This window comes from Paenibacillus sp. MER TA 81-3, assembly GCF_023713585.1.
In the GTDB taxonomy this organism is placed as follows: Bacteria; Bacillota; Bacilli; order Paenibacillales; family Paenibacillaceae; genus Paenibacillus_B; species Paenibacillus_B profundus.
In genome coordinates this window covers 57,672-115,342 of sequence record NZ_JAMAWB010000014.1, presented here as the reverse complement: position 1 = coordinate 115,342, position 57,671 = coordinate 57,672, and the positions used below count along the sequence as shown (strand labels likewise).

The 57,671-nt window shown below is 52.3% G+C and carries 50 protein-coding genes and 1 riboswitch (2 of these 51 cut by a window edge); of the genes, 11 read left to right on the top strand and 39 right to left on the bottom strand.

The window, feature by feature from the left end; all coding sequences use genetic code 11:
• From M3650_RS32315 to M3650_RS20110, 14 genes are all read right to left on the bottom strand, one after another.
• Window positions 1–599: the 5' portion of a pentapeptide repeat-containing protein gene (locus M3650_RS32315; protein ID WP_251577215.1), read on the bottom strand. It extends 535 nt beyond the left edge of the window; only the first 599 of its 1,134 coding nucleotides appear in the window; its start codon is at window positions 597–599; its stop codon lies beyond the left edge, outside the window.
• Between the two features lie 13 nt (window positions 600–612).
• Window positions 613–2,037, bottom strand: a complete 1,425-nt coding sequence (locus M3650_RS20170) for a contractile injection system protein, VgrG/Pvc8 family (protein ID WP_251577213.1) — start codon at window positions 2,035–2,037, stop codon at window positions 613–615.
• Entirely contained in the window at window positions 2,034–2,687 is a 654-nt protein-coding gene (locus tag M3650_RS20165; protein ID WP_251577211.1) for a hypothetical protein, read from the bottom strand. Before M3650_RS20165 ends, M3650_RS20170 begins: the two co-directional genes overlap by 4 nt.
• Before the next feature lie 48 nt (window positions 2,688–2,735).
• Window positions 2,736–3,515 (bottom strand): DNA and RNA helicase, encoded by a 780-nt coding sequence (locus M3650_RS20160; protein WP_251577209.1) that lies wholly within the window; start codon window positions 3,513–3,515, stop codon window positions 2,736–2,738.
• Between the two features lie 28 nt (window positions 3,516–3,543).
• On the bottom strand, window positions 3,544–6,198 hold the full coding sequence (locus tag M3650_RS20155) for a molecular chaperone (RefSeq protein WP_251577206.1): 2,655 nt from the start codon (window positions 6,196–6,198) through the stop codon (window positions 3,544–3,546).
• An 84-nt stretch (window positions 6,199–6,282) separates the two neighbouring features.
• Window positions 6,283–6,978, bottom strand: coding sequence for an iron-dependent peroxidase (locus tag M3650_RS20150; protein ID WP_251577204.1), 696 nt, complete (start codon window positions 6,976–6,978; stop codon window positions 6,283–6,285).
• On the bottom strand, window positions 6,969–8,273 hold the full coding sequence (locus M3650_RS20145; RefSeq protein ID WP_251577202.1) for a normocyte-binding protein: 1,305 nt from the start codon (window positions 8,271–8,273) through the stop codon (window positions 6,969–6,971). The genes M3650_RS20150 and M3650_RS20145 overlap by 10 nt, the downstream gene beginning before the upstream one ends.
• 29 nt (window positions 8,274–8,302) lie before the next feature.
• The gene (locus M3650_RS20140) at window positions 8,303–10,162 is read right to left on the bottom strand and encodes a PP2C family protein-serine/threonine phosphatase (protein ID WP_251577200.1); all 1,860 of its coding nucleotides are present in this window, start codon (window positions 10,160–10,162) and stop codon (window positions 8,303–8,305) included.
• A 74-nt stretch (window positions 10,163–10,236) separates the two neighbouring features.
• Entirely contained in the window at window positions 10,237–11,091 is an 855-nt protein-coding gene (locus M3650_RS20135; protein WP_483311770.1) for a PP2C family protein-serine/threonine phosphatase, read from the bottom strand.
• A 5-nt stretch (window positions 11,092–11,096) separates the two neighbouring features.
• Window positions 11,097–11,618 carry an FHA domain-containing protein gene (locus M3650_RS20130; RefSeq protein WP_251577198.1) on the bottom strand — a complete coding sequence of 174 codons (522 nt, stop codon included), beginning with the start codon at window positions 11,616–11,618 and terminating at the stop codon, window positions 11,097–11,099.
• Window positions 11,619–11,664: 46 nt separating this feature from the next.
• Window positions 11,665–12,246, bottom strand: a complete 582-nt coding sequence (locus M3650_RS20125; RefSeq protein WP_251577196.1) for an FHA domain-containing protein — start codon at window positions 12,244–12,246, stop codon at window positions 11,665–11,667.
• 215 nt (window positions 12,247–12,461) lie between these two features.
• On the bottom strand, window positions 12,462–12,929 hold the full coding sequence (locus tag M3650_RS20120) for a J domain-containing protein (RefSeq protein ID WP_251577193.1): 468 nt from the start codon (window positions 12,927–12,929) through the stop codon (window positions 12,462–12,464).
• Window positions 12,930–13,030: 101 nt separating this feature from the next.
• The gene (locus M3650_RS20115) at window positions 13,031–13,456 is read right to left on the bottom strand and encodes a hypothetical protein (protein WP_019419348.1); all 426 of its coding nucleotides are present in this window, start codon (window positions 13,454–13,456) and stop codon (window positions 13,031–13,033) included.
• A gap of 119 nt (window positions 13,457–13,575) precedes the next feature.
• A complete protein-coding gene (locus M3650_RS20110) occupies window positions 13,576–15,744 on the bottom strand; it encodes a hypothetical protein (RefSeq protein ID WP_026010860.1) in 2,169 nt (722 codons plus the stop codon).
• A gap of 463 nt (window positions 15,745–16,207) precedes the next feature.
• On the opposite strand from M3650_RS20110, the gene M3650_RS20105 reads away from it, so the two are divergent.
• Window positions 16,208–18,268 carry a VWA domain-containing protein gene (locus M3650_RS20105; RefSeq protein ID WP_251577191.1) on the top strand — a complete coding sequence of 687 codons (2,061 nt, stop codon included), beginning with the start codon at window positions 16,208–16,210 and terminating at the stop codon, window positions 18,266–18,268.
• 230 nt (window positions 18,269–18,498) lie between these two features.
• On the opposite strand, the gene M3650_RS20100 is transcribed toward M3650_RS20105, so the two are convergent.
• From M3650_RS20100 to M3650_RS20085, 4 genes are all read right to left on the bottom strand, one after another.
• Window positions 18,499–19,521 (bottom strand): serine/threonine protein kinase, encoded by a 1,023-nt coding sequence (locus tag M3650_RS20100; RefSeq protein WP_251577189.1) that lies wholly within the window; start codon window positions 19,519–19,521, stop codon window positions 18,499–18,501.
• 255 nt (window positions 19,522–19,776) lie between these two features.
• Window positions 19,777–21,585 carry a sensor domain-containing diguanylate cyclase gene (locus M3650_RS20095; protein ID WP_251577187.1) on the bottom strand — a complete coding sequence of 603 codons (1,809 nt, stop codon included), beginning with the start codon at window positions 21,583–21,585 and terminating at the stop codon, window positions 19,777–19,779.
• A gap of 633 nt (window positions 21,586–22,218) precedes the next feature.
• Window positions 22,219–23,871 (bottom strand): DEAD/DEAH box helicase, encoded by a 1,653-nt coding sequence (locus M3650_RS20090; protein ID WP_483311766.1) that lies wholly within the window; start codon window positions 23,869–23,871, stop codon window positions 22,219–22,221.
• A 9-nt stretch (window positions 23,872–23,880) separates the two neighbouring features.
• Window positions 23,881–24,114, bottom strand: a complete 234-nt coding sequence (locus tag M3650_RS20085) for a YwbE family protein (RefSeq protein WP_019421221.1) — start codon at window positions 24,112–24,114, stop codon at window positions 23,881–23,883.
• A 151-nt stretch (window positions 24,115–24,265) separates the two neighbouring features.
• On the opposite strand from M3650_RS20085, the gene M3650_RS20080 reads away from it, so the two are divergent.
• The 8 genes from M3650_RS20080 to M3650_RS20045 all read left to right on the top strand — a co-directional run bounded on the left by M3650_RS20080 (window position 24,266) and on the right by M3650_RS20045 (window position 32,567).
• Window positions 24,266–24,739: a hypothetical protein gene (locus M3650_RS20080; protein ID WP_251577185.1), complete on the top strand. Its 474-nt coding sequence runs from the start codon at window positions 24,266–24,268 to the stop codon at window positions 24,737–24,739.
• 290 nt (window positions 24,740–25,029) lie between these two features.
• Window positions 25,030–26,025, top strand: a complete 996-nt coding sequence (locus tag M3650_RS20075; RefSeq protein ID WP_251577304.1) for a beta-ketoacyl-ACP synthase III — start codon at window positions 25,030–25,032, stop codon at window positions 26,023–26,025.
• A complete protein-coding gene (locus tag M3650_RS20070; protein ID WP_251577183.1) occupies window positions 26,015–27,292 on the top strand; it encodes an ATP-grasp domain-containing protein in 1,278 nt (425 codons plus the stop codon). Before M3650_RS20075 ends, M3650_RS20070 begins: the two co-directional genes overlap by 11 nt.
• Complete coding sequence (locus M3650_RS20065; protein ID WP_483311769.1) at window positions 27,292–28,308, top strand: NAD-dependent epimerase/dehydratase family protein; 1,017 nt, start codon at window positions 27,292–27,294, stop codon at window positions 28,306–28,308. Before M3650_RS20070 ends, M3650_RS20065 begins: the two co-directional genes overlap by 1 nt.
• Entirely contained in the window at window positions 28,298–29,188 is an 891-nt protein-coding gene (locus M3650_RS20060) for an MBL fold metallo-hydrolase (RefSeq protein ID WP_251577179.1), read from the top strand. Before M3650_RS20065 ends, M3650_RS20060 begins: the two co-directional genes overlap by 11 nt.
• Window positions 29,181–30,500: a F390 synthetase-related protein gene (locus M3650_RS20055; RefSeq protein ID WP_251577177.1), complete on the top strand. Its 1,320-nt coding sequence runs from the start codon at window positions 29,181–29,183 to the stop codon at window positions 30,498–30,500. The genes M3650_RS20060 and M3650_RS20055 overlap by 8 nt, the downstream gene beginning before the upstream one ends.
• The gene (locus tag M3650_RS20050; protein WP_251577175.1) at window positions 30,497–31,654 is read left to right on the top strand and encodes a GNAT family N-acetyltransferase; all 1,158 of its coding nucleotides are present in this window, start codon (window positions 30,497–30,499) and stop codon (window positions 31,652–31,654) included. Before M3650_RS20055 ends, M3650_RS20050 begins: the two co-directional genes overlap by 4 nt.
• Window positions 31,655–31,685: 31 nt before the next feature.
• Window positions 31,686–32,567 carry an SDR family oxidoreductase gene (locus M3650_RS20045; protein WP_251577173.1) on the top strand — a complete coding sequence of 294 codons (882 nt, stop codon included), beginning with the start codon at window positions 31,686–31,688 and terminating at the stop codon, window positions 32,565–32,567.
• Window positions 32,568–32,675: 108 nt separating this feature from the next.
• On the opposite strand, the gene M3650_RS20040 is transcribed toward M3650_RS20045, so the two are convergent.
• Together M3650_RS20040 and M3650_RS20035 are read right to left on the bottom strand one after the other, a co-directional pair.
• Complete coding sequence (locus M3650_RS20040; protein ID WP_251577171.1) at window positions 32,676–32,972, bottom strand: hypothetical protein; 297 nt, start codon at window positions 32,970–32,972, stop codon at window positions 32,676–32,678.
• A gap of 89 nt (window positions 32,973–33,061) precedes the next feature.
• Complete coding sequence (locus M3650_RS20035; RefSeq protein WP_251577169.1) at window positions 33,062–33,559, bottom strand: HugZ family pyridoxamine 5'-phosphate oxidase; 498 nt, start codon at window positions 33,557–33,559, stop codon at window positions 33,062–33,064.
• A gap of 228 nt (window positions 33,560–33,787) precedes the next feature.
• On the opposite strand from M3650_RS20035, the gene M3650_RS20030 reads away from it, so the two are divergent.
• Window positions 33,788–33,994, top strand: a complete 207-nt coding sequence (locus M3650_RS20030; RefSeq protein ID WP_251577167.1) for a hypothetical protein — start codon at window positions 33,788–33,790, stop codon at window positions 33,992–33,994.
• A gap of 186 nt (window positions 33,995–34,180) precedes the next feature.
• On the opposite strand, the gene M3650_RS20025 is transcribed toward M3650_RS20030, so the two are convergent.
• From M3650_RS20025 to M3650_RS19935, 19 genes are all read right to left on the bottom strand, one after another.
• Complete coding sequence (locus M3650_RS20025) at window positions 34,181–34,771, bottom strand: hypothetical protein (protein ID WP_019421233.1); 591 nt, start codon at window positions 34,769–34,771, stop codon at window positions 34,181–34,183.
• 119 nt (window positions 34,772–34,890) lie between these two features.
• Window positions 34,891–35,934: a LacI family DNA-binding transcriptional regulator gene (locus M3650_RS20020; RefSeq protein WP_251577164.1), complete on the bottom strand. Its 1,044-nt coding sequence runs from the start codon at window positions 35,932–35,934 to the stop codon at window positions 34,891–34,893.
• 160 nt (window positions 35,935–36,094) lie between these two features.
• Window positions 36,095–39,172: a beta-galactosidase subunit alpha gene (gene ebgA / locus M3650_RS20015; RefSeq protein WP_251577162.1), complete on the bottom strand. Its 3,078-nt coding sequence runs from the start codon at window positions 39,170–39,172 to the stop codon at window positions 36,095–36,097.
• A 471-nt stretch (window positions 39,173–39,643) separates the two neighbouring features.
• On the bottom strand, window positions 39,644–40,219 hold the full coding sequence (locus M3650_RS20010) for a putative ABC transporter permease (protein ID WP_251577160.1): 576 nt from the start codon (window positions 40,217–40,219) through the stop codon (window positions 39,644–39,646).
• 469 nt (window positions 40,220–40,688) lie between these two features.
• Window positions 40,689–41,303, bottom strand: coding sequence for an NAD(P)H:quinone oxidoreductase (gene wrbA / locus M3650_RS20005; RefSeq protein WP_019421237.1), 615 nt, complete (start codon window positions 41,301–41,303; stop codon window positions 40,689–40,691).
• Between the two features lie 29 nt (window positions 41,304–41,332).
• Window positions 41,333–42,106, bottom strand: coding sequence for a pirin family protein (locus tag M3650_RS20000; RefSeq protein ID WP_251577157.1), 774 nt, complete (start codon window positions 42,104–42,106; stop codon window positions 41,333–41,335).
• A gap of 175 nt (window positions 42,107–42,281) precedes the next feature.
• A complete protein-coding gene (locus tag M3650_RS19995) occupies window positions 42,282–42,638 on the bottom strand; it encodes a response regulator (protein ID WP_233697091.1) in 357 nt (118 codons plus the stop codon).
• A complete protein-coding gene (locus M3650_RS19990; protein ID WP_251577155.1) occupies window positions 42,613–43,299 on the bottom strand; it encodes an HD-GYP domain-containing protein in 687 nt (228 codons plus the stop codon). The genes M3650_RS19995 and M3650_RS19990 overlap by 26 nt, the downstream gene beginning before the upstream one ends.
• Window positions 43,300–43,516: 217 nt before the next feature.
• Entirely contained in the window at window positions 43,517–45,172 is a 1,656-nt protein-coding gene (locus M3650_RS19985) for a hypothetical protein (protein ID WP_251577153.1), read from the bottom strand.
• A gap of 148 nt (window positions 45,173–45,320) precedes the next feature.
• The gene (locus tag M3650_RS19980) at window positions 45,321–46,112 is read right to left on the bottom strand and encodes an AAC(3) family N-acetyltransferase (protein WP_251577151.1); all 792 of its coding nucleotides are present in this window, start codon (window positions 46,110–46,112) and stop codon (window positions 45,321–45,323) included.
• Between the two features lie 229 nt (window positions 46,113–46,341).
• Complete coding sequence (locus M3650_RS19975) at window positions 46,342–47,442, bottom strand: AI-2E family transporter (RefSeq protein ID WP_019421243.1); 1,101 nt, start codon at window positions 47,440–47,442, stop codon at window positions 46,342–46,344.
• 196 nt (window positions 47,443–47,638) lie between these two features.
• Window positions 47,639–48,043, bottom strand: a complete 405-nt coding sequence (locus M3650_RS19970; RefSeq protein ID WP_019421244.1) for a DoxX family protein — start codon at window positions 48,041–48,043, stop codon at window positions 47,639–47,641.
• A gap of 72 nt (window positions 48,044–48,115) precedes the next feature.
• The gene (locus M3650_RS19965; protein ID WP_251577149.1) at window positions 48,116–48,964 is read right to left on the bottom strand and encodes a M56 family metallopeptidase; all 849 of its coding nucleotides are present in this window, start codon (window positions 48,962–48,964) and stop codon (window positions 48,116–48,118) included.
• A 3-nt stretch (window positions 48,965–48,967) separates the two neighbouring features.
• Window positions 48,968–49,381, bottom strand: coding sequence for a BlaI/MecI/CopY family transcriptional regulator (locus M3650_RS19960; RefSeq protein WP_019421246.1), 414 nt, complete (start codon window positions 49,379–49,381; stop codon window positions 48,968–48,970).
• A 176-nt stretch (window positions 49,382–49,557) separates the two neighbouring features.
• Entirely contained in the window at window positions 49,558–51,012 is a 1,455-nt protein-coding gene (gene cls / locus M3650_RS19955) for a cardiolipin synthase (RefSeq protein ID WP_251577147.1), read from the bottom strand.
• Between the two features lie 18 nt (window positions 51,013–51,030).
• Complete coding sequence (locus tag M3650_RS19950; protein ID WP_251577145.1) at window positions 51,031–51,822, bottom strand: alpha/beta hydrolase; 792 nt, start codon at window positions 51,820–51,822, stop codon at window positions 51,031–51,033.
• Window positions 51,823–52,058: 236 nt separating this feature from the next.
• A complete protein-coding gene (locus tag M3650_RS19945; RefSeq protein WP_285848567.1) occupies window positions 52,059–53,915 on the bottom strand; it encodes an ABC transporter ATP-binding protein in 1,857 nt (618 codons plus the stop codon).
• Entirely contained in the window at window positions 53,912–55,639 is a 1,728-nt protein-coding gene (locus M3650_RS19940; RefSeq protein ID WP_019421250.1) for an ABC transporter ATP-binding protein, read from the bottom strand. The genes M3650_RS19945 and M3650_RS19940 overlap by 4 nt, the downstream gene beginning before the upstream one ends.
• Window positions 55,636–56,118 carry a MarR family winged helix-turn-helix transcriptional regulator gene (locus M3650_RS19935; protein WP_251577142.1) on the bottom strand — a complete coding sequence of 161 codons (483 nt, stop codon included), beginning with the start codon at window positions 56,116–56,118 and terminating at the stop codon, window positions 55,636–55,638. The genes M3650_RS19940 and M3650_RS19935 overlap by 4 nt, the downstream gene beginning before the upstream one ends.
• Window positions 56,119–56,285: 167 nt before the next feature.
• Window positions 56,286–56,387: riboswitch (purine riboswitch) on the top strand.
• Between the two features lie 162 nt (window positions 56,388–56,549).
• Between M3650_RS19935 and ade the strand changes: the two genes are divergently transcribed.
• On the top strand, window positions 56,550–57,671 hold the 5' portion of the coding sequence (gene ade, locus M3650_RS19930) for an adenine deaminase (protein WP_251577141.1). It continues 654 nt past the right edge of the window; 1,122 of the gene's 1,776 nt are visible here — the first part of the coding sequence; it begins with the start codon at window positions 56,550–56,552; its stop codon lies off the right edge, out of view.

Genomic DNA, 57,671 nt, shown 5'->3' with positions numbered 1-57,671 from the left:
GAATCCTGTTCACGTGCATCCTGCTTGAACACCACTTCGCTAAGGTCCATATATTCCCCTACCCGAATCTCGAATACAGGTTCTGTGGCTATATCCCGATACTCTTCAAGTTCCACCGCTTGGGGCAGCGCAAATCTCGCCAATGCCACAATATAACAGTGAATGGCAATCGATTCAGCGAGCATCATCTGCTCAATTATAGGAACGGACACTCTCCCTCCATAAATACGGATCCCTTCAATAAGCTTGCTCCGGAACGTGTCCAGATGCTGGAACGCCCAGCCGGCATCATATTGCAGCACATAAGGGGTGCGGTCGAATACCCAGCCGGCATCCATAGCCTCAACCCGATATATGTACCTGCCTTCCATCAGCTCCGTACGTAGCATGGAGAATGTAATGTATCCAATAGGCCCCTTCTCGCCCCGAGCCTGCGCATCTCGAATCTGTCGGCAGATATGCTGGAAGGAGGCAACGAATTCGCCGGCAAGCTGCTCCTTATGCAACTGAAAATCCCTCTCCAATATAAGCAGCATGTTCATCCGTTCCCGCCGTACGACATGCTCCCGGAAATGGGCAATTGACTCGGCCTTGTCCACTTCATCCCCCCGCTCAGTTCGTCTTCAATTCCTTCCCAATAATCGTGGCATTTCCGTCCAGCTTAATGCTGCTCTCCTTGCACGACATGCTGATTTCGTTTTTGGCCGATATGACGACTTTCTTTCCGGAATCCATGAGAATACTATCTTCTGACGTAATTTTGATGTTTTTCTTGCTGAAAATCTCAATTCCGTTCTTCTCATTCAACCTGATAAAAATCTCGCTGTCTTTTGCAGTAATCACAATCTCGTCCGGGCTCATCATCAATTCCTTGCCGGAAGCTGTTCGAAAATATTTGATGTTCGGGTTGCCGAGCTTATTCGTCCCGCCCTCTGTCGAGTCTTGGCGGACTGAGCTGCTTGCCACGCCCTCTTCCTCTTTGTCGCTTGGGAAATATATGCGCACGGTGTCGCCGAGTTCAGGCATGACATACCAGCCGCTATGCCCTTCTGCCGTGTACACCGAAGTATATGGAAACCAATGGGCCTCGCCCTTGTTCTGCTTCTCATCGATATCCAAGTGCACCCTTACCTTATCTTTGGCGACGTCGATGACCTTGCCTTGCAGCGAAGCGCCGACAATCTGACGATTGTAAAGCACCTTCTGACGCAGGCCTTTGTGCAAACATAGCACGTACATATGCGTCAGCAGACCGTTCTTTACTTCCGTCCGCGCCTCACATACGTACAAGCTCTTGCCTTTGAACCCAATCCAACTGCCAAGCTCCAGCACCCTGTCCGTCTCCACCTCATAGTAGATAAAGTCATTCTCATCCACATTCGGAGAATCGTTTTCGGCAAAATAACGATATGTCGTCATTCGCTTTCTGACCGTATAATGGTAGTCTTCCAAACGGGTTTGGGAGCTGCTCTCGAAAATGCCAAAGTAGAACTTGGGGCGATCGAACACCGCAGCCGGCATTAAGCTCGTATGATAGCGGGACGCCATTCTTTTGAGAAACTGCCAATCGGTTTCCAGATATTGCACCGTGAACCGTCCCAATCTGGCATTGTCAGTAGCCTCATCCACCACATCCATGCCCGGATAATCCAATGCAATCTCATCCAGCAGCTTCGGGATCGTCATGGCCTTGTTCTGGAAGGATCGGCTCTTTCGTTTCACATCCAGCTTATAAGAATGAGACACGGCTTCCACCTCAAGATAATAGATGTCACGTACGACCTTGATCCCGATATGGAGCACGATACCGCTGAACAACGGTTTGCTGCCGCCTTCCTCATCGATTTGACTGATCTCGATGGTTGTGTCGGCGTCGGTCATCTCCACATAGCTGTCCTTCAGTTCCTCGGGCACAATGCCTGTAAAAGTAAGCCGCGTATGCTCGTTAATTTTTTTCGTCAGCTTCAGCTCCTGCAGATTGACGAGCCGATAGGGGGCCACCTGCAAATTGTGATAAGTCAGAGCGGATTGACTCATTGTTCCGTCCTCCCTTCCTCCGATTCGCCGATAACGAGGGAATCCATGAGGCCCCGGGCAATCGGCTTCCAATGCTTCATTTCCTCTTCTGTGCAATTGAACGTGCAGAGCAGCGCCTTATGCTCCAACTCGGCAAAGAACATCAAATTATACAAATTGACGTTCAGGGCAGGAGCCAGAAATTCGCAATACCCTACATGCTTCCCACTAATCTCACGAATGCCGTCTTCGTACCACTGGAGAATGGGCTGCGTTCGCCGCAGGATCTGAATCATGGCCATCGTAAACTCTTCCATTTCTTCTTCCGTCAAGGCATGATCCGTATGGTTGAATGCGATATTAATGGAGGTGCTGTCATTCGTATATATTAAGTCAGGCCTTCGTTCTGACGGGTATTTCATGGCTGCGGCTTGGGGTGGCATCGGGTGAAACGTCTTAGGCAGCGGCACACGTATTTTGCCGTCCAATATCCATTCTTCCGTGAACGGTATCGTCTCCCCATCTATCTTCAGTACAGTCTGGTGGAAAAGGATGGGCTGATCCGGTTGTGTTAAATATTCAGTATCCTTATCCGCAGCCTGCTCTTGACGCCCTTGGTCTCCATATAACATGGAAATGATTTGTTCATCCATATGCTCCATATCGCTCATTTCCTCACCTCTCGTTCATTGCCCCCCTATTGCTGGCATCTTCTTGCATCAATCCACTATAACCCGCTGTCTTCCGCCGTGCCGGACATCCGGCGCTAGCGCTCTGCCGCCCCCCGCTTCGCCCAGAATCCGCCGCAGGCCCGCAAATATCCTTTCATTGGTCAGCTCCCTGTAGCCCGTTCCGAGCCGGTGCCCGAGATAATGCTGGATGACATCCCGCTCCACGGCCCCACCGTTCAGGCACAGCATGGCGAACCCCGCGTCATAAGCGTGATCCGTTCCGCTCTTCAACAGTTCATTCGCGAAGTAACGCGTGATGAACGGAGACAGCGTGCTGTGCCCCAAGCCCGCATACGGCACATGGATGACGTTGAACGTATTGTATTCCGTCGCCAAATCAACGAAGCTTTGGTAGTCCGAACGCAGCCGAGCGCCTTCCTTCAGCTTGAAGCGCCCCAGCTCCAGCTCGTCCGGCCGGACATGGACGTTGTCTTCATCGAGCATGATCTCCCCTGGAAGCGTGGTGAAGTCGCTCAATACCTGTTCCGCACGAAACTGAATTTTGAGCACCGTCTCCTTCCCGTTCGACTGGTAGGGAAGCTCGAAGTCGCGCTCCAGCGTGTATAAGCGGCCATCATGCTTGACGATGCCCCTTGCAATCGTCAGGCTGCTTTTATTAACCTGAACCTCGGCCCCCGTTACAATCCCATCGGAGTGCCGCTGATAGGCGATGTCGACGAACTGTCTCGGGTAATCCCGCAGATTCTCGAGCATGCCGGTCTTCAGAATCCGCCCTTTGTGGAAGTGTGGAACCAGATGTGTAAACAAGACGCTCCCCCCTTTCCCTCACACCCCGTTATTTCAAGCCATCGAAGAAATCCAGCTCCGACAAATCATTTTCAAAGGCATTGAACTGCTTCCTGCCCATGTACAGCTGCTCGTTGAGCCGCGCAACCGGTACCGTATCGAAGCCCCAGCTGCCATCGCCTGCGAACACGAACCACTTCGCCTCCCCGTTGGCGATGGAGTCGGTATCATCCTGAGGAATACTATCGCCGAACTGCGCGGCAATCTCCTCATACAGCACGGGACGATAGCTCGCGAAATCATTCTGGTATACTGCCGTATGCCGCAACTGTCCGTCGCCCCCGCGAATATGGAACTCGATCTCGTGCGCGCCAAGCGGCCGCGAGATCGAGCCCTGCGCCTGATCCAGCCGTTCGTAGCCGGAGATGAGCATCTTCTCCCGGCCGGTATGGGTCCAGGCGCTGACCGAATATGGAACGACAGGCGCATGATTCGTCAGCTTGGCTTCAATGAGCCCCGACTTCCGGGCGCTCAAGTATCGCAAGGCGCCCCGCAGGCAGGCCAGCTTCAGATCCGGCACCTTCCCTGAATCCTCCGCCTTCTGCCGGAACTCGATCGCCCGCCCGGGCACGAATTCCTTCAGCGCTTCCCGGAATACGTCAATCCGGCACGATTGGCCCGTCAGCTTGATGATAGAATAATCCTGCAGTCGGCCGTCGCGGTAGAACTCATCCAGGAACTTGCGGACGATGGCGTAAATGTCCCCCCGGATAAGCTGGTTCATCTCCTGAATGTTGAACACGACGTCCGGCGGCTCGTGCACATCCCGGAATTGTCCGTTCTCCCGCAGCGACAGGCACCACCGATCTACGGCGGTAAGGTTCAAGTCGCTCTCCTGCCGGCAGCCTTGGCCCGAATGGAAACGGCTGCGCAGAATGCCCGTCTTGCGGAAAAACTCCTTCTTCATGCCGTCGGCCATCTCCCACAGGACATAGAAATTGTTCCGCACCCGTTGGTATTCATCGCGGGCCCGGTTCTCGTATTCCTTGAATCGGGTCGGCAGGAAGGCCTCCGCCGCGCGGTAGCGGGCGTCGAACTGCGCATAGACCGCTTCCGCGCCAAATTCGTCCACGTGGCGATAGATGTCCGTGGCTGGTATATCGATTAAGTCATCGATATCCGGCAGGATACCCCCGCTGCCGTAGAATCCGGCGAATGCGATCTTCATGAATTGCATGATGCGGTATGTAATGTTGTTGCCGCCGAAGTTCGTATCCCCGTTCTCGTAAGACGTATGGATATCGAGCTTGTAGGCGATATGCCCATCCTCGATGCGAAAGCGGCATGACGACAGGTCGGTCGTTCCCCCGCCGCAGTCGATAACGAGCGCTTTGTATTCCTCTCCGTCCATGAAGCGATGATGCTCCATCTGATCGGCGATCGTGTTGTACAGCACGGCCAAGCCTTCATCGAGCGCATCGCCCGTCTCGATGTTGTATTCGGGCAGGATGTCGGCGAACATGTCGATGAACTGCGCCTTCAGCTTGACCGGCCCGGATAGATGCAGATGCTTGAAGCGGCACTTGAACTGATGCTCGGCCATACGCACCACGTGCCGCATATACGCCCGCAGCATGTCGCTTCTCGTCACGGGGGCCGCATTCCCTTGACTATCCGTCACTTCCTCCAGCCGCTTGTAGTTGTTCACCCAGCGCTTCATGCCGTGAAAGACGGACGCGCTGCCGCTGTACCCGCTCTTCTTCTTGTCCTGCAGCGCGTCGTAGCCGAAGTTGAATTGGATACGCTCCGGATCGGAGCAATCGGCGACTCCGATAACCGTCGGCAGCACCTCGATCCATTCCGCATCCTTGGACATCGTGTCGGGGAACGACACATAGTTGATGCGATCCAGCCGGATGCGTCCGTTCAACAGATCGGTCGCGTTGGGCGAAGTCACATATCCGCTGTCTAAATACGCTCCAGCCGTTGTATTGGACGTTCCGAAATCAATCGCCAATACGGCATCCGTCTCTTCCAGCTCGCGGATGTCCAAGTCCGCGACCGGAACCTTGTAGTAGTACAGGTTGGCGGGCGGCAGCGGCTTGTCACGATAATACGTGTGATACATATATTCCGACACCTGCTTCTGGAAGAAAAGCAAGCTGTATTGGCGGTTCGTCGTTTTCTTCACTTCCGCGTCTTCGCCCATCGAGAGGTAATACACCCCTGACCTTGCTCCGTCCTTCACCAGATTGAGGATAGCGCACAGCTCCAGATTTTCGTTGACGAGCAGAACGTTAGATTCCGTAATCGCCTGCCCGGCTTCGACCTGATATCCGTCGAATCGATCCAGCTTCAAGCCGGAGTATAGTGTAATCTTCGCCGGAATGCGGATGCCGCCGCCATCGGGAAGAGGCGTGCCCAAATAAGTCCTTAGCGCCGCCTCGACCCGGGCAAATCCGCCCGGCTGTATGTGACTGATAAGCAGACTTTCATCCGCGCCCCGGTATTTCATTACGGTCGCAATCAGTCCTTCGCGATCCAGTGTATGAATAAGCCCTTCGACCAGCTTTTCTTGATGGCAAATGTTCCGGAGCTGGAACGTCGTCATTTCCGACAGTTCCTCCCGGTTATATTCCGCATGCTTCCGGCCGTCTTCCCTGCTTGCCGGCTGCGTATAAAGCCTGTATGAGTATCCGCCCATGATTGCCCCCCTCCCAGCAGCGCTTCAAGAGGCTGCTGTGCTGAACGGTTCACTTTTTGTCCGCACTTCGCTTTTTGACCACGCTTAATAGAGCGAAATGCCGCCCAACCGCATCGTGTCATCCACATCGATGATGCCGAAATGGTCTCGCCAATACACTTCCGTATGGAACCGCGCCGGCAGGAACAGCTCCTTAATCAATTCGAGCTTGGCCCGAGCCGTATCGGTCTCCTCCTGTCCGACATAGAACAGCAGCTCATCCTTGTCTTCGCAGTTCGCATAAATCGTCGAGCACCGGAATATGTCCCGCAGCGTATCCTTGAGCAGGTACACCGCCTCGCCCGTTTCGTACAGACGCAGCACATTGCCGGCGATAGCCTCCCGCTCCTCGCGGTCGAACAGCTTGATGCCCTCGCTAACGCGAGCGCCGAATCGGCCCTCCTCCATGTCACGCAGCACGAACTTGATATAATATTCCCGTCTGTTCATGCCCTGGACACGGTCGATGCCTGTCAGGAAGTGCAGCACGATGTCGAACAGCGTGTTCCGCAGCTCCACATCCTCTTCGTTGTTAATATCGAACATGTCCTTGAACAGATCATAGAACCGGTAATACGGGTTGACCTCGACCTGCTGCTCGACCGTCCGTGCGTTGAGATCCTCCAAGCTTAGCTCCATATAGGGCGAATACACTTTGGCGGGAGCGAACCGGATATTGTTCACGTTCAGACCGGATTGCTCCGCCTTGATGATCAAATCCCATATATAATTCACACCCATTCCCCTTCGCACTTGTATTCCGGAAAATACATCTGCACTTCGGACACGAGAAAGCTCATCAGGTCATGCAGGATGAAGCGGTTGCCTTCTTCCTCATTGTTCGCATTGTCCGCCTTGCGCACCCTGAAGCCTAGCTGCATCACCTTCTTGTCTCGTTCTGTACGGACATTGTCACTAATGAACGGATTCATCTCGTACGTCTGCTCCGTCCCATCCACCCGTTCCCTGATATCCACATGCTCCAGCTGGAGCATGCGGGCAGCATCGAAGGAGTGCACGATCCGCAGGATTTCGCCCTTGGCTCGCACGATCTGCGCTTGCCTGCGCGCATACTTGCCAATAAAGCCGTCCGTTCTCCGATTGGAGACCAGCTCGTATTCAAGGCTGCCGATACGTGAAGCGACCGGTTGTGAAATCTTCAGAACATTCCACACGCCAGCCCGCTCCTGCGGCGAGACAATCGTCAGCTCGTCCCGCGTGCGCTTGATGTAGCGAATGTTGTCTTCATTGCCTTCCACGAGATAGCCATGCTCGCTGCCCGTCTTGTGCAGCGACAGCACATGCTCGAAGTTGACGCGGTCGGATGCGGGAACCGGGAATCCGCTGTTTTTGATGGCGAGCTGTTCAATGTTCCAGAGCGGAACGACATCGACCCGCTTATGCGGCTCGAATTCCTCCAGATCGACCGTAATCTCGTAAATCTCGTCTTCTTCCCGCAGTGTATCCTCGCAGTCCGTGAGCAGAACGTCGAAAAACTTGTGCGCATACGGATGATTGACCGTTTTCCATGGAATGCTATTTTGCTGAAATACATGGTATAGCTTTTCAATCTCATTGATGTATAGCCGGCTTTGCGACAGCCGCACCTGAATGGCGCAGCTGCCTCCGGACGTCTTCATTTCCCCGCGGAACGTTCTCTTTCCAGCCAATAGATCTCGCAGCGCCGCGAAATCACATTGCAGAAACAACGTAAACAGCAGCGCTTCCTCCTGCCGTTGGATATGTGCCACGAGGCTGCTCATATCGATGTGCTTCCGCGCCGCATCTTCCGGCAGCATCGGGTGCAGAAAGTCGTGAATCGGGTCCAGGTCGTCACGGCGGCACATCGAGACGAAGATGTCATGCTTGTCCTCGCCGTCCTCCACCTCGTCGAACACCTTGCGCTCCATATTCCGGTTCATCTCTTCCTGATATTCCACCAGATTCAAGAACAATCCGGTCATCAACTGCTTCAGCAGCTTACGCTGCTCGAGATCCTCCATCTTGCTTAACCGATCGTGTACGATGTCCTTCATGGCGATTGACGAGTTCCCTCCTTCTACGGTTATTCCCCGCTGTCTTTGCCATCCGCCGCCTCCACTTCCACAGCAGAGGCCGCACCTCCGACGTTCGCAGAAGTCGCCCCGGCGGCGGAGCCGGAGGAGCCCGCGGATGACCCGCCAGCAGACGACTGCTTGGCACTCCCGGCTCCATCTCCCGCTCCTCCTCTGTTGCCAGAGGCTTGTCCTGCGCCAACAGTGCCAGAGCTGGAACCGCCCGCTGCGGGCTGCACTTGCCCGGCGCCCGATACCGGACCACCGGCGGCGTTACCGGCTGCAGCGGCTCCAGCACCATCCAATCCAGCAGCCGGTTGACCCGCTGGCTGTACAGGATTGAGCTTATCGACCGCCTTGTCGATCTTCCGCTCCATGCCCAGAACCCGTTCCAGCATGTCGATTTCTTGATAGATTTGCTGGGCGGCAGAGTAAGCGTCAATAGCTCCCACATAATCCTGCGCGGCAAACTGCTGATCGCCCTTCTTCTCGTACTTGTCGCCTTCCAGCAGCCGTTTCTCCTTCTTCAGCCCGGAGACCTTGTCCTCCGCTGCATCGAGCTTCGCGCGAATATCCTTCTCGCCGTCCGCATAACCTTCCTCGATGGCGGCCTTCCTCGCCTTCTGGTAAGAGCTGCGCGCGCCGACGTAATCCTGGCTTTCGAACTTCATGTCCCCCTCCTGCACCCAGCTCATAATCTGCATGTACGTGAGGGAGCGATCCATCTTGTCCTCCAGCTCCTTATGATTGAACTCCTTGTACGGCTTCGCTTCCTCTTGCGCCTTCCCATATTTGTCCAGCGCCTTGGCGAAGTCGCCTTCCTTAAAGAAGCCATCCCCGTCCACCATAAGCTGCATCAAGCGCTGCCTTTTGCCGAACATATCGCGATGAATCCGATCCTTCAGCCGGATGGCCATATTGCGCGCTTCGCTGTATTCCTTGACGGCCTTCGGATAATCGCCGTCCTTCATGTACATGTCCGCATTCTGCGAGAATTCGAGCATGTTCGCTGCGTTCTCCGCCTTGCGAGCGGCCTCCTTCACGAAGAAGAAGGTCGCGCCTCCTCCCGCAATGAGCAGCACGATCAGCGCCAGCAGCCACTTCTTCAGCAGCCGCCATTTCCGCTTCGGATCTTCCTTGAACACCTTGTTCGCATACACGGCGACGGCGGTATAATTGTGCACCGTTCTCCGTTGCTTGCTAAGCAGCACGTCCTCCAGCGTATCGGTGAAATCCTCCGGCTCCTTCGCTTCCGCGAGCGCATCGATCATTTCCGTGCCGTTGACGTCTTCCCACAGCCCCGGCGTGCAGAGCAGCAGGGCATCGCCCTCGGAGAGCGGAACCTTCTTGGAGACGAACGGCTCGAAGCCATCGGGCTGACCCATATAGTGGATCAGGTTGTGACGCTCTTCATGAACTTCCATTGCTTCTTCCGAGATTTCCCCGGCATCCGCCATCATCTGCGCCAGACTCTGATCTTTGCTGCGCGCGAACAGACGCCCGCCGCGGAAATGATACAGCCGCGCATGACCCGCCACCGCCCAGACGATCTTCGAATAGTCGGTCACGACCAGTATCAAGCTCGCCTTGAGCCGTACTCTCCGGCTCTCCGCCTTCAACCATTCGTGCGCCTCCTGCATATATTGCTTCAGCCGCAGTGGAGACATCGTCGGCTTCTCAGTGAATCGCCTGAGGATGCTCTTGACGACCATCTCGGCGCTGTCCGCTTCCCGGTCCGCATCCAAGCCGTCGGCGATGACCCAGCAAGCCATATCATCAAGCTCAACGTAAGCAAAATAGTCCTTATTATGTAGAAAAGAACCGGCTTCTGAGACGAAGCTGGTCTTGAATTCGCTGTTCTCCTTTCTCATTCGTACCCCCGCTTCTCCTGTTATCCGTATGCACGCTCATTCATGGAAATCCCCCGAAGCCAGGAACAGCCGCTTCAGACGTTGTCCACAATGATAACGGTCGCGTTATCCTGATTCGCCAATCTCTTCTGTTCGATCGCTTCGATGATCTCCTCGGCGGCATCGTGGGGCGGGAGCGGCTTGGACAAAATATGCTCCATTTCCACTTCCGTCAGCGTATTGTATACTCCGTCGCTGCACAGGATGACCCGGTCTCCCGGCTGCAACTCAAAGGGATCGCTCCCAATTTCGATACTTTTGAAGTTCTCGTAGCCCAAGTAATTGATGAGCCGCCTCTTCATCGGGTGCTCCAACGCTTCCTCCCGCGTCATCTCTCCCGTTAAATACCGTTCCTGCAGCACCGACTCCAAAGTGTGCTTCTCGTTCATCCGGATGAACTCCCCGTTCCGGAACACCATAATGATGCTGTCGCCCACGGCTCCCCAGTATAGACGATCGTCCGCAATGACGGCAGCCACAAGCGTCGTTCCTCCGGTTGCCCCCTTCAAATTCCGCAAAATTTCTGTATTGCTCACCTTGGCCGCCTTTGTGAAATAGTGCTGGACATCCCGGATGTCTTCCAGCTTCAAGAACTCGCGGATGAATACCGTCACGGCAAGCGTGCTCGCCATTCTGCCGTTCGCAAGGCCGCTGATTCCATCTGCCAACACGGCCGCCGTACCGTGCACAGTGGCGACGCTGGAGAAATAATCATCCTGCTCCTCCCGGGCACCGATGGTCTGGCCGTTCCCAATCGGTATGCCCGCTGGCTCGCTGCTTGCCGCTTCCGTCATCAGGCGGCGCCGTGCCCCGAACAGCAGCAGGAGCGCTGCAACGGAACCCAGCACGATCAAATACGGCACCCAATCCTGTACTTCCATCGTGGTCATCATCCCTAACCCATATCGTTATTCCATTCAAAATGGACGCCGCAGAGCGCAATAAAGATGAACTTGCTGCGGCCGAGCTGAATGACGTCATAGGCGGCCAGCTCTACTGGCGAATAGACGGCATCGTTGTTGTGGTAGGCAAGACCCGACGCATCCCCTGGCAGGAGGTAGAAGTTGCGCTTCTTCGGGTCATAGACGATGACCGCATGGTTCCGCCGCGAAATGGCATTGTCCCCAAGGATGCGAATGTGCATTTCTTCGGAGCGGCCAATAAAGTTTTTCTCCGCCATAATCCGATAATCCTGACCGAGCTGCGGTCCTTCGATGCAGACGAGCCATCCGGTTACCGGCTCGATGCCAGTCGTCTCGCCCAAATAAGGCATCGTCTTCTCTTCTTCTTCCGCCCGCGCCGGCTTCTTCACGTCGCCGCTCGGCGCTTGTTCCACCGAAATGCTGCAATAAGGGCATATGCTGCCATGTTTTCTTGTGCTGAACATGTGTCCGTTTGCGCATCTTGTCAGACTCATCCTGTTCATTCCTCCGTTACTTTGATCGATGCTTGAATGGGTGGTGCTATTTCGCTACTATCCGCGTGTTGGCAATGCAGATGATATCCCCGGATTCAATCCGGTAAGGCTCTTCCAACTCCAACCGGCTTGCCGTTCTGCTGCCGGCTTGGCGTATGCCGACGCCGTTGTGGGAATCCAGATCCTCGACGAACCAATTCCCCGAAGCATAGTTCATTACCGCGTGATGCTTGCTGATGAGCGACGCGTATTCCGAATCGGACAAATCTATGTCAACCTCGCTTTGCGCAGAGTTCTTGCCGATGAGCAAGGATGTTTCCCCATGGATGTACCATTCCTTTACGCTCTCCCCCTCTTCGTTCAGGAGGACAAGCTTGGCAATGGTTGCGCCTTCTTCCTGTCGGACTGTGCGGCTTCGGACGCGCCGAACGGCATATATCACCACGGCTGCCGCCAGCAGGACACCTACCGTCACCTTCAAGACAAGGTCTATATTCCACACATACACATAGAACAGTGCGGCCGCCGCAATGACGGCAATCAACAAATCAATGACGATAATCCAACCGGACCTTTCCTGCTGGTACGGGTGACGCTTTGCTTGCTCAGTACCCGCTTCATTCCTCACGTTCCATTCCTCCGTTACTCCAATGAGCCCTCAGGGGCCCGTGCAAAATCAATACGTATCGGCCATAACAACGAAAAAAAGGCCCCGAACATGAGCAGAATGATGTCTCATGCATCACACATCACTCCACCTTACAAAGGTTGTTCCAAAGTGCCCTTTTGATCATGAAGCATACCCGTTTTTAAAATAAAGAGCACACTAGTAATCCCTCGCCGTTATTTCTTCTTCATTCCAAAATATCGTTGAAACAGATCCGACGTATCGATCGGATTGGCTGCTCCCTTGCCGCCATCCTTATTGCCTGACGGCCGCTTCGTCTTCGGATCGAAGCCGAAGAACCGCGCAAAGTCAGCCTCCACGTTCCGCGGATCGAAATTCGCCCGCGCTCCCCGTGCTGCCGCTTCTCCTCTGTCCGCCCGCTGTCCTTCCGACTGAGCGCCTCGTTCCCGGCCGGGACCTTGTCCTTGCTTCTTTCCGTCCAACCGGTCATCGTAGGCTTTCCTCGAGGCCTCATCCTGCAACACGGCATACGCCTCATGAATCTGCTTGAACCGCTGCTCCGCTTCGGGACTTCCGCCGTTCACATCGGGATGGTGCTGCTTGGCGAGCCGCCGGTATGCCTTCTTCAGTTCCTCCGGCGCCGCATCCCGCCGTACGCCCAACAGGTCGTAATAGTTAACCATCCGCCTCATCCTCGCCATTCATTAGGATAAAATTTTAAGAGGCAAGAAGCCTCTTAAAATTTGTTGTCCGATACTAGTAACGAGTACACGCCGTATCCTTATTAAGCAGGATAACCGCCGTCAATCGTAGCGTGTTCGGTTTTGTCCTTCTTCTGTTTGATGTAGAGGCTGAACGTACCGACCCCTTCTGTGTCGCCGTAAGTCTCGGTGTAGTCCACTACAAACGCGTTCGGGAAGTACACCTTGCGCACTACCTGATCCGCCGCGATAACTTCCAGCGTCACTTTACGGTAGCAGTCCGACTTCTCAGCCGGAACGAGAGACCACAGCGCCAGCTTCTTCGTATCGTCGGCGTTGTCGCCATCGGTTGCCGTGATGATTTTGCCGGAAATGCGCATCGTCGCACCTACGTCTGTCGATCTCGCGTTGGAATCGTTCGGCGTGTCGGTGTCATAGACTACTTGTTGAATGTTGTCCATACCGAGTTCGATTGTTTCTGCACCTTCTACTCTGAGAATGAATCCCATGAATAAAACCTCCTTGAATTGGGTTGAAATAGGTTCCGAAAGCACAGACTCCTTTCGGGATTTATGTTTGAAGGTGAGCTTGGATAAGCACACCTCTAACACACGTTTCCATATGCCGGTCATGCTTTGACTGGCGTCGTGCCTTTCGTGATCATGACTTCGAGGTTCTTCACGTTGCCGTTGAACACGAGGTCAATATGGCACAGGTTGCTCTTGTCGTCGATTATATAGGACATGTCGTCCCCGTCTTGAATGATGGAGTTGACATACCCGCGTGTACCGAGCCATTTGCTCTTTTGGCTGCTCGGGTTGTTGCTGAAAAATTTCACGATGTTCTCATGCTTGAAATCACCCGTCTGGAAGCGGAGAATGCGTTCGATGTACGTACTTACAAGCGTCTTGTAGAGCGAATCGAAGCCATTCTCCGTCATCGCCATGCTTCTCGCTTTGTATACCGTAATCCGCTTAATATCCTTGTCTTGCAGCTGCGCATTCTCGGAAGAGAAGACGAAGCCGAAGTTTTTGCGGTTGATCGCATCTTTGATGTTGTTCGTGAATCCGGTAATTTCCTTCGCCATCGTCGTGACGGCGCGCAATGCATGATCGCTGGCCTCGATATCGAAGCGCACGCCCGGGTATTCCCTGCTAATATTTTTGAACGACTCGCGCAAGTATTCAGGGCATTGGTACGCGGCGACAATCCCGGCGGCAACGTAAGCTGCTCCCACGTATACGCCTTCGATCCACAGCTTCAGAATGTCTTCCTTCTCCTGTGACAATTTGACGCCGTGTTCGGTTTGCAGCATACGGCTGTCAATGATGACTCCGGATTTGTCCTTCGGAATAACCGTGAAGTTCGGGATACACGGAATGGCAAATTCGCTGTATTCCTTGCGGACCATGACGCTGCACTTGTCGATGTACTTATCGAGACCTGCGGTCGCCATGCTGCTGAAGGTCGTCTCTTCTCCGGATTCGAAGCTGAAGAAGACCTGCACCTTGTAATCTTTGACGACCTGCAAGAGCATCGTCAGCGATTCCATCGTATTACCGTCCTGCTTCACGACTTTCCCATTGCCCCGGAACCGCTCGCGGGTGACCTTCACCTTGCCAGCAGACTCGAGCTCAACGGAAGGCACGATGCCGAACCAGATCGTATCGGAGAACTCATTTTTGGAGTTCACCGTGTTCAAATACGTTTCCAATCTCGGAATATTGCTGCTCTTAACCGTCATATCGAGCTTCGCATTCGTGATCAGGAGCGATGGCTGCATTCCTTTGTTCTTGGTCGCGTATTGGTCGAAGAACATTCTGACACCCAATATTTTTTCCACCAAAGGTTTAACCGTTTTAACAAAATCGTCCTTGGCGTTCTTGTAAAATTCCAGGTAGGTGTTGTAGTTCTGCACCTCTGTCTCCGTGTCGACCTCCGTCTGCACGACAGGCAGCGGACAGAACGTACGCACGACAAGATCCTTCACGTAGGAGGACGGCGTCTCGGTAATCGACTCGTAATCTTCCTCAAATACGTTAGCGAGTCCGGTGCCGCTGCTGTCATCGAGCAGCATCAGCTCGGTGTTCTCGTTCTTCGGCGCTTCGATAATCTTCAGTTCCCCAGCCTCACCGATCGTGAGCATGCCGATTTGAATCGCTTCGGACTGATTCTCTTCCCGCGATCCTCCGAGCAGAAGCCGTGTCTTAATATCTTCGATTGCGAGCGGAAGCATCGCCATCACGTTGTTATAGTTCTTGCTCGCATCCTCGAACATGGTGTTCAGCTTATCGCCGAGGTCGAGCTTCTTCGGATCGCCGTCATCCAGCTTGTCGTGCTGGCTGTACAAGTAATGAATCTCCTTCCGCACTTGGCGGATATCGTCCATTACCTTCTTCGGCGAAATCATGTCGAGCAGATTCTCGAACCTGAAATCCACATTCGTAATGCCTTGGCTGCGCTTCGTGTCGATGAGCGTGAACAGCATTTTCAGAAAGTCGTTGCTTTGATCGATTTTTATTTCCGAAACGCAATCGTCCGCAATGCCTTCTGGCTTTTTCAAGGTGTACATCACTTTCTGGTTCGCTGCGTTGTAGAACGAATAGACGCTCGGCGAGAATTTGTCCAGAAACTCGTCAAAGCTGCGTACAAGCAATTGCTCGTTGACTTCCTTGACTTTGTCGTCACTGAGACTGTCAATCCCTTTGACATCGCCTACGATGGTCAGAAGGTCCAGCATCTCCGGGTTGATTTCCTCGAAGAGCATGGCGCGGTTCGTTTGATTAATGATGTCCATAGTGTTCAGCACAAAAAGTGACAAACCGTCTATCGCGCGCACCTGCACGCACCGGCTTGCAAATCTTCATGCTTCCTCCTCTCTATTTCGTTGTGATAGTCTCTTCGCACTAGCTGTGTGAGTATTTCTATCGCAAAAGTACTGCTTATTCAAAAACTAGGAGATTAGTTCGACACAATCTTATATAGACCCATCCTTTTTTGTTAATATTTTTAATAGAAGGTACTAAATAACTATAAATCTCCTTATTTCCCCCAACAAAGAACGATTTTTTACAAATCCTCTTCAGTTTTTAGGTCGTATTGCCGATGTTATATTTTGGGACAGCGAGCTGAATTCTCCTATTGTCCCGACCACCTTCCTCATTCTCCCAACTATTTCGGTATAATCTAACAAAATGTTTATATCGTTACATAAAAAAATATTTTTATATTTTTAGTAAAAAGGTGGTATCACGGCATTTATGAGGAGAATATGGGGATTTAATCCTATTATTTCACTTCTTTTGGCCTGCGCCGTATGGCTCGCTTCATCGGTTCTGGTGCCCATCGGGTATGCCGATGCGAAAGCCGGTGCGGAGCAAGGGATCGATGCTGTCTTTGTCATGGACGTCAGTTATTCGATGAATGAGACCGATAAAGAAGGTATTGCGGCGGAAGTCGTCAACATGTTCATGGATATGAGCGATTCGGAGCGTACCCGCATCGGGTTCGTTGCCTATAATGACAAAATCGTCGCCTCGGAACCGCTCACTTCGCTCGCGCTGCCCGGACAAAAGGAGAAATTAAAGCGCAAAGTCGGCAGTTTGCGCAGTTACGGATATACGGATCTCGGCCTCGGCTTGAAAAAGGGCGCGGATATCGCAACAGCCAGCATGGGAAAGAGCGGCAAGCCCTTTATCATCCTGCTGTCCGACGGAGGGACCGATTTTGGAAATACCTATACCGGCAGAACGGTAGCGGATTCGAACAAGGATGTGGAACGTGTCATCCGTCAAGCCAAAACGAAGGGCTATCCCATTTACACCATCGGTCTGAATCATGATGGTTCCGTCAATGAGAAGCAATTAGAGCAGATTGCATCGGAGACGGGCGGCTCTACGTACATGACGAGCAGTGCGGAAGATCTGCCGGAAATATTCAACCGGATCTTCGCCGATCAGATTCAATCCGTTCTCGTTCCCATCGCTGCGGTTACCGCAACCGGAGGAATGCAGGAGGTGAAGGTGAGCCTTCCCAACTCCAGCATGTCGGAGGCGAACATCATCCTGCTCTCCCAGAACCCGCTGAAAGAATCACAAATCTACTACAGCTCGAAGAACGTCAGATTCTTCAAGTCTGGAAAATATACGCTAATGAAAATTGTAGAGCCGCAAAAAGGGGAGCTGCTGCTGAAGTTCAGAGGGACTGCCAGTGACGTAGTGAAGGTGAACCTGCTCGGCAGCTACAACATGAAGGCTGGCGCAGATCTGGCATCCAATGAGGCTATTAAGGGACAGCCGGCCGCTTTTGCCTCCCGTCTATATTCGTTCCAAGGCAAAGCGTTGGAGGACAAAGACATATATCACAACCTGCAAGCGGAGCTCATCGTCAAGGATCGGAAGACGAACCAGGAAGAACGGGTTCCGATGGATAATAACGGGGCAGGCTTTACGGCAGAATATCGATTCCCGGTATCCGGAATATACGATTGGAAGGTCGTCATGAATGGGCCTCATTTCTTCAGAGAAACTGTGGGCAGTCATCTGGATATTACGAATAAGGCACCACTATCCACCGGTCTGACAGCAATCGAGATCTCGAAGGAAGACGGCGAGGCCAAGCTGGATTTCAGCCGCTACTTTACTGACCCGAACGGGGATGAATTAACGTACAAGATTGCTGCCAACCAACGTGAAGAGCAGATCGAGGCTCGCGTAGATGGAACATGGCTTATCCTGTCCCCCCTTCGTTCCGGTTCGGCCGTGCTGACCATCACGGCGACGGATCCGGAAGGCGGCACCGTCACGGGCGATCTGACTATTGCGATCTCTTCCGTGTGGGATCGTTACTTGATTATAGGGGGCTGCGTGCTTGCTGCGCTGATAGCTGCAGGGGCATTATTTGTGCTGCTGCGGCCCAAGCCGGCGTTCACCGGCAGGCTGGAGGGATATTTCCTCAATACGGCGAGCGGCAATGAAGTCCCCGTCAAATATTGGCCGCTCACCTCCTTGGGCAAGGCGCGGCGTGTAAGCCTGCAGCAATTGTTCGCCCGTCTAGACGTGAACGAACCGCTGCCTGAAGCAGCCCATATCGTATTCGAGGCAGGTAAGAACGGCACGCTCCGGGTAAAGCACCGTACCAACTGCACGGTGGCGAAGGGCCGCACGCCGCTGAAGCCCAATCACACCGAGATCCTCGAATATAATGACAAGCTGTACATTACGTTCGAGGACGGAATTACGGAGATTGAGCTGCGCTTCAAGGCTGTGAAGCCAGGCTCCGTGTCGTATGCGGATCCGGCTGCATTCCAAGCCCGCAACTAGACTGTAGAGCGCCGTGCTCGCGGCAGAGGCTCTTGTGCGCGGAGTCGCGCAAGAGCCTCTGCTGCGCAAGCACGGCTGACTGGCACGGGATTCCGTAAAAAGGCGCCAAATGCCGCACTGTTTCGCGGCTTGGCGCCTTTTTGCATATGAGCTCCAGTACGTATTCAGTCGTTAGGCCTTCTAGTGTGCAGCTTCCGGGACCAGGCCCTTCCAATGCACGGATTCCGGGGTTAAGCCCGCTTGCGTCCGGGCAGCTTCTGCCGGGTGTCGTCTGGCTGCTGGCGCTTGCCAGGCAGACGTTCAATAACAGTCCGCAGCAGTCGCTCTGTATGCAATGCGGCTTTTAATCTCTTCATGGAAGAGTGTCTCTTGTCCGGATTGACGGCAAGCCCTCTTCGAATGACATGCGACATCAACGGGCTGACGCTCCGGTTCCAGCTTCTGACGGGATCGATGCTATCGTCGAACAGCCGCCGTGTCACATCGTTCGGCGCCCGGCCGCATAGGCAGAAGTATAACGTCGCCGCAAAGCTGTACACGTCGGAAACGACGCCCTGACGCGACTTTTCCGAATAAAATTCAAGCGGAGAATATCCCGCGCTCGTAAAGATTCGGTGTCCGGTACGCTCATAATATACCGCCGATCCGAAATCCAGCAGCATTGGCTGTCCGTCCTCCCCGATGATGACGTTCGCCGGCTTGATGTCGCGATGGATGATGCCTTGGGCATGAACGTATTCAAGAGCATCGATGAGTGGCAGCATCGTTCTGTGCAGGAAGTCCGCCATAGAAGTGAGTTGTCCTTCCTCGATGTAACGGTCGAGTGACACTCCCTTGCAATATTCCGTGACGATATAATGCGTGCCGTTCTCCTCGAAGTGATCGAGATAGCGGACGATGTTCGGGTGGCTCAATTGTTGGAGCACCTTCGTTTCCATCAGGAACGCTTCACGCAGCTCGTCATACTGCCTTTTGGCAGATGGTATTCGGCACAGTACGGTCCGCTTGTCCAGATCGCGAAGCGCCAGCTGCTTCGGATACGACTCCTTAATAATGACGGCTTGCCCGCTCTCCACATGGCGTCCGGTGTATATCATCGCCAGTTCACTGCGGGAGACCGTTTTTTTGACTTTGTATGTATGATGAAGCACTACATTTCTGTTCAGACATATGTCCGCATGTTCCGGTTTCACAGGCTCCTCCCGATACTCGTAGCCTTTTGGCTGCGGCAGATTTCCCTGCCTTCTGTCCACTAAGGCGCGTAATTATATCCTATTGTAGCATAGCGCCCATAATTTTCTATGTAATTTATCATCCACGCAAAGTTCGTGACAATTGCATTTGCTCCAAGAACGCAAAGTTTTCAGCCTCTCACATTCCACAGCGATCATTCGCGAGCTGCAAATATACAGTTAATGTACAGGACCGTCCTCTACTGCCCGCTTTCCCTAGCTGACCGAACAATATGAAAGGACGCCTCACTCAGCGTGCCCTTTCTGTTCTTGCATTTATTCACGGGCAATAACAATTCCGGTATCTGCTACAACACAGTTGCGTCCAGCCTGCTTAGCCAAATACAATGCTTGATCCGCCTGAGCAATAAGCATACTCGGGGTGTCATCGGGCAGCGTATGTTCCGGGAGCCTCGTTGCGGTGCCCAGGCTGCATGTCACAATCGAGCCCACTTCGGAAGCGGTATGAGGGTACGCCAACGACTCCACATACACACGGATCGCCTCCGCCACTTCCATCGCTTTTGCAGCATCCGTCTGCGGCAGAATGACGCCGAATTCCTCTCCTCCATATCGGGCCATCACGTACAGCGGATGGATGACCACCGTTCGGATCGCTTGTGCCACCTGACATAAACATTCATCTCCAGCAAGATGTCCGTACGTATCGTTATACTTCTTAAAATAATCAATATCAAGCATAATGAGCGATAGCGGACTCTTCTCCTGCTTCATCCGCTCCCATTCCTGCTGCATCATCTGATCGAAATAACGGCGGTTATATACGCCGGTAAGTCCATCCGTGTAGGAAAAGTCGGTCAGGAGCCGATTCGCCATCTGCAGCTTCTTGTTCGCTTCCTTCATTTGCTCCTCAGCGACGATTCGCTCGGTCACATCGCGAAAATAGACGGATATCCCGTCACGGGACGGATACACCCGAATTTCAAGCCAGCGGCCGCGCAGCTTGTCGTAGTCGGTAAATTCCACCGGCTCCCCCTGATCCATGACTCGATGACACATCTCGGACAGCTTCGTCTTCGCTAGATGCGGGCTTATTTCCCAGATAGACTGCCCCTTCACTTCATCAAACGTAAAGCCGTAGTATTTCTCCGCTTCTTTATTCGTGTAGGTATATCCCCACTGTCTGTCCACCGCGAAGAAGGCGTCCGTAATACTGTCCAGGATGAGGGCCACTCGTTCTTGAGATTGCTTGAGCGCGCTCTGCGACATAATCAACCGCACATACAGACGATTCATCTGATGAAAGAAGACAAACAGCACCACCGTCGAAGATATAAGCGAATTGACGCAAGATAAATACCAACCCAAGCTGTAACGGGCCCCCGCGAACTGCGTAACCGCAAGATCGAGAAATAACATAAAGACCGAGAGCAAAAGCCACAGATGAAGCAGGCTTTGCCCCCTGGTCATCACATACAAATATACAAGCGCCGCCAGATTCATCAACGACAATACAGGACCTATCCCCATCGTAATCAGTTCGTTATATTTCCCTCCCCGTATAATGACGGGCAAGAGTTCATGATGCTTCGTAAGCAAATAAGTCAATCCTGCGAGGATGACGATGACACCGCCAAAAATGGCGCCTGAACCTGCCTTGCCTTTGCGCTCTGTCGAGGCAAAGCTCCATCTTCTCAAACTGAACGCATACATGAAAACGCCTAATGGAAACCCAGCGTGCCAGCATATCCAGAACCAGATGGGCGACTGCGGCCCTGCATTAAGCAGTCCCTCCTGCGCAAACACTCCAGGAAAGGTCAGAATTTCCGGTATCGTAATGAGACCGGAATAAAGAAACGTCGCGGATAAAATCAAAATCGGTTTATATCGCGTCACCTGAAATTGAATATAGAGCAAATACGACGTCATGAAATAACCAAACATAACCCATGCGATAACGATGGACATAAACGGCTTAATATGAATCAATGGGGTCGACGCAAAAGGAATGGCAATCAGTGATATGACGAACATGACGGACCCGATAATGATGGCCATCAGCTTCTGCCTGGGGGCAGCTGGGGTATTAATAAGACTTGTTAGCGGGTCGCGCATGCGCATCATCGATGTCTCTCAACCTTTCTTCCAGTCGTTCGCCTCACCTGTCGACGAAACAAAGCATACCTCATCATAGTAACATAATTCTGTAACCTGCTTCGCAGTCAAGAATGAAAGCAACCCTACACGATGTGTAGGGTGCAGCGGACAAGTTATGCTTCTAACTACTACCCGAAGTTCAGAAGGTTCAAACACGCCTTCATTTTTCAAAGAGAATGGAACAGAAGCGCCGATGAGAAAACCTCTATCAAGGCCGTTCAAAGATGAACGACAGCGTACAGTGGCACGTTCAGACTGACGGTGAATCGCTTTACACGCCCCTTTGCTTCATTCTCCCCTTTCATCAGGAAGCGGCACGCCTAATGACGAATCTGGTTAACTGCCATCAGGAGGGGGCACGTCCAATGACCACTCTGGATCACTGCTGTCATGATCGACCGCTTCATGGCATGATATACGAATCGGCATGTGTCTTATCCTCGAGATTCCCCCTCCTGACTGTATGGGAGAATGAAGCTAAGGATCATTGTACGGAAGACCGACAACCTATTCTCGTTTGAAAAGGACGGGGGACTGCCTTTCTTAATGATCAAAAAACGCTTACGGCCTGGATAGCCATAAGCGTCAGATATTAGCGTACTAGCGAGTTCTCTTATTGTTCCTTCTGCCTGCACTTGCGGGTGCTTTGCCTTTGCGATTCGGCGATGTAGCGCCGAATGCGCCGGATGATCGCTTCCGAGACGTCGGCTTGGCCCCCTGCCGCTCACTGCGGCGTTCTGGCCCCGCTTGTCCTTGCCATTGCCGCTCACTACGGCGTTCCGGCCCCGATTGCCCTGGCCCTTGCCGCTCACTGCGGCGTTCAGACCCAGATTGCCCTGGCCCTTGCCGCTCACTGCGGCGTTCCGGCCCCGATTGCCCTGGCCCTTGCCGCTCACTGCGACGTTCAGACCCAGATTGTCCTGGCCGTGCCTGCTTCCGCTGATCCCGCTGCGGCTTCTCGCTCCTAGCGTGCTCCCGCTTCGATGATCCCGGCTTGCTGCCGTGGGCTCGGGAACGTTCGCCGCGACGTCCGCGATCAGCTTCATTGCTGCGGCGCTTGTCAGTCGCACGAGTCCGGCCAGACCCACCAGTCCGACTAGACCCATCAGTTGACTCAGTCGAATCAGTTCCACCGCTTGCTCCGCGTTTCTCCAGCTTCTGCCCGATGCCTCTCTCGATGAGCTCCAGATACACACGGTCCCTCGGCGCGGCGAACGTAATTGCATACCCGTTGTTGCCAGCTCGTCCCGTCCGTCCAATTCGGTGAATGTAGCTTTCCGCATCTTGCGGAATGTCGTAGTTGAACACATGTGTTATACCTTCGACATCCAATCCGCGCGCGGCCACGTCTGTGGCAACGAGCAGCTGCATCTTCACATCGCGGAAGCGCTGCATCACCTGCTCTCGCTTCGCTTGCGACAGATCGCCGTGCAGCTCATCCGAATCGTATCCCTGCGCAAGGAGCGCTTCGTTCAACGTACTCGCTCTGCGCTTCGTCCGGCAGAAAATAATGGCCTGGTACGGACGGTGTTCATCAATAACTTGGCACAATGTCGCCTGCTTCGCCCGGTCGCTCGTCTCGATGAGGATCTGTCTAATCCCTGTTAAGGTGACACGTTCGCTGCGGATCCGAATGTCGACTGGCTTGCGCATGAAGCGTTCTGCGAGCTGCCGCACCGTTCCCGGCATCGTAGCCGAGAACAACAGCGTCTGACGTCTGGAAGGCGTATTTCGAATTACCTCCTCCACTTCGGCCAGAAAGCCCATATGGAGCATTTGGTCAGCCTCATCAAGAACAAGTGTGTCCACATGCGACAATTGTATCGTGCCCCGGCGCAAATGATCGAGCAGTCTGCCTGGCGTAGCGATGACGAGATGCCGCCCGCTCTGAAGCTTCTGCATTTGCCGCTCTACATCCTGTCCACCGTATACGGCCAACACTTTTACGCCGTTCTGATTGTCGACGAGCTTGCGGACTTCCTTCGTAATCTGCAGAGCCAGCTCGCGTGTCGGCGCCACAATAAGCCCTTGAACATAGGGCTTGCTCACATCGATTCGCTGCAGCATCGGAAGCAGAAATGCGAGCGTCTTGCCTGTACCCGTCTGCGCCTGCGCCACGACGTCCTTGCCCGCCAGCGCGACGGGAATTGTCTGTTGCTGAACGGGCGTCGGAACGGCAATGCCGTTCTTTTTCAAAGTCTGATTAAGTTCCTGCTGAACCCCTAGTTGTATAAAGCCTGACAGATAGGCCACCCCTTTTCTTTAACTCTCAGACGAATTGCCGCCCGATTGCGTTGTGTGAATAATGGTCTTGACCCTGCCGACTTGACCGTCCTGCAGGCGTACCTTGATTCCGTGCGGATGGTACGGTGAGTTCGTTAATATATCCTTCACCTTGCCGCGAGTCGTCTTCCCTGTTCGTTGGTCCTGCTTTAACACAATGTCCACTTCCAGACCGGCATGAATATGTTGACGATGCTGTCCGTTATTTACCATACGTAACCTAAAGCTCCTGTCCAGCGAAAAACTGATTTTAATTTCGATGTTAGCCGCCGTTTCCAGCGTTATCCTCCATATTATACACGTTAATATGCATATGGTATAATGAACAGGCAAAATGGATTCCGATCCATATTCAGGAGGAAACATGCTGACGTTTGAACAAAAATTAGCGGTGATCGAGTCCTTCTCCGAGCTGCAGCGCAAGGACGTCTCGCTTGGACGAGTGAACTTCCATTATGAAGAAAGCGCATTGGATAAAAAAACGGTCGTATATCACCTGCATCCGAACGGAAATGGCTTCGTATACGCCGGGAATCTGGAAGGATATGACACAGACCCGAAGGGCATGGTCAATATTCGGGACTATACGGAAGAAGAGCTTCGCGCCTTCATTCGGGCATCCATCGATTCGCTCGCACCAGGAGCGTATGCGGAAGGATCCGCCTTGAGAGGCTTGGGCGAGAAGATTTGGATCAATCAAGACAAAGAGACGCTGGTGCTCATTCATGAGCATGATTTATGGAACGTCTATGCTATGTCCAATTTGGAAATGGCCTTTGAAACTTACGAAGAAGCCGTGGAATATTTGCATGAAGAAGGGTTTATTCAATCCAAATAACAGTGTATACGCTCTTTCCATCAGGGAGAGCGTTTTTTATTTTGTTTGTGCTTCACCACTCACTTCCCACCGTTTTCCCCATGTTACAGGATAGCCGCTCAAAAAGCCACTTCCGGTGCTCTGTGATGATGTACCGTCTTTTTCACACTGAAAGAAAGCCGAACGAACGTATGCGTGAAAATGATAGAGTTTCCAAGCCAATGCGCGTTACAATAGAGGAGGCTTTTGGGTAATGAGTGTAAGTTTCATGTCATGATAGATAATCAACAAGAGGAATGATAGCGATGGGTATGGAGAGAAATTTGAAAATAATCGGCACGGGGGCATATTTGCCGAAGCAGCGCATCACCTCGGAGGAGATGGATCTGAAGCTCGGCGTTCCCGCCGGTTGGTCCTTGAAAAAGTCAGAAGTGCGCGTGCGATATTTCGTTGAAGATGAAACGGCTGCCGAGATGGGAGCACTCGCTGCGCAAGCCGCTCTACAGGACGCGGGGCTCACGTTCGCTGACATCGACTGCATCGTATGCGCGAGCGGAACGATGCAGCAGCCGATTCCATGTACAGCCGCATTGATTCAACAAGCAATGGGGCAAGGGAAGTCCGGGGTGCCGTCCTTTGACATTAATTCGACCTGTCTCAGCTTCTTGGCGGCGTTCGACGTCATGTCGTATCTGATCGCCGTGGGACGCTACCAGCGTATTCTCATTATATCGACGGAGGTCGCCTCGGTCGGCTTGAACTGGGAGCATAAAGAAAGTGCGGTGCTATTCGGCGACGGCGCCGCTGCGGTCATCGTCGGCATATCGGAAGAGCACGAGCAATCGCGAATCATCGCCTCCTTAATGGAAACCTATAGCGCTGGGGCCTCGTATTCCGAGATACGCGGCGGCGGGACCGGACTGCACGCCAAGCACTATGACGATACTCGGATGCACGACTATATGTTCCATATGGACGGACATGCAATTTATAAAATGGCCTCCAAGCTATTGCCCGACTTCCTTGAACGGCTGCTCGGACGGGGGAATACGGCGATGTCGCAATTTCAGCTCATTATCCCGCATCAAGGCAGCGCCATGGCGATGCGCCTAATTAGCCGCAAGCTGGGCATTGCGACGGAACAGCTCATGAACATTACGGCGGATCATGGCAATACGATTGCCGCCTCCATTCCGATGGGATTGCATGAGGCGATTCGCCAAGGGCGGATGCAGCGCGGCGATCGCATTTTGCTGCTTGGCACCTCTGCTGGACTGTCGCTGGGAGGGCTGGTGCTTGACTACTAGCAGCGTGTCTAGTGGCGTTCCGCGGGACAGTGCCCGCACCGTCCTTATTACCGGCAGCCGCGCCCCCGTCTCCTTGGCGCTGGCGCGGCTATTGGGCGATGCCGGGCACCGCATCATCATGGCGGACAGCTTACGCATGACGCTCGGATCCGCCTCCCGCTATGTCTCGCGCCATTACCGCTACCCGCCGCCCCGCCGCGAACCAGAGCCGTTCCATGCCGCAGTAGAGCGCATCGTGATAGACGAGCAGGTGGATTGCATAATTCCGACCTGCGAGGAAGTGTTCTATCTGGCGCAGAGGCAACGGACATGGCCTGACCGGTGCGAGCTGTTCGCGCCGCCATGGGAGATGCTCAGACAGCTGCACCATAAAGGAGAGTTCATTGAGCTGGTCCGGCAAGTTGGCTTGAAGACACCGGCGACGCGGCTGCTGGCATCAAGAGAAGAGGCAAGCGACTATGTGCGGAAGCTTGGGGCGGACACCGCCGTGCTCAAGCCAGCTTACTCGCGCTTCGCGAGTCGCGTGTTATTCGTAAGCGCTGACCATGACCTGCCGGCCGGCATGCATATATCCCCGGCCCACCCTTGGGTTGGGCAGCAATATATTCGCGGCGCGCTGTACTGCACGTACAGCATCGTACGCGACGGAGCTGTACGTGCGCATGCTTGCTACGCTTCCGAATTCACGGCGGGCGTGGGCGCCAGCATCGCCTTCAAGCATGAGCCGCAGACGGATTTGCTGGCATGGGTGCGCCGGTTTGTCGCCCCGCTTCGTTATACGGGGCAGATTGCGTTTGACTTTATCGTCACGCCGGAACGGGACATCTACCCGATCGAATGCAATCCCCGCGCGACAAGCGGCATCCATTGCTTTACGGCTTCCGATCGGCTGGACAAGGCATTCTTCGGAATGAATGATAGTGCAGGTCACGGTACGGATAACGGGACGAGTGATTGCACAGATGACGGTGCGAATCACGGTGCGAATCTTGGTGCGAATCGCGGTGAATCCCGCCCCATCGAGCCAACGTCCGCCCGTCCTGCCATGTTGACGGCCGCTATGCTGGCATACGGCTGGAAGCATCCGCGGCGCATCTATTGGCTGACGCAGCTGTGGAAGGGGCGCGACGTCATCTTCCGCTGGAAGGACCCGAAGCCGCTTGTTGCGCAAGTCGTCATGCTGCAAGGCTTCTGGCGGGAGAGCCGCAGACGCTCCATCTCGCTAATGGAAGCAACAACATCAGATATAGAATGGAATGGTGAATGATGAGCCGACGAGCGTTAGTGACGGGAGGAACCGGGTTTCTCGGGCAGCGTCTGGCCTTCAGGTTACTCGAAGAGGGATATGCGGTCAGCGCCATTGGCCGCAATGCTCGCGCAGGCCATGAACTAGAGCTCATGGGTGTCCAGTTCATTCCGCTCGACCTGTGCGATGCTGCTCGGGTCAAGGAGGCATGCCGCGGTCACGATACCGTGTTCCACTGTGCGGCGCTTTCTGCCCCATGGGGCGCATACGCGGACTTCTATGCAAGCAATGTCATCGGCACGCGCCATGTCGTGCAAGGCTGCGTAAGCGGCGGAGCCCGGCTCGTGCATGTGTCGACGCCGAGCATCTACTGGAATTGGCGCGACCGCCTGAATATTTCGGAGGCGGAGCCACTACCTCCGAAGCAGGCGAATGCCTACGCCGCTACGAAGCTGCTCGCCGAGCGCGAAGTGGATCAGGCCGTGGAAGAAGCGGAGCTGCACGCCATCACGCTGCGGCCGCGTGCCATCTTCGGACCGGGCGACCGCGCCATCCTCCCGCGCCTGATCGAGGCGAACCGGGTCGGCTATATGCCGCTCATTCGCGGCGGCCGGTCGCTGCTCGACGTCACCTACGTCGATAACGTCGTCGACGCGTTGCTGCTCAGCGCCACAGCCTCTCCGGCCGCACTCGGCGGGAAGTACAATATTACGAACGGCGAACCGATGCTGCTGAGCGATATGTTGGCGAAGCTGTTCGCCCTGCTTGATGCGCCGTTCCGCCCCATCCCGCTCGCCTACCCGATTGCTTCGGCGGCGGCCGGCCTGCTGGAGCTTCACGCCCGTTGGCTTGCCGGAGGCAAGGAGCCGAGGCTGACCCGCTACACGGTCGGGCTTATCGGCCGCAGCCAGACGCTCGACATTACGGCAGCTCGCGAGAAGCTGGGATATAAACCAAGGATCAGCATTGAGGAAGGCATGAGGCAATTTGCCGAAGCATGGACACAGGAAGGAGGTGCAGCGCTTCATGGGAGATAACCTAGAAGTTAGAACGGAAGTCCAATTGAACTTGATGACTGCCGGCTACTGCACACATCGGGAATGGCTTACGATCCAAGGCGGCAGCTTCGGTTCCGTTCGCTTTCCCGCCATGTTCGCTTATATCGAACACCCGCGGCTCGGCACCGTCCTATTCGATACAGGATATTCCGCGCGCTTCTTCCAGGCGACGTCGGCCTTTCCTGCGAAGCTGTATCGGTGGACGACGCCGGTCTATATCTGCGAGGAAGAAACTGCGGCCCATCAGCTGCGTGCGCTCGGCGTACCACCCGAACGCGTGCAGAAGATCATTTTGTCGCACTTTCATGCGGATCATATTGGCGGTGTGCGCGACTTCCCGAATGCCGAGTTCTATTATTTGCGCACAGCCTATCGCCCCCTTCAGGACATGTCCCCTTTCAGAGCCACGAAGGCAGGCTTTCTGCCTGAGCTATTGCCGGACCGGTTCGGAGAACGATCCCGTCCGATCGAAGAGACATGCAGCAAAATAAGCTTGAACGAGGGATATGCACCCTTCACGGAAGGATATGATCTGTTCGGAGACGGCAGTGTCATCGGCATCGACGTATCGGGGCATGCCCCGGGTCAGCTTGGCCTGCTTCTGCGAGCCACGGGGCAGGAATATTTCCTCTGCGCCGACGCGGCGTGGTCGACAGCTGCCTATGCATCGCACCGGCTCCCGAAGCCGATCGTCAAGTGGATAAAAGCGGATTGGCGACAATATAAGGACAACCTTCACCGGCTGCACGTTCTGCACCGTCAACGGCCGGAGCTGCGCATTATTCCGACGCACTGCCGGGAAGCCGAGCAGCGATATGTATTAGGATCTGAAATTAAGGGGGATGCCCGACGTGGATAAAGGAGCGATGATCGCCGCCTGGGAATACATCCGCACGAAGTACGGGCGGCGTTGGAGCAGCCGGGAAGCGCTGGAGCGATGGCAGCATCGCAATGTGGTGAAGCAGCTGCGGCGAATTGTGCCGCATTCTCCCTTCTTCCGCGAGCGCTTGGGTGAACTTCCCCTTGAACACTGGCGCGACATGCCGATTATGAATAAGTCGACGATGATGGAGCATTTCGATACGCTCAATACCGTCGGCATTCGGAAGGAGGAAGCGTTCACCGTGGCGCTGGCCGCAGAGGAAAGCCGCAATTTCACGCCCGAATGGAACGGCATTACCGTGGGCATGTCCTCTGGCACATCAGGCAATCGCGGCCTCTTCCTCGTTAGCGCGCAAGAGCGCATGGCATGGGCCGGTGCGATGCTCGCCAAGGCCTTGCCTGGATCCGTACTGGCACGGGAGCGCATTGCGCTATTCCTGCGAGCCGACAGCAACTTGTACGGCAGCGTGAGCAAGCGGCGGCTGCAGTTCGCCTTTTTCGACCTGCTCGCCCCGTTCGGGGAGCACGTCAAGCGGCTGAACGCATACGCTCCTACGCTGCTCGTCGCGCCCCCGTCCATGCTCCGCATGCTCGCGGACGCGCTGGCACAGGGCCAGCTCGCGATACATCCGCGCAAGCTCTTTGCCGCAGCGGAGGTGCTGGATCCGTTGGATGAAGCAATTATAAGCGCAGCGTTCAAGCAGCCTGTACACCAAATCTATCAATGCACGGAAGGATTTCTCGGCATCACGTGCGAGCACGGGACGCTCCACTTGAATGAAGACCTCGTCTGCATAGAGAAGGAATGGCTGAACAAGCATTCACGCAAGTTCACACCCGTCATTACCGACTTCCGGCGTCTGACCCAGCCGATGATCCGCTATCGGCTGGACGATGTCTTAACGGAGCGAAATGAGCCTTGCCCGTGCGGCTCACCATTTACCGCACTAGAGTGCATCGAAGGGCGGCACGACGATATGTTCTACATGCCTTCCCTGCTGGACGGGACGCTCACGATGGTCTTTCCCGACTTTATTCGCCGTGCGATCATGTCCGCCTCTTCCAAGATTGAGCACTATGCCGCGGTTCAGCATGCGCCGCAGCACATTACGGTAGCGCTACAAGTGCCTGCGGAACACCGGGCGGAATGCGAACGGCACATTGCGCAAGAATTGAGCAAATTGTGTGAAATCGTTCATTGTGCAGCGCCTGACATCACATTTACCGATTGGAAGCAGCCGCCTGCGGGGCACAAGCTGCGCCGGATCGAGAGGAAGTTCAGACCATGAGCACCGTAGTTCTATATGACGCGACCAATATTGGCGAGCTGCCGTGGCCGAAAGATGAAGAGGGAAAAGCAGCTCAGGCGTGGATAGAACCGTGGATACAGCAGGGGCCAGAACACTATGTAGACAATATTCAGACCCGTATGATGGCGCTCGTCATCGAAGGCCAATATGTGCTTCCAATTACCGTCAATGAGCAAGAGTACGACAACGCATACGTGTGCTCGCCATATACGCATTATGTCTCGTATGCGAAGCAAGAGCTCGGCATGCTGAAGCAGCCGCTGCTGGAACGGCCGCTTGCGTGGCTGCTACACGGCATCGGGCAAGGCATGAAGCTCGCACGGTGCAATCGCGTCGTGCATGTGAACAACTGGCTGCTGTCCACGAACCTGTATCCTCACATGACGGCAGAGCATGTAATAGCTATTATCGCCATGCTGCAAGCTCGGTTCCCGGATTACGCGATCGTGTTCCGTTCGTTGAACCGCTGCTATTATCCCGAGCTATGCCAAAGCATGGAGGAAGCCGGATGCTCGCTTGTGCCAAGCCGCCAAATCTATCACCTGGATACACGCCATTCCCGCACCCAAAATGCCAAGGCAAGGTGGTTAATCAAGCGGGATGAAGGACTGCTTGCGAAGCACGGATATGAGACGGTTCAGCATGACGAACTGAACCCAGCTGATATTCCACGCTTGGTTCAGCTCTATAACTTGCTTTATATCGATAAATATTCGCCGTACAACCCGCAGTTCAATGAACGCTTCTTCGCCCACGCATTGGCGGACAAAACGCTGCGCTTCGTTGCCCTGCGCACAGCTGCGGGCCGAATTGACGGCATCCTAGGTTATTATTGCCGCGGCGGCATTCTGACGACGCCTATCTTCGGCTACGATACCGCCCTTCCGCTCGAGACCGGTCTTTACCGCATGCTATCCGCCGTCCTGTTCCGCGAGGCGCAGCAACTCGGCATGCAGTGGAACGAGAGTTCAGGCGCGGCGCAATTCAAGCGCAACCGGGGGGCTGTTGGGCACTGGGAATATTCCGCCGTCATGAACCGGCATCTGCCAACGTACCGCCGAAGCTGCTGGTCATTCGTCTCCTTTGTCGCCAATCGTATCGGAGTTCCACTGATGGAACGCAACAAATTATGAGCACAAAAAGAGTGAAGAGGAAGGAGGAATCATGTTGACATCGCCAAATACAGAATCGAACCGGCCCGCAGCTTCCCCTTCGCGGCCAATCGCTGTCGTCACCGGTACATCCAGCGGCTTCGGCCTCTACACGAGTGTCGCGCTGGCGCACGCCGGATATGATGTCGTGGCAACGATGCGCAACACGGCCAAGCAAGAGAAGCTGCTGGCAGAAGCGCTGGCAGGCGGCGTCTCCGAACGCATCCATGTGCTGCCCCTTGATGTTACCGATGCGAAGAGCGTTGAAGCCGCCTTCGCCCATATCCGGCAGCACTACGGCAAGGTCGATCTGCTGGTGAACAATGCGGGCTATGCGGCAGGCGGGTACATTGAGGAAGTGGACATGGACGCTTGGCGCGCCCAGCTGGAGACCAATTTCTTCGGCACGGTCGCCGTAACGCGCGCGGTGCTGCCCATGATGCGGGAACAAGGCAGCGGAACCATTGTCAATGTAAGCAGCATTTGCGGCCGGTACGCTTTTCCGGGGTATGCCCCTTATGCCGCCTCCAAATTCGCCGTCGAAGGCTTCACAGAAGCGCTGCGGCTCGAGATGCTGCCTTTTGGCGTGTATGCCGTGCTTATCGAACCGGGTGCTTACAAGACCGACATATGGGGAAAAGGGTTCTCTTCCATCCAAGCACGCGACGGTTCACCATACAGCAAGCCGCTCCAAGCGGTGCTTCAGTTCTCGAAGCGCAGCGCCGAGACGGCTCCGCCTCCGCAGGAGGTTGCGCGTCATATCATCAAGATTGCGCGTACCCCAAGACCGAAGCTGCGCTATTTCATGGGTCGGGGCGCCGCTCCATTGCGCCTTATCCGCTTGTTTCCTTGGAAATGGTATGAGCGGCTCGTACTATGGGCGTTAAGGCGCTAAACAAGGAGGCTGTCACCGCGTGGATATCGGGACACAGCCTCCCTTTTGCTTTTACTCCTGATAGTAACCCTGCTTGTTCAGCGCATTCATGATCCACATACCATTCCTTCATGCGATGCAATTCTCCGGTCGTCTCCTCCGCAATCGATACGAGCCGTCTGCGTTGAACTTGTAGTGCTTCATCGAGCGATAATTATCGCTGGAAATGGAGTCGATGAAGCGAGCAATGCAGCCGCGCATGCCATCATATTTGCCATTGGCCGTCTCGAAGTCCTCCCCCAAATAATAGGTGGCTCCGACATGACGCTCATACTCCTCGAAGGGGCCCGCTCCAATAGCGTCCTTCGAATTCACGTAGTTGATGATTGGGCCATCGAAATCACCGCTTCTCGCTTGTGCCGCCAATCCGTCCGGCAGTAGATTCATAACGCTCGGCGCGCTGTACGTGACCGCGTCCCATCATGCTTAGCTGAGCATATTGCGCCAAACCGCCGCTACTTCTTCTTATCAGCTACCGCCTGCGTGAACAGATTGCCGTCCAGGTCCACGTCAAACGCCTTGCCGAATCCGACGACATAGCGACCTTGTCCCGGCGTCAGCTCGAATAGGGAAAAGTCGAGACCGCGCAGGACATTCATCAGCTTTGCGCTGTGACGTTCCTCGAACAGTTCAAAGATGGAATCAGATCCCTCGTTGCCGATATACCTCGGCACGCATCTCAAGCGGACGCGCTCCAAGCCGAACAAGTTCGGCGATTCCGATTCATCCGCCAGCAGCATGACGTGAAGGCAAGTGCTGTGCTCGATAAGGCGGTAATGATCGGCGATTCGGCTAATGTATATGTATAGTTTTCCGTCCTTCTTGACGAAAGGGGCGTAGCTTACAAATGGCTCCCCGCGCTCATCCGTCGAGCTGATAATGAGCGTCTTCCGGTTATCTATGAACTCAAGATAATGCTGCTTATACTTTGCGAGATCTATCGTAAACTCCATACAAGCTCCCCCCATTTATCACTTTCATAGGTGATTATGATAATCATTATCAATTAATTATCATTTATAAAGCTACCACGTTTATCCCCGCAATTCAAGCTGCAATGAACGCGCAAATTTGCTTCTGCATCCAGATGCGGGATCATCCTGCAGCGTGAGAGCTTCCTGCCTGCCACATGGTATATTTTCCTTGACTCTAAAACAAGAAACGACAAATTCGTAGATGAGATGAGTTGCATTCAAAAGGTGAAAAATGATGAAGTCAGGGATCGGCGCCGTGCGGACGCGGGGTCTGCCGCAGCATACAGCCGCGCCTTGGGGACGAATATGGATGTCGTGCTGCTGAGAACGACACTGTTTGCATGTATCGGATTCGTATTTACAGGGATATGTGCTCTTATGGGCAGTGATCAAGCAGTGCGTGATGCGGAGTAGCGGTGGCCGTTCCAGGAGATTCTCCCCAGTGCGGTCACCTGGGTCGTACTATGCTATCCTCGTGATTGAACAAAGAAGGCCTTCCTTATAACAGCATCATCCACTTCAGCAAAGAAAGATGGAGCAGCGATATAGGCGAGGCCCTTCTGTATCTTATTATTGGCTTAGGCGTCAGCAATATTGGGATTACGCACTACGATACCATCTGTGCTGGAACGGAGAGCGTGCGGATCCAACTTGATGATTTATTTTATTTCGCAAGTCGCCTTTAAATACCAACTGGAGCGACTCCGACTTTCTGAAATCATCTGGCGTAACGAGCGCCGCGGATTTGTTGACCAGCTTCATTCCGCTCTCCTGAAACAGCGCCGCGACAAATTGGGAGCAGAAATATGCGTTCTCCCGCTCAATATGTAGGTTAAATGGAATTCCGAACAGGCCCAGCAAATTGTATTTATATTGCTCCTGGCTCTCTTCCATTTGCTGTACGCGCCTGCGGATCTGCTCATATCTGTCGCTCGTTACGCTGCAGCGATATAGAGCGCACAATGTAGGCCGCCTGTCAGCGCGAATGAGGCTGCCATGAACCTGCTCCTTCACAAATCCGCCAACAAACGGATTGACCGAATGTCTGCGCCCGAAGCTGTATATCTCTTTCAAATCTGCATCGAACGCAACCGACACATGATTAAGCGGAGCTTTTGTATACATTTTTATCATTTTGGACAGCAACGTCCCTGTATCTGTAAGAAGAATATAAATATTCCTGTCGCTCACTATACTCACCAACCTATATATTTCTTTGTTTCTTCATTGTATAGGTTGAATGAGCTTTTCAACACAATCCTGCGTCGGGAATATAACCTAGACTAACGTCGGGGTTAGAGAAGTAAGCCTTATTCCGCATCCATAACGGCGCTGCAACTTTCGCGTATAATTAGCTCCGTCGGAATTAGCACCTTTTTGCCGATCGTGCGGTTCTTCTCGATGCGTTCGAGCAGCAGATCCAGCGCCGTCTCCCCCATAAACTCGCTATGCAGCTTCACGGTAGTCAAGGACGGCATCATAAATTGGGCTACGGTTATATCATTAAATCCAATAACGCTAATATCGTCCGGCACGCGCAGACCCTGCTCTTGAATCGCGCGGATTGCGCCGATTGCCATCGAATCGTTGGCGGCTAACACCGCGGTGCATGTCGTGCCAGAAGCCAGAAGGCTGTTCATGAGCCGGTACCCGTCTTCTGCCGAGAAGGAACCGATCTGCACCAGTGCGGCATCGAATAGGTTCGCATCCTTCATCCACCGTTCGTAGGCCTCTTCCCGCCGATCCGCCAGCACCTGCCCGTCCACTTCGTCTCTTCCGCCAACATAAGCGATCCGTCGATGTCCGAGATCGTGTAAATACGTCAGCGTCCGATTGACCGCATCGTACAGATCCACCATGACAATATCGCACCGGTGATCCCACGGAACGGCATCGATGAACACGATATTGGGCGTTAAGCCCCATAGTTGACGGATCTGTTCCTCGTTGATGGGACCGATGACGATCAAGCCGGACATCGATGGGGCAGACAGTTCCGGATCGTCCTTGAATCCCTCCCACAGCTGAACGTCATACTCCTGTGCAGCCCCTTCTATCGCAAGTCTCATCGCTAAATAATAGGGATCATTCAATTCTTCGCTCTTCGTATAGGTCATTACAATGCCAATTTGCTTCTTTTTCACAACCGTCTTCGATGAAGACGAGTTCCGGCTGTCGGCGCCGTCGCTGCTCTTGACCCGTTTGAATTTGCGGTATTCCAGTTCTTCCGTTATTTCAAAGATGCGCCGCTTAGTCTCATCCGACACCGATAACGTCTGATCGAAATTCAGAACCCGGGAGACGGTAGAAATAGACACATTGGCCCGTTCCGCAATATCTTTCAATGTTGCCACTATATATCAACTCCATATACCAATACTTTCATTATCACGCATTGTCATGCACAGCTACCCCCTTGATTGTACTTTGTTTTTTAGTAAAAATAAATATGATTTAGTAAATAGACCCATAACAACGAAAACCCGCCACCCTGTCGGATAGCGGGAATGGGGCTTATTCCACCGTTTTTAGCGTTTCTTTAGCCTTCATAATATCGGATACTTCCTTGTTGGAATACACGGATAGCTTCAAGCTGAGCTGGAACGGCTCGAACTTGCAACGGTATTTATCCAGTTGGTTCTGGCCGCAAGAGTTAGATCCGAGCCCATTCTGCTTATAATCGAGATTCAACACGATATAATCTCTCTTCTGCAAGTCGATCGTATGCTTGGCAGCATCCAAGTCCTCAACTTCGTAGTACGCTGCGCTGAAGTCCAGCTGCGGATAACCGACAGCCATCAGTCCCGCTCCATAACGGTCCGCAAGCCGTACCCAACGGCAGTCGGTATGATTTCCGTTCTCCTGCGGATACACATAGTCAGTGAACATCTCATCGACTGTCCGCTCATATACGCCGAATAGATTCGCTTGCTTCGAATCGACGTACGATTCTCCCGGCCCGCGGCCGTACCATTTTCCGAATTCGCATGCTTGATTCAGGTGCATGGACACTCCGATGCGCGGTATCATATCAGGCGCATTTTGAATCATGCCCTCAGGCTCGCCGCTCACTTCGAACAGTATGTCGCCGTTCGGATAGATCCGGTAATGATAACGGGAACGATAGTGCCACGCAGAGTTCGTCGTGCCGTTGATGGTCGCTGCAGTAAACCACACATAGTCCCCGGCATGCTCGTAGGACACATCCTCCACCGTTTCATGCATCAGATGCATAAAGGTTTTCTTTTTATAATCTTGTACAATTTCCATATCGTTATCGATCGTTGCCCGCCAAAATTGAAGCTGCGGCCCTTGCTCCACGATGACTGTGCCGTTGCGCTTCCATGATGTCATCCGGCCTTTGACTGTATCAAAGCGAATTTCAAAGTCGTCCCCGCGCACGATGAGCTCGCAGTGCTGCTCTTCAACCTGCAAGGTACCGCTCGGTTCAATCACGAATGGTTCGGTCTGAATCGGCAGCATGAATTGGGCCGTCGCCAGCTCATGTCCCTTCGGCGCCCAGCGATATTCACGGTTCAAAATGTACGATATATTCAAATAGTAATCCGTGCCAAGCTCCGGTTCAAAGTCGAGCGAATAGTCAAGCTGAATGTCACGGCTGGAACGGGCTTCAATCCTTGACAGGTCCGCTTGCCCGGTCTGCAGAATTTCATCGTCCTTCGCGATGGAATAGATGAGTGTCAGATGATCCAATGGGGCAAAGTCATATTTGCTCTCGACCGTAATCACGCCTTGGCGCAGATCGACCGCATGGGTATGCACGGGTTCGATGATCTTCTTATACTCCAACAGCCCCGGCGATGGCGTGCGATCTGGCATGATGAGTCCATCGATGCAGAAATTCCCGTTCGTCGGATCGTCCCCGAAATCACCGCCGTAGCGGTAATACGTGCGACCGTGTTCATCGACGCTCCGGATGCCGTGGTCGAACCATTCCCATATGAAGCCGCCCTGCAGCTTGTCATGGGCATAGATCAGATCCTGATAATCCTTCAAGTTCCCTGGACCGTTCCCCATTGCATGGGCATATTCACACAAAATGTGCGGTTTCGTGGACGTCTCGATAATGTTCTGCATCGTCTTCCTCGTCGGGTGCTCCAGCCACGAGTACATCGTCGAATATACATCCGTCACTTCCGTCTCATAGTCCCCTTCATAATGCACTAAGCGGGTCGGATCCAGTTCCTTCGTACGCTGTGCCATCGCCTTGAAGTTATGCCCGAAGCCGGATTCGTTGCCTAACGACCACATCACAATGCAAGGATGGTTCTTGTCACGGTGGATCATCCTTTCGATTCGATCGACATAGGACAGTTCCCAAGCCGGATCGTCGGAGAGCCAGTTGTAATTGCCCGTTAATTCGAACCCGTGGCACTCGAGGTCAGTCTCGTCAATGACATACATGCCGTACTCGTCGCACAACTCATAAAGATACGGAGAGTTCGGGTAATGCGCCGTACGTATCGCGTTAATGTTATGCTGCTTCATAAGCACAATATCTTTTACGATATCTTCCTTCGCTACCACGCGGCCAGTTACCGGATGATAATCGTGCCGGTTGACCCCTTTCAGCTTAATCGCGACGCCGTTAACGGTAAACGTATCCCCTTTTGTCTCGATTTTGCGAAATCCGACCTTCTGCGGCACGACTTCTACAACCGTATCCCCTTCCTTAATCGTTAATAGCAGGGTATACAAATAGGGCTGTTCAGCGCTCCACAGCTCCGGCGCTTGGACATGCTCCCGAATAGTTCCACTTGCCCCCGCTTCTGTCTCACCTGATAGCACAAGTCGGCGGGAAGCATCCAGAAGCTCGTAAGCCAGCGTAAGGCCAGGCTTGGCCCCGCGGATTGCGGCGTTGATCTGCAGCTCCGCTGCTGTGTAATCAGAGTTCAAATCCGTGACGACGCTATAGTCTTCCAAGCCCGCCAACGGCTGCGTGTACAAATCGACATCGCGGAAAATCCCACTCAGCCACCACATATCCTGGTCTTCCAGATACGTGCCGTCCGACCATTGGTATACGCGGACGGTAATTTCATTGTCTCCGTGATGAACATAGCCGCTAATATCAAATTCCGCCTGCAGGCGAGCGCCCTTGCTATAGCCGGCCTCCTTGCCATTCACCCACACGTGAAAGGCCGAGTCTACGCCATGGAACCGCACGATCACCTGCTGATGACGGAGCCAGTCCTCGCCGATGGTAAAGTTCCGTTTATAAATACCGGTAGGGTTGTCCGTCGGTACATATGGAGGACGGATCGGGAAGTTATACCACAAGTCGGAATAGTGCATGTTTCCGTAGCCCTCAAGCTGCCAATTGCTCGGAACAGTAATCTTATCCCAACCCATGCAATCGAACGAAGGCTGTTCAAAATCTACAGGCGAATACTCGGGCGCTTCAAGGAATTTGAATTTCCAAGTGCCATTTAGACTTTTGAAATGATGGGTATAGGCCGGTTGATTATATAACGCCTTCTGTCTATCTGGATATGAATAAAAGAATGCCCTTGGTTTCATCCGGTTGACATGAGGAATCGAAATATTTTCCCATGTTTTTACGTTGTTCATGTTAGTTAGCCTCCTTTTGTTTCCCTGTTGTGGATAAATATGTTTACGTTCATAACGTCGCCAGCGAATAACCGTAAAGCCCATAAATATAATGAAACCGAGCACGTTGAAGAGAAGTGTAAATATTTGATCAGCCTCTTAATTGCAATCGTTTACAATGAAACTTTACCATTAGTTTTACTTGTTATCAATATCTTTTAGTAAAACTTTTACCAATAAGGTGACGCATTTATATCTCACATGTGCGTTTTAGTAAAAAATAGAATAAAATAAACCAGCCTGTTTTTAGGCTGGTTTAGGCTATTGTGAAGCCCCATTAAGGTTGACAACGAAACAAATAGGGGTGGAGGGGGGCCGCTGGAGAGACCAGGCGATCGCCTTTGAATCCGAGCCATCCCCGTACAGTTTCATCCCAATGAGTTAAAGTGCCTGTTCAAAAAAGACACTTTTCAGACCGATATGTATCACCTTTTACCGATTAGACATCATCCATTTGCCCCGTCTCCGGCGGCTCCAGAAGGTCCATGCCACATCGGTCAAGAAATAGAGCATAAACATAGGACACAGCATGTTCCATACGACCGACAATTGACCATATAGCGCCGCTACCCAAGGCTGAACCCAGTGTACGACGGCAAAGGACAGGAGGAGCCAATAAAGTGAGAACTGCAAACATATATGTCCGTGCAGCTGAAGCGGATACTCCGAGTAGTCCCACCATTGACGGTAAAATACTTTCTGCAGCATCAATCCGCTTATATATTCGACGGCCGAGGGGATGATGAAGCATAAGAGGATCATGGTGATCCAATGCGCTCCCCGCTCCGCGTAGAGCAACAAGAGGACCGGTGCAATACCGTACATCGGTTTGAATGGTCCCCATAGGAAGCCTTCTTTCCAAAAGGTTCCCGTCGTGAACCAACTGTATACTTGTTCCAATACCCATCCGCCAAAGGAGTAGAGCATAAAGTAAAAGAGGAGCGCGAGCGCATCCTCCACTCCAGAGAGAGCCGGCTGAAATGGAATAGATGGAGTGAACAGATTCATAAGGATGACCAACCTTTACGTGAGATGTGAATCTCCCTTATTATGGTTCGCCATCCTTACATTATTCCTCTTGCCTATCTATGAAGGTGTTTCGCAAACGTCGTTACCAGCTTAGACCACGTTTTTTTCATTTAGGCCCCCAATCGGCAAAAAAGGCCGGGGATTATCCCCTGACCTTGATGTATCAATGCTTGCTTCTAAAAATTGATTTGGATCAGTTTTATTATTAGGTTCCCCGAAGGTTTGGCGTTCCAGCTTTGTTTCTTGTCTCACCCATTGGATTTAGTACAATGAAAACAGCTCTTGGATCTCATTACGGTAGATTCCATTGGAATTCATACAGTACTTTGCCATTCATTCCGCAGAATTCGCTGAACCCAGCCAGATCCACTGTATAAAATACGGTCCACATGTCGTTTAGCCGCTCAATCGATACATTCTACTGTATATTTTCCAATGGAACATAATATTAGCCCTGCAAGCCTTTCTTCACCCACTCGGCAACCGTTACAGTACGCTTCGCTTGGTGCATGACCGCTTCGCGCACATTCTCTACCATATTGCCATCCTGGTCCACCGTAACACTGGTTCCGTATGGATTGCCGCCTGCGGCAAAGATGCTAGGATCCGTATACCCAGGTGTAGCTACAATTGCTCCCCAATGGTGCATCGTAGTATAGAGAGACAGAATGGTCTGCTCTTGGCCGCCATGTGGATTCTGAGCGGAGGTCATTGCACTTACAACCTTATTAGCGAGTTTCCCTTGGAACCATAAGCCGCCTGTCGTATCGAGGAATTGCTTCATCTGAGCCGGCATATTGCCGAATCGGGTCGGAATGCTGAATATGATCGCATCAGCCCACGTCAAGTCATCATGCGTCACGACTGGCACGTCCTGTGTGGCATCCACATGGGCTTTCCAAGCCGGGTTGCCAGCGATCACAGATTCTGGAGCCAACTCCTGCACCTTCACTATTTTCACTTCTGCTCCCGCTGCCTTCGCACCTTCTGCTGCCATTTGTGCCAATTGATAGTTCGTTCCAGTAGAACTGTAATAAATAATCGCTAATTTGACATTGGACATGTAAGACACGCTCCTTTAAACGTTTTGATTTATGGTTTCTTCGGATATAACGGATAGTCTACTTCTGTCGGAACTTCAATGAGGACTATCTGCAATCCGTTGGCGCCTTGGGCGGCAAAATGGACCTGACCGTCTTCTTCCGAACGAAGAACGAGGAAATCCTTCTCCTCGAATGATTGTGCGCCAGCATCATCGGCGGAGCACTTCCCGCTGCCTCTCACGGCTAGAACTGCCAGTGTTCGGTTAGGGCGTAGAGAGTGCACGTATGAAGCGCCCGGCGCCAACGATACGTCCCACATCCCGGCATCAGCCACGATATGAATGGGAGATGACCCGCCGATGACGGTCTTCACCGTCACTCCCTCTTGCTCTTGCTTGGGAAGCTTATGATCCTCATATGCGGCGTACTGCGGATCTCTGCGCAGCGCGTCCCGAATATTCGGTTCAAACCAGATCTGGAATAGCTCAGCGTCTGGGCCTACAAGTCGTTCCTGATGATATACACCAGAACCCGCCTGAATGAGTTGGGCGCCGCCAGGACCAACTATGCTTTCCGTTCCGAGCGAATCTCCGTGATAGGCTTGCCCGTGAATGACATAAGTGAGAATTTCAAACGCCTGGTGGGGATGCGAGCCAATAAAGCCTTCCACTTCCGCATGCGCCCATGCCCAGTAAAATAGCGGACCCAGTCGATGTATGGCCGATCCTTCTCCGGAAAATCCAATGGGCTTCTGCTCGATAATCGTGCCTCCATCGAACTCCCCAGAGCCTTGCTCGGCTGGAGTCAGAACGCGAAGTTCCATCTTGGACACCACCTTTCATCATTGTTACCCATTGTCTATGAAGTATGAATTATCACGAAGTCGATAATTACGAATTCGAGATATATGTCAAAAAGAACGAGTTCGACACTTATCTTGAACTCGAGATAATTATAGTTCGCCATTCCATCTATGTCAAATCGAAAGTCGATAAAACTTACAAGTTGCTTATCGTTTCCACGAGGTGCTCTTCTTGAAATGGCTTGATGATGAAGCCCTTCGCTCCGGCGCAGAAGGACTCCCTTATAAAATAACTCTGTCCCATCGCTGACACCATGACGACGTTAGCCTGTTCATCATTCATGCGGATCTGACGCAGCGCAGCTAGTCCGTCCATGCCCGGCATCGTAATGTCCATCATTACAATCTCGGGCTTGAGACGCTCGTACTGCAAGACCGCTTCGTTGCCATCGGCCGCCTCGCCTATTACATCATAACCATTGCGCTCTAATATATTCTTTAATACATGCCGCATAAACAGCGAATCGTCAACGACGAGCACCTTTTTCATCATGCACCTCTCCAATGTTCCCCGATTTATCCCCGTTCTGTGCCAGTTGCTTCACGACTTCAGCCAATGCATCGATGATGGTCAAATCGTACTGCTCATAATTGGAATAGAAATAACCTATTATATCTGCGTCAGACCTTTCCATATCCTGATACGCCCTGGGCACTTTCATTGCCGCATACACGTCTGCGACGGCAGCCAGCCGCCCAATCGCTGGCACTTCCATCCGGCCGGCTGGATATCCGCTTCCATCTGCGCGTTCGTGATGATATAGGCAGAGGTCCACAATGTCCTTCTCCATACCGAGCTTTCTCAGTATGCCCACTCCCTCCGCCACGTGCCCTTCCAGCTCATCTCGCTGGGATTGGTCCAGCTTCTTGTCCGATTTTAATATATCATCCCCCATGGACAGCTTACCGATATCATGAAGAAGCCCGCCGAGATACACATCATCAATGCGCATATGCTGCAGAAATGCGCATTGGAACCGTAAGTGAATCAATAGTTGAACCGACACATATCCCGTAACGAGGGAATGCATTGCCGTATCGGCATCCCGGCATTTCAACGCTTCAAATAAAGCCTGGGCCTGCTGCCACTTGATCTGCTGGCGATGATTCCGCTTCATGTTCGTATAGAAGCTTCTCGACAGTTCCATTATCATGCAGTGTCTCCCTTCCTAAGCCATTTGCTTCCACCGTAACAAAAGACCGTTCCGATGCATAGCGATCTGACCGTTTTGTCTAAGCGCTGTCCACAGACGAGGTTCATGCGTTTTCCAGTCCGCAAGCCCGGCTGTCTGTCCTCAACCTGTCCACAGCAAAAAAGAACCACTGCCGATGTGTGTAATCGACAATAGTTCCACTTGGTGGTTACTGGATTCAATTCAATTTGTCCAATGTTGTCTTGTTGTCCTCCAACCAGGCCAGATGCTTCTCTAACCAGCGAATCCAATGGGCTTTATCTTTGGACTTCCAATCCGCATGATCCCAGTTCAACAAATATCGCTGTTTGAACAAGCCGACAATAAACGGATCTTCAATCGAAATATGAACGTTCTCTTCCCCAGAGAACGCTTTGTGCCCTGATGGCTTGACACGGAGCTGCACTTTCAACTGATTGTCTTCAAACAGGATGAGCCTGCTCACCCGCTTATGCTCCATATCTTGTAGATTGTACACAAGCAAATTGACGGTGGGATACCCTAGCATATGTATAATATGTTTGACGCATTCGATACGATCCTGTACCGAGAAACACAGATCGACACCGAACAACGTCATCTTTCCGGTTCGCACAAATTGTATGAAACTGCTCTTGGCCAGCTTGCAGTAAAACTTATAACTGGACATTTGGGTTAACATGAGCGCTCTTTTTTCTCGCATATTATGAATCAGTTCATCACGGCTATTAGTAAATGAAGGAACCTTCAGATGCTCCAGCATACGTTCGAACAGCTTGTCAGGCATGAATATGGATGGAATGGTGCGAGTTAACAGATACATATCACCCGCCAGATAGTTCCAATGCTCCGCATCGGTGGTGATTGCTGGATCTTGATCATACGTGCGGATGAGCCGCCTGAATGTCTTCAAAACATTGCGATAATAGGTCAGCATCTGGCTTACTGCCTCTGTGTTGCGCACGATAATCGTCAGATCAAATCCCTGTTCCTGCAGATTATAACTTAGTAATGCTCCAACACCGGATATGACGGTTACTCTATCAATGGATACCATCTTATAGTTGCTATTCGGCATGAAGTAGTTGATTTCGGGGCATTCGAGATACACGGCTATCAGCCTTTTGAACGAGTCGTATGAGATCTCATCATATAAATCGTGGATATATCCGACACCAAGCTCCCATCCTTGCTGCGATAGCTGCTTGAGCTGACGGATGAGGCCCTTCCGCATGTCTTCAGGTTCATTCAGCAAATCACTCCCCCACCGCACTATGCTGACTAACTGTTTGTCCGCTGAATCTCCGGCCTTGCCCGCTTCTTTCAGCATATCAAGCAGCGCTTGATGGTAGCTCTGCGAATTGCAGCAAATTTCGGCACCAATGGGAAGATGACATGTCCCATGCAAAGGTTGGATTGAATGTCCATCCGCTTCTGCCAAGAAAGGACTGGCTTCATCTGCTTCGTTGGCTTGGAACGGCCATGATGCGTGATTGCGCTTGGAAAATTTGGAGAGCGTATACGCGTGCTGCAAAGCGTGCTCCACCCATTGCTCGTATTGTTTCTTCCGAGGCATGGAAGAATGACTTTCTTCCGGTTCGGGAGCGTAGCACAGCAGCAGCGGTCTGATTCGGTCCTCCATCGGGGAATCGGGCACGATGAGCCCGGCGATTTCAGCGGCGATGGAATGGCACAGGCTCGTCATGTTGTTCTGCTGCGGCAAGCGCTGCCCGGTCATCCATTTATATACCGACGACACTTCGAAGTGAAGCGCATGCGCCAAACGCCGTGCCGTCAATCCAGTAATGTCCATCATCGTCTTGAGGCATCTGGAAAAGCTCAGTCTGTCACTCATTTCATTTCATCTGCTTTCATCATTGTAAAAATAAGACTTTAGACTCATGCGTCCATTATATCATCGATTGCACAAGAACAATAAACTTTGTGCACGAACACCATCGGCGCACAGTCCAAAAAGGGGCGCAGCAGCCCCTGGATGACAGCTACTCGCTCCTCATAAAACGGTTCGTAAATTCAGCGCTGAGAGGCTCATTATCCGAGAACAAATCCGGGAATACGTGCAGCATTTCAAACAAAAGGTCTGTCATCCGCACCGCATTGCACACACGCGCTTCGGCATCACCAAACGTTCCCTTGTACATGACGTCTCTTTGCTCGAATACATCTTCTACCTTCCAGAAATGCTCCGACCAATTCTTCCCGTAATGTCTCCGTGAAGGGACCGGTATCTCCGTACCGTCAGGCAGTACAGTGTACAGCAATTCTGGCTCATCAGACACCCGTCCGGGAATGTCGGCCCATTCCTCCACCCCGTGCATGAACGTGTTCCGCCGCAGATCGACGCCAATGAGCAGGATGGCAGCCTCCCGGTCCAAGAGCTTTCCCCAGACCGATTCCCTTGCGCAAGGCGTATCGCAACGTTCGTCTCCAGTTGTAAAGTCTATTGCATCTGCTCCTAATGCTGCTACCGAATGCGTCGGATGCCAAGAGCGAACCACGCCTTGACGTTTGCGGAACAACTCCGGAAGTATGCCTATGCAGGACGGAGAAGCATCCACATGGAACTTCGGGTTATCCGCATTAATATTTGCCCACGTATGGGTGGGAAGCACCAGCAATCCATCCTTCATATACTCGGACAGTGCATCGAGCACCGTATTAGCTCCGTATTCCACCTCGCCCATGCTCTTTAACGAAGAGTGAACGAGCAGCGTGCCATGCTTGTCGATGTCCAGTTGCTCCAATTGCTTCATTAAGCTTGCTTTCGTATGCACAGTAATCCTCCTCTATAGTCCCATTGCCAATAGTATACCTGATTTTGAAAGGTACGTATTGACATGACGGAGCGACAGCATCTACTATCATAACAATCCAGTGGGAACCACGTGAAAAGAAGGTGTTGGGTACATAACCGCACTGGGTGAAAGCATCATGATCTGCAAAAAGACGGAGTCCGCCATATTGGCAGAGACTCCGTCTAGTGTTGAGGGAAGCCGTCCGCTGTCAGCGCGCGGCAATTCTCCGGCTAATGAAAGAATCGAAGCCGGCTTTGATGACGGCCACAATCGGTACGGATATAAACATGCCGATAATGCCGAACCATCCGCCGCCGATAATAATTGCGAGTATAATCCAGATCGGGCCAATCCCCACCTTGTTGCCTAAAATTTTGGGTCCAATGAGGTACCCGTCCAATTGCTGCACCAGGAAAATGAACAGGACAATCCACAACGTCTGGGCAGGGGACACGAACAACGTAATGATGCCGACAACGACCATACCCATGAACGGCCCGAAATACGGAATGACATTCGTTGCCGCCACAATCAGGCTGGATAGCAGCGCGTACGGCGATTGCAGGATGAGCAGGCCTGCAAACACAATGGTGCCAATAACCGTCGCATCCAAGATAACGCCGACGAAATATTGCGAGAAGATGTTGTCCGTCCGCTTGACGATCGCAATAATCGAGTCAGCCCGCCCCTTGGACAGCAGCGCATACAATATTTTGGTAGAGCCCCCGCCAATCTTCTCCTTATCCTTCAACAGATAAATCGAAATGATAAAGCCGATGACTAAATTAAGCAGCGTGGAAGTGAGTGAAAGCAGACTGGACAGCAAATTGTTCAAAATCAACTTGAGAAAGTCGCTGATTTGACTAGAGACGGAACTCAAGTACGATCCGAGCTTCTCGCCTAATCCCGAACGGATAAACCATTCTTGCTCCAGCACATTCGATCGTATCCATACGTCTGTGCTCGCCAGATAGCTCGGCATGTTGGTAAGAAGATTGCTGACGCTGGTGATGACCCTTGGCGTAATCACCGTGATGCACAGCACGATAATTCCCAAAAATAACGTGTACACGAGCAATATGCTGTACATTCGCTTCAACCGGGTCTTAGCCAGCAATGTTCTCTCCAATACGTTCACGAGCGGCCGCAGCAAATACGCAATGAAAAAAGCAATGAAGAGCGGCGTAAGCATGGTTAAAAAAGAAACGACAACGCCCATTACGTTATCGATATTGTCAACAAGCTTGTACAGCACCAAGCCAATAGTGAATAAACCTAAATAATATAACGTTTTCCGATCCTTGAACATCGCGACCTCCGGGACTGTAATTTTCTCTGCACACAGATAAGTATATATGGATTACGTTTTGAACTACAAATCGGTTGCCGATCATAAAACAAGCCGGCATCTGTTGATACAGACACCGGCTTGCGGACGAACGGGAAGGGGATGAAGTTTATTGCTTATAGTGCGTGTTCAATTTGAACAACCTTTCAATATCCAATTAGGCGTTATTTTGGTCTGCAGCACGGCCGAACATCATCCGGTCGAGAGAAAGCAAGGAACTGCCGCTTACGAGCAAATGCAGAGACATCGCCATTAACGCCAAATCGAGTTCGTAACCACCGACGAAGCCCATTGACCATTTGACCGTCGCAACCGCGCCCAGCATGATGATAAAAAATGCACCGGAAACGATGCGCGTACCGAGGCCAAGCACCAAGCAGATGCCCCCTACCAGCTCGATCGCGGCAACGACATACGCCATAAATCCAGGAATACCTACGCTGTCGAAGAATCCGGACGTATTTTCAATCCCACCCTGGAATTTTTGCAATCCGTGCACGAAGAAAATAATACCAAGCACCAGACGAATAATTAAAGAACCTGTTCCTTTGTTTGCAAACATAATGAAATCCTCCTCATTTGAATGATTGTACATTTTTCAAACTACATACTGTAGTGCTATATGATAAAAAAATTAGGACAACGCAACAATAAACATAGCGCACAACACAAGCAGCACCTGCAGCGAGATCATCGCCGGCGTAAACGGCAGCTTCCACGAATCATCCGTCCCCGGTTCGACTAGCTGTTGAATGCGGTAGTTGATCGACGTGTCAGCAAATGACACATAGGAGAACGGCATCGGTGCCGCTTGGCCGCGTTTTAGCATTTTGAACAGGGCGCTTCCCAAGTGTGCCGGTGTCCCAAGCCGACTGATCGCATAATGGTCCGCCAGCACTTCTCTGACGATTTTATATTTTTGTCTAGACCATTTCAGGATCGGAAGGTACCACATAACTGATGCGAACAGTGATACCGCAAAGGTCTTAATCGGGTCTCTATGCTTCTGGTGATACATCTCATGATAGATGACCGCTTCGAGCTCATTGCTGTCCAACAGCTCCATCAGCCCGGTGGAAATAATAATTCTCGGCTTCCACAAGCCCATCGTAAACGCAATCGGCGCGTGATGATCAATGACGATGATGCGTTCTTTACCACCGTTATAGGAGTAATTGAAGGCTGCGGTGTGCCATTCATGCCGATAGGTCTTTAATCTTTTATAGGCATTCTTGGAAAGCACGATCTGTCTCACTACAGCGAACAGCATTAAGAACAACGTATAAAAGACTAAAGCATCAAGAGCGTAAGCAAACGTGGACAAGCCGTAATTCTGCATCAACGTCGAGCATACCTCGACGAGGTTAAAATGCAGTTCCCAGCCTGCGAGAACTTGCATCGAGTACATCCCCATCTGAAATAGAACAATTGCCGCAATCAGAACGGACGACCCAAAAATCAGCTTTGATCGATTATTCCACATGGATTACGTGTCCTTTTTCCACTGTTTTATTTTCTGCTCGAGCTTATCCAACAGTCCTTCATCTACATCCTCCAATGCATCGAGCATGTGATTGACCACAAGAGGGCCGAATTCATCCATCAGCTCGTGCGTCAGCTCCTTGGATTGGGTATCCAGGAATGAGTCGCGGCACAACACCGGGCGAAATAACGAAGTTCTTCCTTCCGTCCGCTTGAGCAGAATCCCCTTCTCTACCAACCGGTTCATCACCGTCATAACGGTATTGAAATTGACATTCTTCTCTTGCTCCAGCTTCTTCTGAACATCTTTGATCGTCATTTCGTTGCCATCCCACAAGATGTTCATAATCTTGGCTTCCAGCGGCCCGAAGAAACGATTCATTCCGCTCTCGTGAAACTTGAAGTTCTGAATCTTCATCACAGCACGACCTCCCCACTACGAATTGTAGTGTGAAACCGCAGGACATGTCAAGTATGTCCATATTTAGGTATGGTTATGCTCAACAAGCGAGCCACCTCCATCCATCGCTTGTGTAAGGGGAATGGCTCGCTGTTAGTGAAAAGACTGCACGTGAACAGGCTCCAGCTTACATTCTACAATATCGGCGAGAGCAGGCGGGAGATCGATTCGACGAAGCGGCTGCCGATGCCTCTCCGCTTGTATTCGGGCCACGTCAAGAGGCGCGCATCCCGCATATCGTCTTCGAATATACGCTCCAACCGCGCACCGATCCCGTCGTCATAGACGAAGGCATTCACTTCGAAGTTCAACTCGAAGCTGCGGTGGTCCATATTGGCCGTGCCGACAGAAGCCGCTTGCCCGTCCACCACGACCGTTTTGGCATGGAGAAATCCTTTCTCATACCAGTAGCACTTCGCTCCCGCGCGGAGCAGCTCTCCCAGATACGAATTGGAGGCCCACTGCACAACCCGGCTGTCTCCTTTTCTCGGTATCATGATGCGCACATCCACCCCCGATTGGACGGCGACCTTAAGCGCTGTCAGCACACTGTCATCTGGCACTAGATACGGCGTCTGCAAGTAGATGCGTTCCTTTGCCTCAAAAAAGAGCTTGATCATGCCGTTGCGGATTTGCTGCTTGTCTGAATCCGGTCCGCTCGCCACGATTTGTACAGCCTTGCTGCCGTTCGTATTGATATCCGGAAAGTAGGTTGGAGCAAACGGAATATATTGTTGCGCCGCAATCGACCAATCAAGCATGAACTGCGCCTGCAGCCGGTGAACGGCATCTCCCTTGAGCACAAGGTGCGTGTCGCGCCAATGCCCAATTTTCGGGTCCAGTCCCAAGTACTCATTCCCGATATTGAACCCGCCGACAAAGCCTACCTCTCCGTCGATGACCGCAATTTTGCGGTGGTTGCGGTAGTTGACTCGCAGATTTAAATACGGAATCCGGGACGGGAAAAATCGATAAACCTCTCCCCCTGCTGCCCGCAAGCCTTGCAACGCGTCCTCCTTCAAACCAGGCGAACCGATGTCGTCGTACAACAGCCTCACCTCGAGCCCTTGCTCTGCTTGGGCTGTCAAAGCATCGATGACCCTTCTGCCCGTCTCATCCCCTGCCAATTTGTAATAGAGCAGATGAACATGCTTCGTAGCGCTATGTATGCGCGCAATGAGCGCATCAATTTTTTCATGACCATCCGTTATAATGTCGACCTCATTGTTCTGCGTTAAAGGCGAGTAGTTGTTCGCCAGATTCATGTAAATTAATTGCTCATATTTCTGATTGGAAGGCTGTCGATAAAAAAACTCCCCTTGCTGCATCTGCCGCACCTGAACGGCAATTTCATCTCGTACGAGCCGCTCTGTGCGCGGCTTTATTTTATATACTTTCCGGCGCGCCAGATTTTGTCCAATTAAAATGTAAACGAGAAATCCAACGTACGGCAAGAATAGCAGCAGCATAAGCCACGCCCATGTTACGCCGACGTTGCGCCGCTCCAGAAAGATGATGACCGCCGCAAACAAAAAATTGATAACGACAATCCACTTCGCCAAAAAGTTGATTGCTTCTGACATCCACATTCGTATGGTTCTCCTGTTCTATGACTGTTCCTTGTTGTTCAGCGGCAGCCAGCGAAGCACATCCTGAATCCGGGCGTCCCAATAGGCCCAATCATGCGTACCTGGACCTTCATCGTATGTGTAATCAAGAGCCGTCTGCCGTACCGCATCGCGGAATAATACATTATCTTCATACAAGAAATCCTCCGTGCCGCAGCATTGATACAGCATCGGCTTTGCGCCTTCTGACCGCTCACATTGTGCGAGCAGGTGAAACAAGTCATTCGGGGTATCCGATATTTTCGCTTGGCCATAGACCAGCTTATAATCCATCGGCATCATATTATCGCGGAAGTACGGGTTCGCCATATTGACCGCGCCGGATAAGCTCGCCGCTGCCATGAAACGGTCTGGATGGGACAGCGCCCATTTGAATGCGCCGTAACCGCCCATGGACAGCCCGGCGACGAAATTATGTTCGCGCGCTGGAGATAACGGGAAGAAGTCCCGTGCAATCGCAGGCAGCTCTTCCGTCAGAAATGTCCAATAATTATACCCATAAGCCATATCGGTGTAGAAGCTGCGCTGCACTTGCGGCATGACGACAGCGATCCCCAGTGCGGCGACATACCGCTCAATCGAGGTGCGCCGCAGCCAAGTCGAATCATCATCCGACAGTCCATGCAGCAGGAACAGCGTAGGATGAAGCTGCTTGGACACCGCGACATTTTCTATCCCATACTGTGTCGTCGTGTTCTGTGGCAGAATGACGGTCATGGACGTATTAAACCCTAACGCTTCGGAATAAAAACTGCAATTGATCAGTGCCACTACTCTATCCCCTTCCACGTTTTCTTTAAGAGGTTGCTCAAAAAGCTCACTTTTGAGCACGAAGTCAATCTAGAAGCACATTCGACATCGAATCTTGCAATCACCCTTGAAGTCCTACATTTATCATAACCGATATTTTACCAACACAAAAGACGTGCCCAAGCCCCTCCTCCTCATCACACAGGATAAGGATAAGGATAGGCTTGAAGCACGCCCTGCAAGCAAATAATTTGCGTTTAAACGACTTCCTTCCGGACCCCTCCGCCCGAGAACTGACTGTTGTACAGATCGGCGTAGAACCCGTCTTGTTCCAGCAGCTGCTCGTGGTTGCCTTTCTCTATGACACTGCCTCGATCCATGACGAGAATGAGATCGGCATCACGAATCGTGGACAAGCGGTGGGCAATGACGAAGCTCGTTCTGCCGTTCATCAGCTCATTCATTGCCTTCTGGATATATATTTCGGTACGCGTATCTACGCTGCTTGTCGCCTCATCCAGGATCAGTATGGCCGGGTCGGCCAAGATGGCGCGGGCAATCGTCAAGAGCTGCTTCTGACCTTGCGATATGTTTGACGCTTCTTCATTCAGAACCGTACCGTAGCCGTCTGGAAGCGTGCGGATAAAATGATCGGCATGCGCTGCCTTAGCAGCCCGGACTACATCCTGCTCTGTAGCCCCTGCTCGGCCGTAAGCGATGTTATCACGAATGGTTCCGTTAAAGAGCCACGTATCCTGTAGCACCATGCCGAACATGCTGCGCAAGCTGCCGCGCTTCAGGTCAGTGATGTTCACACCGTCAATCGTGATTGCCCCGTCATTAATCTCATAGAAGCGCATGAGCAGGTTGATGAGCGTCGTCTTCCCTGCGCCTGTCGGTCCGACGATAGCGATAGTCTGGCCCTGCTTCACATCGATATTCATGTCTTCAATCAACATCGCATCTTCCTTATAGCCGAACTGAACATGCTCGAAGCGAACATCGCCTTGCGGCTGAGCAATCGTTGCCGCGTTGGCCGCTTCCTGCACCTCCTCTTCCTCGTCGAGCACTTCGAATACCCGTTCCGCAGAAGCGATGGTCGACTGAATCATATTGGCGATGTTGGCCGCTTGGGCAATCGGCTGGGTGAACTGTCTGGCGTATTGAATAAATGCCTGGATATCCCCGATTTCAATCGTTCTCTTCGTGACAAGAACGCCGCCGACAACACAAATTAACACATAGCCAATGTTGCCAATGAAGGACATGAGCGGCATTATCATACCGGAAATGAATTGAGAGCGCCAACTGGAATCATACAGCTTATCGTTAATTTTATTGAATTCATCTAGCGATTTGTCTTCGCGGCCGAATGCTTTAACGATTTTGTGTCCGGTGTACATTTCTTCGACATGTCCGTTCAAATGTCCGAGCGAAGTCTGCTGACTTTTAAAATGCTTCTGTGAACGCTTAGCAATCATTATCGTGACCACGAAGCTAAGCGGAAGCGTCAGGATGCAGATCAGCGTCATTAACGGACTAATCGTCAGCATCATCACAATAACCCCGATAATCGTAATTACCGATGTAATGAGCTGCGTCAAGCTCTGCTGCAGCGTGCTGCTTATATTATCGACGTCATTCGTCACCCGGCTCAAAATTTCACCATGAGTGCGCGAGTCAAAATATTTCAGCGGCAAGCGCGACAGCTTAGCATTGACCTGCTTCCGCATGTCGTACACGATGCGCTGCGCTACGCCAGCCATCAAATACTGTTGAATATAGCTGAACATGGCACTTACCAGATACAGTCCGATTAAGACGAGCAGTATTTGCCAGATGTACTCAAAATCGATACCCGTGCCTGTCATCAAGCCCTCGAACAGCTTGGTCGTCGCCTTACCCATAATTTTCGGGCTGACAATGGTGAATACGGTACTAAGCACCGCCATAATAAATACGGTAATCAATTGGTATTTGCGAGGCTTTAAATAGCCCATCAGTCTTTTCAATGTGCCCTTGAAATCCTTCGCTTTCTCTGCCGGCATCGACATACCTGGACCCATCGGTCCTCTATGTCCGCCAGGCTTCGGCCCTCTTTGTTGTTCACTCATGCAATCTCCTCCTCTGACAGCTGTGAGGATACGATTTCCCGGTATACGCTGCAGGAATCCATCAGTTGCCTATGCGTGCCGATCCCTGCAATGCGACCCTCATCCAGTACGATGATCCGATCGGCGTCCATGACCGTGCTTACACGCTGTGCTACGAGCAATACAGTGGATTCAGTCGTCTCTTCTTTCAACGCTGCGCGCAGCTTCGCATCAGTCTTGAAGTCCAGTGCGGAGAAGCTGTCATCGAACACGTATATTTCCGGTCTCCTTACTAGCGCCCGCGCAATGGACAAGCGCTGCTTCTGCCCGCCTGATACATTCGATCCGCCTTGCGCAATCTCAGAGTCGAAGCCGTCCTGCATGGCAGAGATAAATTCGGTCGCTTGAGCAATATTCGCAGCATGGCGTATTTCTTCGTCTGTCGCGTCTTGCTTGCCGTAGCAAATATTATCGTTAATCGTGCCTGTGAAGAGCACGGCCTTCTGTGGAACGAATCCTATCTTCGAGCGCACGTCTTGCTGCGCCATCTCGCGTACATCTACGCCGTTAACCATAATGCTGCCGCTGTCCACATCATAGAAGCGCGGAATGAGGCTGAGCAGCGTAGATTTACCTGAGCCGGTGCCGCCAATAATTGCCGTCGTCTCGCCTGGGCTTGCGCTGAAAGAGATATTGGAAATTGCCGGTTGTTCCGCGCCCGGATAGCTGAAGGTTACATCGTTGAACTCGATGTATCCACGCTCGCGATTCGCTTGCTTCACCTGCGCAGCATCCTTGATTTCAGACTGCATGTTCAGCACCTCGTTAATCCGGGCGGCCGAAGCGGAAGCACGCGGAATCATAACAAAGATGATTGAAACCATAATGAGTGAGAACATGATTTGCATAGCGTATTGAATGAACGCCATCAAGCTCCCGACCTGCATATGTCCATTGTCGATGCGAATGCTGCCGAACCAAATAATCGCAATGGTGGAGAAGTTCATCGCCAACATCATGAGCGGCATGAGCGAAGCCATGATGCGGTTGACCTTCACCGCCGTGTTGGTCAAGTCCTGGTTGGCCTCATTAAAGCGTTCCTTCTCGTGATCGATGCGATTAAAGGAGCGGATAACTCGGATGCCGGTAAGACCTTCGCGCAGCACCAGATTCAATTTGTCCAGCTTCACCTGCATCGCCTTGAACAGTGGAATTCCTTTGCTTGCCACCGCGAAGATAGCCAGAGCAAGCAGCGGTATGGCAACCGCCAGCACAAGCGTCAGCTTCGCATCCTTGGATACGGCCATAATGATACCGCCGATACACATCATCGGTGCGCTGACCATCATGCGCAGTATCATAATCAACACTTGCTGCAGCTGCGTAATGTCATTGGTCGTCCGCGTAATAAGCGAAGCGGTCCCAATCTTGTCAAACTCCTGCAACGAGAAGTTCTCCACATGGGCGAACACCTTGCCGCGAAGCAGTCTGCCGAATCCCGCGGCTACCTTGGATGACAAATAGCTCGCTCCGATCGAGCAGATCATGCCCCCAGCTGCAACGAGCAGCATAAAGCCCCCGATTCTCAAAATATAGGGCGTATCCCCTTGCACAATCCCCGTATCCACAATATCCGACATCAGTGTCGGCAAGTATAAATCGGACAGTGACTGCACAAAAACAAGCGCAAGCACAAATCCGATCGGAATGCGGTACGGTCGTAAAAATCGAAACAATTTCATCATGCTTCATCATCTCCGCTCGACTCGATATCCTCTAAACATACGGGATTTTCCTTGTAATACGTAAATACTTTGAACAACAAATCCGCGAGGAGATTGCTCTCCTCTTCTCCCAAATACGAAATTAGTCCATTAAAGGACAAGTTAAATACCGCCTCTGCCTTCGCGGTCACCTTACCCCCCTTGTCGGTCAGCTTGATGCGAACCGCACGGCGATCGGAAGGGTCGATCGTGCGTTCTACCAATCCCTTTGTCTCCAGGCCTTTTATAAGCTGCGTAATCGTCGGCGAGGTCACATGCAGCAGACTGCTGATTTCCGACACCATCATGCCGGGCGTGTTCGGCTTCATTTTCTTTTTAATACAGAACATCACCGTCATCTCACTCGGCTTATGGCCTTCTATCGTACGACGATTCCACTCCGCCTTGTTGAATTGCATAAAAGCCTGCAGCAATTTATGCGCAGTTGTGTTATCCGTCATCTCAATTACCACCTTGAACATTAGTTAGTATACCTATTAATTAGGTATCCAATTTATTTAGTAACCTAATTATATTTCCGTATAAAATCAATGTCAAACGCATTCCGCCGCCTATTTTTTCCTGTTGAGTTGACGTAAATATGGCAGGCTTATACAATGTAGAGAATTCAACCGAATATACCGTTCTTCGTATAACATTGGAAATATGGTCCAGCCGTCTCTACCAAACTACCGTAAATAGTTTGACTACGAGGAAGAGAGCGCTTGTGCGCGGAATTTCGTATCCGCAACGACAGGAGTGTTCTTGTTCCTTGCCGTCAAACTCTAGTTGCTGAACTAGAGTTTTTTTGTTGTACTCGCATCGATCTGGAACAGGTAAATGGTAAATCAAAGGGTTATCATCCTATAACGAACAAAGGAATGAGAATAGAATGAATGGGAGCAAGCAGCATTGGAATAAACGAATCTCCGCCGCTGGCAGAACGGAACCTGCCGAGCTTGTCATTACGAATGGACGAATTATCGATGTATTCAACCTGGAAATTATCAGAGGGGATGTCGCGATTGTGGACGGCGTCATTGTCGGCATCGGCGGCAGTTATGAAGGCGCCCGTGTCATCGATGCGGAGCAGCGCTACATCTCCCCATCCTTCATCGATACTCATGTTCATATTGAATCCGCTATGGTTACGCCGGTAGAGTTCGCTCGCGTCGTACTCCCTCACGGCGTCACGACCGTCATTGCCGATCCTCATGAGATCGCGAATGTGGCGGGCACGGACGGAATTCAATATATGCTGGAAGCCTCTGACAATCTGCCGCTTGACGTATATGTCATGCTGCCATCTTGCGTCCCGGCTACTCCGTTCGAGCATGCCGGCGCGAAGCTAGACGCAGCCAGCTTAGAGCCGTTCTACTCCCATCCCCGCGTATTGGGATTGGCCGAAGTGATGGACTATCCTTCCGTGCGCCGCGGCGATGACGGAATGCTTGATAAATTGTTGTCCTCGCACCAACATGGCGGGATGATTGACGGTCATGGCGCGGGACTCGATGAAGAGGCCATCAATGTGTACCGTGCGGTCGGGGTTCGCAACGACCACGAGTGCGTTACGGCCGAGGAAGCCAAGGTTCGGCTGCAGCGAGGCATGTACGTTATGATTCGCGAAGGCTCCGTCGCCAAGGATGTCGAAGCGCTCATCCCTGTGGTCACCGCGAGCAATGCCCGCCGCTGTGTGTTCTGCACCGATGACAAGCATTTGGACGAGCTGCTGCAGGAAGGCAGCGTCGATCATAACGCGCGTCTGGCTATACGCTGCGGGCTTAATCCGTTACAGGCTATACAGATGGCTTCCCTTAATGCGGCAGAGTGCTTCGGACTCCATGCCAAAGGGGCGATCGCTCCCGGATATGAGGCCGACTTGCTGCTGCTCGACGACCTGGAGCATCTCTCGATTGCCCAGGTGTATAAAGCAGGCATTCTGGTCGGCGCGAACGGTCAATACACCGGGCCGCAGTTGCAGGCCGCTGAGATTCCGTCCCGGCTGCTGAAG

Bases quoted from the DNA above. Each gene is read 5' to 3' on its own strand.
- M3650_RS20170 (WP_251577213.1), bottom strand. From the start codon at position 2,037: ATGAGTCAATCCGCTCTGACTTATCACAATTTGCAGGTGGCCCCCTAT.
- M3650_RS20165 (WP_251577211.1), bottom strand. From the start codon at position 2,687: ATGAGCGATATGGAGCATATGGATGAACAAATCATTTCCATGTTATAT.
- M3650_RS20155 (WP_251577206.1), bottom strand. From the start codon at position 6,198: ATGGGCGGATACTCATACAGGCTTTATACGCAGCCGGCAAGCAGGGAA.
- M3650_RS20150 (WP_251577204.1), bottom strand. From the start codon at position 6,978: ATGGGTGTGAATTATATATGGGATTTGATCATCAAGGCGGAGCAATCC.
- M3650_RS20145 (WP_251577202.1), bottom strand. From the start codon at position 8,273: ATGAAGGACATCGTACACGATCGGTTAAGCAAGATGGAGGATCTCGAG.
- M3650_RS20140 (WP_251577200.1), bottom strand. From the start codon at position 10,162: ATGAGAAAGGAGAACAGCGAATTCAAGACCAGCTTCGTCTCAGAAGCC.
- M3650_RS20135 (WP_483311770.1), bottom strand. From the start codon at position 11,091: ATGACCACGATGGAAGTACAGGATTGGGTGCCGTATTTGATCGTGCTG.
- M3650_RS20130 (WP_251577198.1), bottom strand. From the start codon at position 11,618: ATGAGTCTGACAAGATGCGCAAACGGACACATGTTCAGCACAAGAAAA.
- M3650_RS20120 (WP_251577193.1), bottom strand. From the start codon at position 12,929: ATGGTTAACTATTACGACCTGTTGGGCGTACGGCGGGATGCGGCGCCG.
- M3650_RS20115 (WP_019419348.1), bottom strand. From the start codon at position 13,456: ATGGGATTCATTCTCAGAGTAGAAGGTGCAGAAACAATCGAACTCGGT.
- M3650_RS20110 (WP_026010860.1), bottom strand. From the start codon at position 15,744: ATGGACATCATTAATCAAACGAACCGCGCCATGCTCTTCGAGGAAATC.
- M3650_RS20105 (WP_251577191.1), top strand. From the start codon at position 16,208: ATGAGGAGAATATGGGGATTTAATCCTATTATTTCACTTCTTTTGGCC.
- M3650_RS20095 (WP_251577187.1), bottom strand. From the start codon at position 21,585: ATGATGCGCATGCGCGACCCGCTAACAAGTCTTATTAATACCCCAGCT.
- M3650_RS20085 (WP_019421221.1), bottom strand. From the start codon at position 24,114: ATGGTAAATAACGGACAGCATCGTCAACATATTCATGCCGGTCTGGAA.
- M3650_RS20080 (WP_251577185.1), top strand. From the start codon at position 24,266: ATGCTGACGTTTGAACAAAAATTAGCGGTGATCGAGTCCTTCTCCGAG.
- M3650_RS20075 (WP_251577304.1), top strand. From the start codon at position 25,030: ATGGAGAGAAATTTGAAAATAATCGGCACGGGGGCATATTTGCCGAAG.
- M3650_RS20065 (WP_483311769.1), top strand. From the start codon at position 27,292: ATGAGCCGACGAGCGTTAGTGACGGGAGGAACCGGGTTTCTCGGGCAG.
- M3650_RS20060 (WP_251577179.1), top strand. From the start codon at position 28,298: ATGGGAGATAACCTAGAAGTTAGAACGGAAGTCCAATTGAACTTGATG.
- M3650_RS20050 (WP_251577175.1), top strand. From the start codon at position 30,497: ATGAGCACCGTAGTTCTATATGACGCGACCAATATTGGCGAGCTGCCG.
- M3650_RS20045 (WP_251577173.1), top strand. From the start codon at position 31,686: ATGTTGACATCGCCAAATACAGAATCGAACCGGCCCGCAGCTTCCCCT.
- M3650_RS20035 (WP_251577169.1), bottom strand. From the start codon at position 33,559: ATGGAGTTTACGATAGATCTCGCAAAGTATAAGCAGCATTATCTTGAG.
- M3650_RS20030 (WP_251577167.1), top strand. From the start codon at position 33,788: ATGAGTTGCATTCAAAAGGTGAAAAATGATGAAGTCAGGGATCGGCGC.
- ebgA (WP_251577162.1), bottom strand. From the start codon at position 39,172: ATGAACAACGTAAAAACATGGGAAAATATTTCGATTCCTCATGTCAAC.
- M3650_RS20010 (WP_251577160.1), bottom strand. From the start codon at position 40,219: ATGAATCTGTTCACTCCATCTATTCCATTTCAGCCGGCTCTCTCTGGA.
- wrbA (WP_019421237.1), bottom strand. From the start codon at position 41,303: ATGTCCAATGTCAAATTAGCGATTATTTATTACAGTTCTACTGGAACG.
- M3650_RS20000 (WP_251577157.1), bottom strand. From the start codon at position 42,106: ATGGAACTTCGCGTTCTGACTCCAGCCGAGCAAGGCTCTGGGGAGTTC.
- M3650_RS19995 (WP_233697091.1), bottom strand. From the start codon at position 42,638: ATGATGAAAAAGGTGCTCGTCGTTGACGATTCGCTGTTTATGCGGCAT.
- M3650_RS19990 (WP_251577155.1), bottom strand. From the start codon at position 43,299: ATGATAATGGAACTGTCGAGAAGCTTCTATACGAACATGAAGCGGAAT.
- M3650_RS19985 (WP_251577153.1), bottom strand. From the start codon at position 45,172: ATGAGTGACAGACTGAGCTTTTCCAGATGCCTCAAGACGATGATGGAC.
- M3650_RS19975 (WP_019421243.1), bottom strand. From the start codon at position 47,442: ATGTTCAAGGATCGGAAAACGTTATATTATTTAGGTTTATTCACTATT.
- M3650_RS19970 (WP_019421244.1), bottom strand. From the start codon at position 48,043: ATGTTTGCAAACAAAGGAACAGGTTCTTTAATTATTCGTCTGGTGCTT.
- M3650_RS19965 (WP_251577149.1), bottom strand. From the start codon at position 48,964: ATGTGGAATAATCGATCAAAGCTGATTTTTGGGTCGTCCGTTCTGATT.
- M3650_RS19960 (WP_019421246.1), bottom strand. From the start codon at position 49,381: ATGAAGATTCAGAACTTCAAGTTTCACGAGAGCGGAATGAATCGTTTC.
- cls (WP_251577147.1), bottom strand. From the start codon at position 51,012: ATGTGGATGTCAGAAGCAATCAACTTTTTGGCGAAGTGGATTGTCGTT.
- M3650_RS19945 (WP_285848567.1), bottom strand. From the start codon at position 53,915: ATGAGTGAACAACAAAGAGGGCCGAAGCCTGGCGGACATAGAGGACCG.
- M3650_RS19940 (WP_019421250.1), bottom strand. From the start codon at position 55,639: ATGATGAAATTGTTTCGATTTTTACGACCGTACCGCATTCCGATCGGA.
- M3650_RS19935 (WP_251577142.1), bottom strand. From the start codon at position 56,118: ATGACGGATAACACAACTGCGCATAAATTGCTGCAGGCTTTTATGCAA.